The following is a 56,145-nucleotide window of genomic DNA, read 5'->3' as shown; positions in this document are numbered from 1 at the left end:
CGGCGGTGGTGGATGTCGATCGGTCGACGTTGCTGGGGTGGTGGCGGAACTATCGGTTGATCGGTCCGGAGTCCTTGCGGACGAAGAAGACGCGCGGCCCGGACGGCAAGCTGAATGACGCGCAGTTGCGGGAGTTGTACGCGCTGCTGGTGGGTGCCGATCCACGGCAGTTGAGTTTCGGGTTCGCGTTGTGGACGCGGGCGATGGTCGGCCAGTTGATCTTTCAGCGTTTCAAGATCCGGGTGTCGGTCGCGACCGTCGGCCGGGTGCTGAAAGCGCTCGGCATGTCGCCGCAAAAGCCGCTGTATCGCGCGTATGAGCAGGACCCGGAGAGGGTTCGCACGTGGAAGACCCAGACCTATCCGCAGATTTGCCGCCGGGCGGCCGTGGAGGGCGCGGAGATCTTCTTCGCAGATGAGGCGTCCGTCCGGACCGACTTCCACGCCGGCACGACCTGGGCGCCGGTCGGCCAGACCCCGGTGGTGGAGAAGACGGGCAAGCGCACGTCGGTGATGATGATCTCCGCGGTGTCGCCGAAGGGGAAGTTGCGATTCATGGTCCATGATCAGGGCCTGAAATCGGAGGAGTTCATCACCTTCTGCCGCCGTCTGCTCGACGACACCCCCGCGGACAAGAAGGTGTTCCTGATCGTGGACGGCGGACGCATCCACACCTCGAAGATGACCAAGCGGTTCGTCGAGCGCACCGACCGCCTCGAACTGTTCTATCTGCCGCCGTACTCTCCCGAGCTCAACCCCGACGAATGGGTCTGGAAGAACGTGAAGAACGACCGCGTCGGCCGCCAGGCCGTCCAAAGCCACGACGAACTCCGTCTCTTCGTCACCGCGGCGCTCCACCGTCTCCAGAAACTCCCTCGGCTCGTCCTGTCCTTCTTCACCGACCCGCGCCTGGCCTACATCACCAGCTGACCAGAAAGCCACAGTTCAAGTCTGGAAACCCGAGATCTTCTTAGATCAACGCCGGGGCAGGGAAAAGGACCTCCCTTTCCGGCCGCCAGGACGACGAAACCCAGGCCATCGGTCCGGGCGCCGGCGACGGCGCCGCGCGACCGCGACTCCCGGTCATCCCACCCCTTGCTCCCTTGGGCCCGCATGCCCACATGCCCTTCTCCCGGGGCGTTCCGGCACGCGGCCTCGGTTCGCCGCGCCCGCGGCGCGGTCGATCATTCCCGTAAGGAGAGTGGCCCTTTGTGTGAAACCGACCATCTCGACTCGTCCGGAATGAGCCGGCGCGACATGCTCGGCCTGCTCGGCGTCGCGGGCACCGCCGCGGCCGTCACCCCGATCCTGACGGCCGACCCCGCCATGGCCGCGGCCTCCGACCTCGCGCTCGACCCCAAGACGACGCCCGCCGACCCCGCCGACTACGCTCCCCCCACCGGCCTGGCCCTCGACTCGCAGGCCAAGGACGCGGCCCTGTCATGGATCGACCGCCGCTCCAACGCCATCATCGGGCTGAACGACAGGATCTGGGAATTCGCCGAGCCCTCGCTCGCGGAATGGAACTCCTCGTGGGCCGAGGCGCAGTTCCTCGCGGCCAACGGGTTCACGATCACATGGGGCGCCGGCGGCATGCCGACCGCCTTCGTCGCCACGTTCAGCAACGGCACCGGAAAACCCGTGATCGGGTTCAGCGGCGAGTACGACGCGCTGCCGGGACTTTCGCAGGAGAAAGGCAACCCCAAGCATTCCCCGCTCGCCTACCACCATGACCCGTACGCCCCCACGTACGGTTTCGGGCACGGCTGCGGGCACAACGCGCTCGGCGCCGCCGCGGCGGCCGCGGCCGTCGCGGTCTCCGTGGCGATGAAGGCCCGCAACATCTCCGGCACGCTCAAGTTCTTCGGCTCCACCGCCGAGGAACAACTGGTCGGCAAGACCGTGGCGGTGAAGGCCGGGGTCTACAAGGGCCTGGACGCGTTCGTGGACTGGCATCCCAGCAGCAACAACGGCACCGGCTGGGGTTCCAGCAACGCCATGTACAGCATCGCCTTCCACTTCCTGGGCACCGACGGGCACGGCGGCTCGCCCCTGGCGACGCGCTCCACCCAGGACGCCGTGACGGCGATGGCCACGCTCACCGAGTACCTGCGGGAGAGCTACCAGGCGCACACGTCCCGGATGCACTACGCGATCCGGCAGACCGGGCAGGCGCCCAACGTCTTCCCGACCCTGTCGTCCATCTGGTACTACGCCCGCGAGGGCAGCCCGGCCCGCGCCAAGATCCTCATGGACCGGCTCGTCAAGTGCGCGGAGGCCGCGGCGCTGGCCACGGGCACCCGCATGGAGCACCGCATCATGGCCGGCACGTGGAACCAGCTCGGCAACAAGCGCGGCGCCGAACTGATGCACGCCAACATGACGCAGATCGGCCCCCCGAAGTTCTCGGCGGCCGACCAGAACTTCGGGAAGGCGCTGCAACGCTCCAACGGGACCGAGGAATCGGGGTTCTCCGAGACGATCAGCCCGCTCACCCCGCCCGCGCCGGTGTTCATGGGCGGCGGCTCCACCGACGTCGCCGACATCAGCTGGCAGGTCCCCACCATCCAGATGGGCGCGGCGCACCAGCCCCGCGGCACCAAGAACCACTCGTGGCACCACACCGCGACCGGGGCGCACCACTCCGGTCACGTCGGGATGCTGATGGCCGCCAGGTACCTCGCCGGCACGACCGTGGACCTGCTCACCCAGCCCAAGGTCATCGCCGAGATGAAGGACGAGTTCGAGCGGCGCACGAAGAACATCACGTGGACGAGCATGCTCCCCGACGACTACGAGCTCCCGCTGTACGAGCCGCCGAAGTGGTTCCTTGAGCGGACGGGCCAGAAATGGCCGCCGAAGGGCGTCAAGTGGCCGCCGCGCCGGATCGTCTCCACCGAGACCGCGCCCGACCTCGGCCCCGCGCTTCCCCCGTCCAATCTGCCCCCGCTGGAATAACCCTTCGCGTCCCACCGTCCCCCGCGGCCCTTCGCGAGAAGTGGTCGCGGGGGACGGCTTTCTCCGCGCGAGCCGGGTCGCGCGTCAGCGGTGACGTGCACGAAATGGCGAGCGGGGGTGCACTATGTGGCGACCCCGAAGCCGCGTCGGCCGCCTAACGTCTGCGGTAACGCGTCCACCCCGCGAGGCGCGCCCGAGGAGGGGTACACGGTGAAGACGAAAGCGGCGATACTCACCGCGGCGCACCAGCCGTTCGAGATCGTGGAGCTGGACCTGGACGGTCCCAAGGAGGGTGAGATCCTCATCCGCTATGTGACCGCCGGGCTGTGCCACTCGGACCTGCACCTCATCGACGGCGACATCGAGCCGCGCTTCCCGATGGTGGGCGGGCACGAGGGCGCCGGAGTCGTCGAGGAGGTCGGTCCGGGCGTGACCAAGGTGGCGCCCGGCGACCATGTGGTGTGCAGCTTCATCCCGAGCTGCGGGCACTGCCGCTACTGCTCCACCGGCCGGCAGAGCCTGTGCGACCTGGGCGCCGGCATCGCCGTCGGCTGCATGCCCGACCAGACGTTCCGGATGCGCCTGGACGGCGAGGACGTCGGCGGCATGTGCATGCTCGGCACGTTCTCCCAGTACGGGACCATCTCCCAGGACTCCGTCGTCAAGATCGACCCGACCATCCCGCTGGAGGTGGCGGTGCTGACCGGCTGCGGCGTGCCCACCGGCTGGGGCACCGCCGTGTACGCGGGCGGGGTGCGGCCGGGCGACACCGTGGTGATCTACGGCATCGGCGGGGTCGGCATCAACTCCGTCCAGGGCGCCGTGCACGCCGGGGCGAAGAACGTGGTCGTCGTCGACCCGGTGGCGTTCAAGCGGGACACCGCCATGAAGATGGGCGCCACGCACGCGTTCGCCGACGCGGCGGAGGCACAGGAGGCGGTCGTGGAGATGACCCGCGGCCAGGGCGCCGACCAGGCGCTGATCACCGTCGGCACGGTGGACAGCGCGGTCGTCACCGCCGCGTTCGAGACGGTCGGCAAGGGCGGCACCGTCGTGATCACCGGTCTGGCCAACCCGGGCCTGCTGAACATCCAGCTTCCCAGCGGGCTGCTGACGCTGTTCGAGAAATCGGTCAAGGGCGCCCTGTTCGGGTCGTCCAACCCGCAGTACGACATCGTCCGGATGCTGGACCTCTACCAGGCCGGCCAGATCAGGCTGGACGAGCTGATCACCCAGCGCTACGGCCTCGACCAGATCAACCAGGGCTACCAGGACCTCCAGGACGGCAAGAACATCCGCGGCGTCCTGGTCCACGAACACTGACGTCGTCTCACCGGCCGTCCCGCGGGACGGCGGAAGGACGGGCGGTACATGCCTCAGGGCATGCTGATCGACGGGACGTGGACGGCCGGGCGCGGCACCACGTTCCCGACGCGACCGGGAAGGTGATCGACGAGGTACCGGAGGCCACGGAGGCCGACGCGGGCGAGGCGGTCGAGGTGGCCGCCCGCGCCTTCGCGCCGGCGGAACGGGCGGGCATGCTGCCCGCGGCGCGCCAGGCTGATGCTGCGGCTGGCTGACCTGCCAAGATCACCGGCGTGACCGCCTCCCTCTGGTCGCGGGACATCTCCGAGGCCAACCGGCTCGCCCGCCGGATCCGGGTTGGAAGCGTCCACATCAACACCTTCCCGATTTTCGACCCGGCGGCGCCGTGGGGCGGGATGACGGCGTCCGGCATGGGACCCGAGATGGGCTGGGAGGCCATCGAGGCGTACACCGAAGTGAAGAGCATCTGGACCAAGCTCTAGGGACACCCGTACGGGAAGCGGGGCCGGGCCACCGGACCGGCCCCGGGTTTCCGTGCTGTGAAAGTTCCCGGGTGACCTTGCTTTACGCCGGTTTACGATCCTGCCACAGTTGAGGTGCCGGCGGGCCGGTCACGTGCGCCCGGCCTCCGGCCGGCGAGCGTCCCGCGCCACCGTGGAGAGGCTGTGACAAGGTGACGGTCACCCCTGACCTCGTGGACCGCGAGGTCGACGACGTCGGCGAACTCGAGCACGCGCTGTCGGACGTCTGCGCCCCGATGCGCATCAAGCCCGAGGGAGACCGCCCCTTCACCGCCGCGTGCCGCGGCACCCGGATCGGCGACGTCTTCATCGCCCGGGTCCGCAGCGGCCCGTGCACGATCCTCAGGGATCCCGGGCTCATCCGGTCCACCGACCGCGAGCTGGTCAAGCTGATCTTCCTGGACGCGGGCCGTCTCGCCGTCGAGCAGGACGGCCGGCGGTCCCTGCTGAAACCGGGCGACATGGTCGGGTACGAGACCGTCCGCCCCTACGAGCTGCGCTGCCTGACCCCCAGCGAAAGCGTGATCGTCGGCGTCCCGGCCACGTCGCTGGGCGCGCACGCCAACCTGGTGTCCCGGCACACCGCCGTCGCCGCCCCGACCGACACCCGGCTGCACGCCGCCATCAGCGGATTCCTGCGCGACCTCACCGAGGTGCCGGGCCCGTCCAACGGCAGCGCCGGGCACTACCTGGCCGACGCGCTGGTCTCGCTCGTGATCGCCCAGCTCACCCACGTCCTGCCGCCCGCCGAGCCGGACGGGCTCGCCGACCGCGTCCTGGCGTACTGCCTGGCGCACCTGTCCGACCCCGAGCTGTCCGTGGAGGCGGTCGCCCGCGCGCACCGGATCTCCGTCCGTTACCTGCACAAGGTCCTGCAACCCCGGGAGGTGACCCTGTCGGCCTGGATCCGGCGGCACCGCCTCGAACGCATCCGCCGCGACCTGGCCAACCCGGCGCTGGCCGACCAGACCGTCTCCACGATCGCCGCCCGCTGGGGCGTCCTGGACGCCACCCACGTCAGCCGCGCGCTCAAGGCCGAGTTCGGTCTGACCGCCGCCGACATCCGCCGCCACGCCCTGGGGAACCACACCACCGTCCCCTCGGGCTAGGGCGCCGCGAGTCACGGAACCGCCACCCGCGCGTCCGCCTGGAGGATCTCCCCGACGACACGTTCGGCGGACTCCAGCGCACCGTTCATCCAGGCGACCCACAGCGTGGCGGTGTGCTCGCCCGCGAAGTGCACCCGGCCCTCGGGACGGCGCATGGCGGGCCGCATCCATCGCAGCTCACCGGGTTGCGGGGACCCCCAGCCGCCGCCCGCCCACGGGTCCTCCTGCCACGCCTTGTGAGCGACACCGATGACCTGCCCGTCGATACCGGGCACGAGCCTGCGGAAAAGCCTCCCCATCTCCGTGACGCGCCGCCGCCCGTGGGAGGCGAACTCGATCGCCTCGGTGTCGAACATGTAGGCGTGCAGCATCCCCGTGGTCGAGTTGCGCTGCTGGGAACTGGTGTTCCACACGCGTCCCGCCATCGTGTCGGTCGCCACGAGGTCGAGGCCGCCCAGCCTCCCCAGGGGATCCTTGTGCCAGAACCGGCGGCGGGTCTGGAAATGGCACCGGGCGGCGGCCATGTACTGCAATTCACGGATCGCGGCCATCTTGTCGTGCGAGAACCCGGCGTCCAGCCGCACCCGGCGCAGCGGCGCGAAAGGCAGCGCGCACACGCACCGATCCGCCCGCAGCTCATGCAGGCCACTGCGATCCCTGAAGCCCACCGTCACGCCACGGGCGTCCTGAGCGATCCGCACGACCTCACTGCGGTACTTCACGCGACGTCCCAGCGCGGCGGCGAGCGCGTAGGGAAGCCGGTCATTGCCGCCCCGGATGCTGGAAACCCTGTCCCCGGCCGGTAGCGACTCCACCGCCAGACCGGCCGCCGCATTGGCACGGGCGACCCGTCCGTTCTGCGCGTAGAACCAGTCGCGCCAGGTCTTCGAGGCACCCCGCCCGGCCAGGTACTCGTCGACCGTCACCCGGTCGAGCTCACGGGCCGACGGCACCGAGCCGGGCCAGCCCGGATCCGAGATGTCCCCGAGCATGGCCATCCCCGACAGCACGTACTCCGGGAGAAGCGCCGAAGGATCGGGCTGCTCGCTGGGATGGAACCCCGGCACAGGCCACGGCCGCCCAGGCTCAGGGGCCAGGAACCGCTTCCCACGCAGGTAGAACGCCCGTACGCCGGTGTCGTAGGGCGTCAGCTCAAGCCCGAACTCCTGGACGTACCTGAGCGTGTACTCGTGCGTGTCGAAGATCCGCACGGCCCCCATCTCGGCATGCCCGCCGTACCGGAACGCATCACGCTCGGTCTGCACCCGCCCGCCCGGACGCCCCTGCGCCTCAAGCACCGTCACCTCGTACCCGCGCTTCATCAGGCTGTACGCGGCCCCCAGCCCGGCCAGCCCGGCACCGAGCACGACCACCCGTCCACGCCTTCCACCCGCGGCGGCGGCCTGCGGCGCCAGTGACACCACCCCGGCCGCCCCGAGCGTCCCCAGGAACCCCCGCCGATCGACCCCGTACCCCATCGAGACCACCCGCCCGATCTACTCCAGACTGGACCATCCCGGACGCTACTCCAAACTGGAGCACCGTCAACCCCTGTCCCCTTACCGCCGATCGGCGAGTACGGCCCGCGCCTGGGTCACGCAGCACGTCCCCTGTCCGCCTGACCTGCATGCTCAGCGCGGGTTGCGACAGACCGAGCCGATCAGCGGCGCGGATGAAGTCGCGGTTCCCCGACGCGGAACCGCGAATGCACCTCCATAACTGCGGGTTATTACAACGGCTATTGGACGGGCCGAAAGTCCGCGGCGCAGGATTGGCCACGTCCGGAGTGAAGTCGGACGCATCGACCATAGGGAACTGATGAGCACCAACGAGGACCGGACGTCGATCGTCGAGATCTGTACGCGAATGGCGTGGCACGCCGACCAACGCGAATGGGACCAGCTCGCGACGATCTTCGCCGACGAGGTCACGCTCGACTACACCAGTCTCAACGGGGGCGAGCCCGTCACGCTCACCCCGGCCGACATCGTCGCCGGGTGGCGGGACGCGCTCGGCGCCTACGCGGCGACCCAGCATCTGATCACCAACCACCTGGTGACGGTCGACGGCGGCACCGCCGTCTGCACCGCCTCCTTCCAGGCCACCCACCGCCATCCCGGCCCGCTCGGCGACGCCCCGCTGTGGACGCTGGGCGGCGACTACCGGTTCGACCTGGTCCGGGCGGGCGGCGAGTGGAGAATCGCGGGCGTGGTGATGACCGCGAAGTGGTCCCAGGGGGACCGGGAGACGACGACTATGGAGGAGGCGCGGTCATGACGACCAGGCACAAGGTGACGTTCACCAGCGAGGGCGCGTCCCTCACCGGCAACCTGTTCCTGCCGGACGGGGTCGGCGGCCCGGTGCCGGGGATCGTGGTCGCGGGCACCTGGACCAGTGTCAAGGAGCAGATGGCCGACCGCTACGCCGAGCGCATGGCCGACCGCGGGTACGCCGCGCTGTCGTTCGACTTCGCCGGTTTCGGCGAGTCGGAGGGCGAGCCGCGCGACTGGGAGCGGCCGGAGGCGAAGGTCCGCGACATCCACAGCGCGGTGAGCTTCCTGGCCGGTCATGCGGCCGTCGACGCGGACCGGCTCGGGGCGCTGGGCGTGTGCGCCGCCGCGATGTACATGAGCGCCGGCGCGGTCGAGGACACCCGCATCCGCTCCCTCGCGCTGATCGCGCCGTGGCTGCACGACCCGGAGATCTGCCGGGACGTGTACGGCGGCGCCGAGGGCGTGGACGCCAAGCTGGCGGACGCCGGCAAGGCCCGCGCGCGGTACGAGGCGACGGGCGAGGTCGAGTACGTGCCCGTGGTCAGCGGCAGCGACCCGCGCGCCGCGATGCCGATGGACGTGGACTTCTACCTCAACCCCGAACGCGGCGGCATCCCGCAGTGGCCGAACCGGTTCGCGGTCATGGGCTGGCGTGACTGGCTGACGTTCGACTCCATCGCGCTGGCGCCACGGGTCCGCGTCCCCGTCGTCCTGGTCCACAGCGAGGACGCCGCGATCCCCGAGGGCGCCCGGCGCTTCCACACCGCCCTGGACGGCCCGAAGGACTTCGTCTGGACGACCGGCATCCAGTTCGACTTCTACGACCAGGAACCCACCGTCACCACGGCCGCCGACGCCGCCGCAGCCCACTTCGCGACCACCCTGAAGCCATGACCGACATGCCACGCCCGGCGTGCATCGACCACGGCTGCACCCGATGAACGCCGCTCCACTGGCGAATTGCCAGGCCGGCATCAAGGTACATGCGTCATTCGGATGGACGAGGCCGCCCTTCGACGGCACCCGGCACGTCTCGGATGATCGCCATTACCGTACGCTCCATGACCCTCGTGGCCTCTTCGATCGACAGGCCGAGGTCGTCGCGGCTGCCCATCCACGCCGGCCAGGTACAGGCCACCAGGAGAGCACTCACCAGCTCGTCGGCGTCCTTCCCGGCCAGCGCGATCTCCGGCGCGAACGTCTGCCCGATGTCGGTGCGCAGACGCTCGTTGTGCCTTCTGCGGTTCCGTCTCAGCTGTTCCGAGAACGGGAGGCGGAGCTGCGCGGCGCGGGACGCTCCGGCGATGGACTCGAGCATCGTCGCCCGTTGGTGGCAGAAAGCGCGCACCCGGTGTTCAAGGGGCAGGTCGGCCGGAATGACGGAATGGTGGGCGTACTGGACCTCCAAGGTCTTCTCCCCCGTGGCGGCGAAGAGGCTTTCGAGGTCGGGGAAATGGCTCCAAAGAGTACGGAGGGAGACACCTGCGCGCTCGGCGACCTGGGCCGCGGTCGGGCGCAGGTTGCCCTCCATCATGAGCGCCATGTTGGCGTCGACGATCGCGGCCCTCGTCCGTCGGGACCTCAGTATCCTTCCGTCGGCCGCCCGTTGTCTGGGCGGGTCCGCCTCCCGCGAGCTCATGCCGCAGCACCCCTTGGAAGCATTATCGTGTGATCGACGGATGATGGGCGGCGGCGCGCTGGGCCCTGGTGCCGGTGCGAGCGGCGGGGCCGGTCAAAGGCTGTCATCGAAGAGGTCGACGGGGAAGTCCTTTGTCTTGGAAAGCGTCCACCGGGGGGCGCGCTTCTCCCGGAAGGCGTTGACGCCCTCGGGCGCGTCCGCGTGCCGGCCCGCCCACCGGAAGAGTTCACGCTCGAGTTCGAGCGCGGCACTCCGGTCGGTCTCCTCAAGGAAGTGCCGCGCCACCAGTTTAGTGATGGCGGCGGAGACGGGGGCGACGTTTGCGGCGATGTCGGCGGCGATCTGTTTCGCCGTCTCCAGCACCGATTCGGCGGGCACCGCCTGTGAGGCGATGCCCAGTCGTGCGGCGTCCGTCCCGGAGAAGATCCGCCCGGTCAGGAGCAGGTCCATGGCCCGGGAGTACCCGATGAGGCGGGGCAGGCTCCACAGCAGGTCGGCGTCAGGGATCACGCCTCGCCGGTTGAAGACGAAACCGAGCTTGGCCTCCTCCGCGACCACGATGATGTCGGCGCGGAGCGCCATCGTCATCCCGGCTCCGACGGCGTGCCCGTTGACAGCCGCGATGACGGGCGTACGGATGCGGTCGGCGGGACGGTGCGGGCCGGGGTACCTGGCCTCGGCCTCCTCGCGGGTCAGCGAGCCGTCGAACGTGCGGCCCGCCGGAAGCAGTCCGGCACCGGCGCAGAAGGCCCGGCCGGCACCGGTCAGGATGATCGCGCGGATGCCGTCGTCGGCGTCGAAACGTCCCAGTGCGTGACCGATCTCGGCCGACATCAGCCAGTCCCAGCTGTTGAGCCGATCGGGCCGGTTGAGGGTGATGGTGCCGACCGGACCGTCACGATCGACGAGGATCGACTCGTAGGCGGGTTCGGGGGTGCTGCTCATGCGTCCTCCTGGGGAAGGGGCGGCCTGGCGTCGCCGGTCGGGATCAGATGCCGATGAGGTCGGCGATACGACGCCGGTAGGCGCTCACGTCGCCGAACAGCATCAGGGACGCCTTGGCCCGCTTGAAATAGAGATGGGCGTCGTGCTCCCACGTGACGCCGATGCCTCCGTGGATCTGGAGGTTGTCGCCGGCGGCGCGGAAATAGGCTTCGGCGGCGGTCGCCTTGGCCACTGCGGCCGCCTGCTCCAGCTCGTGTGGCACGGCGTCCGCACACCATGCGGCATAACGGGTCATGGCACGCGCCCCCTCGATCTCAACGAGGATCTCGGCGCACTTGTGCTTGACGGCTTGGAAGGACCCGATCGGACGGCCGAACTGCTCCCGCACCTTGGCGTACGCGACGCTCATGTCCAGGCATGCCTGGGCTCCTCCGACCATCTCCGAGGCCAGGACGACGTCGGCGTAGGCGAGCGCGGTGGAGAGGACGTCGCGGCCACGTCCGGGAGGGGACACGAGCGTCGCCGGCGCGTCCACAAGGTCGACCTGCGCCAGCCCCCGCGTCTGGTCGAGGGCGGGCAGCGGCCGGATCCGCACGCCCGGCGCGCCGGTCTCGACCGCGAGCATCGTCGGGCCATCGGGTCCTTCCGCCAGCACCAGCAGGACGGTCGCGGCGGCCCCGTCGAGTACGTATGAGAAGCCGCCCGACACGGTCCACCCGGATTCGCCGCCGGTCGCGCGAGCGGCGGTGGTGGTGGAGTTCCACCGGGCGCCGGGAGCCAGCCAGGCCACGCTGACGACGGCCGAGCCGTCGGCGATCCTCGGCAGCAGCGCGGCGCGCGCGTCGTCCGTGCCGGCCATGAGGGAAGGGACGGCGAGGCCGACGGTGGCGAGCAGGGCGCTGGGGGCCAGGGCGCGGCCGCTCTCCTCGGCGAGGTAGGACACCTCCTGGAAGCCCAGGCCGGCGCCGCCGAACTCCTCGGGTACGGGCAGCCCGGCCGCACCCAGCTCGGTGCACATCCGCCGCCACAGCTCCTCGTCGAAGGCGGTCGGGGTGTCCATGACCTCCCGCACCCGTGTCAGGGGGCTCACGGAGGCCAGGAAGCGTCGGGTCGTGTCTCTGAGGTACTCCTGCTCTTGCGTGATCGCCAGGCTCATCGCGCGGCCTCCCTCAGGGGCGCGGGCTCCTTGGGCAGGCCGAGGACCCGTTCTCCGATGATGTTGCGCTGCACCTCCGCGGTGCCTCCCCAGATCGTGTGGGAGCGGGTGGAAAGGAATTCGTCCTGCCACTCGTCGAGCTCGTAGCCGACCCCCGTCACCAGGGCGTCCGGCCCGATGAGGTCCATCGCGATCTCCGCAAGCCGGCGCTGGAACTCCGACCACCGGATCTTGCTTGTGGAGCCGTTGGCCAGTCCCTGGCCGGAGCGTCCCGCGGCGAGGTCGGCGACCAGCCCGAGACCGGTCGCCCTGATGACCTGGATCTGCGACCAGGCCCAGGCCAGCTGCTCGCGCACCCGGACGTCGCCGTCGAGTCCGCGCTCGCGGACCTCGTCGACCAGCCGCCAGAACTGCCGCTCGAACGCGACGTGCTGCGTGGTGGCGCTGCCGCCGCGCTCGCTGCCGAGTGTCGTCATCGCCACGCGCCACCCCTGGTCGAGGCCGCCGATGACATTGGTCAGCGGAGTGCGCGCGTTCGTGAGGAAGCTCTCGCCGAACAGCGCCTGGCCGGTCATCCTCTTGATGGGCCGGAACTCCACGCCGTTGGGCTTGCCGTCGACCTCGAGCGGAAGCAGGACGTAGCTGATCCCCTTGTGCTTGGGCACGTCGGTGTTGGTGCGGACCAGGCAGAACATCCAGTTCGCCTTGTAGTAGCCCGAGGTCCAGGTCTTCTGGCCGTTGATCACCAGATCGGTGCCGTCGACCTCGCCGCGGGTTCGCAGCCCGGCCAGGTCCGAGCCGGCGCCGGGCTCGGAGAAGCCCTGGCAGTACTCGTGCTCGCCGCTGATGATCGGCGGCAGCACCCGCCGCTTCTGCTCCTCGGTCGCGTGCGCGATGACGGCGGGACCCACGAGGCTCTCCCCCATGCCCCGGGTGAGCCGGGGAACGCCCGCGCGGGCGAACTCCTCGTTCATCAGCGCGACCTCCACGCCGGAGAGGCCGCGCCCGCCGTACTCCTCCGGCCAGGCGACGCACATGAGCCCGGCCTCGGTGAGCGTGTCGGCCCACCGGTCGAGGTGTGCCTTGAGTTCGGGGGTGGGGACGCGCGGCACCGGCACCCCGCGCAGGTGATCGGGGGCGTTGCGCTTCAGCCAGTCCCGGATCTCGTCGCGGAACGCAAGGGCGGCGTCGGAATAGGGGATCGGTGAGGCGTCCGGGTCGGGGGCACTCATGAACGCGTCTCCTCTCGTGCGGGCGCGGCAGGAGCGGGGGCGTGCCTCGGCACGCGCGGCGTGTCGGTGTCGGCCGTGGGAGCGTCGGCGACGACCCCGGTACGGCGCAGTGTGGCAATGCGATCGGCGTCGTAGCCGAGAAGGTCGCGCAGGACCTCGTCGTTGTGCTCGCCGAAGAGCGGGGCGGCGCGCCGGTGGGAGCCGGGGGTGCGGGAATGCCGGAAACCGAGCGCGCTGTAGGTACGCCGGCCGACCGCGGCGTGGTCGAGGTCCACGAGCATCCCGCTCTCGCGCATCGCCGGGCTCCTGGCGATCTCGTCGCCGCCGAGAACCGGCGCCGCCGGAACGCCCGCGGCCTGGAGGCGTGCGGCGAGCGTCATCTTGTCGTGCGGGCGGGTGAGCTCGGCCAGGACGTGGTCGAGCCGTTCCTGGGCGGCCTGCCGGTCGGTGAGCCTCCGGTACGCGGGATCGTCGGCGAGTTCGTCCGCACCGAGGACGGTGCACAGCGCCCGCCACTGGTGGTCGTCCCAGACCGCGATGGCGACCCATTCGTCGTCGCCCGCGCACGGGTAGGCCGCGTGGGGCGCCGCATCGGGCACATGGTTGCCGTCACGGACCCGCGTCGTCCCTGTCTCGGCCTGTTCCAGGAGGTACTCGCCGATCCAGGAGGCCGCGGCCTCGACCTGGGGAACGACCACCGCCGAGCCGTGCCCGGTGCGCTCCCGCAGTTCCAGTGCCGAGACGACGGCGGCGACGGCGTTGAGTCCTCCGATGGGGTCCATGATGGCGGGGCCGGTGAGGACCGGTGTGCCGTCGGGGTATCCCATGAGCGAGGTCATGCCGGCCGCGGGCTCCATCGTCTTGCCCATTCCCTGGTGGGAGGACGACGGTCCTCCCTCCCCGAACGCGGGCATCTCCACGACGATGATGCGGTCGTTGACCTCGGCCAGGTCGCGCCGCCCGATGCCCAGCCGGTCCAGCACGCCGGGAGTGAAATTCGCCAGCACCACATCGGAGCGGCGCACCAGATCGTGCATGACCTCCATGGCCCCGTCCCGCTTGAGATCGAGCGCGAGGGAGCGCTTGTCGAGGTTCTGGGAATTGAAGAGCACGTTGCGGTTCTGCGGATCTTCGCCCGGAGTGAACTCGGGGTAGTAGACCGGCGCGCCACCGTTGCGGGTGCCCCGCCAGGAGTCCGGATGCCCGGGCGCCTCGATCTTGATCACCTGGGCGCCCAGGTAGGCCAGGCAGCGTCCGGCGAACGGCCCGGCCCAGGCGGTGGTGAACTCCAGCACCCGGACGCCGGCGAGCGGGCCGGTGGTCGCCGGCGCCGTATCGGCGGAGCCGGTCATGCGGGCCTCCGCTCATGCCGGGCGGAGGGTTCCGGTAGCCGCGGGCTCGGCGATCGCACCTCGCAGACGGCGCCGCCGATGGTGAAGAGCGAGCGCACGGCCGCCTCCTCGCCGTCAGGGCCCGAGACCCGTGACATGACACGGCGGACACGCCACTGCTCGGACTCCAGCAGGTCCCGCAGGCTCGTCACCTTCTCCGCGCTGACCCGGCCCCGCTGGCAGCCCTCGACGACCTCGTCCGCCCGGCGCGTCGCCGCGCGTTCCTGCAGGACGGCGACGATCTCCTCCCAGTGGCGCAGCCGATCCCCCGAGGTCCGGTAGCGCTCGTCGTCCAGGAGGTGCTCGCAGTCGAGGACCCGGCACACGGTGGGCCAGTTCCGGATGACGAAGATCACGATCCAGGCGTCGGCGCACCGCAGCAGCGCGAGGAAGCCGGGGTAGCGCTGGCGGGTCGCGCCCGTGCCGTTGTAGCTGTACTGGCTCACGATGTTCTGTCCCATCGCGGCGAGCGACTCGAAGACGGTGGCGTCGACGCGCTGCCCGGAACCGGAACGGCGGCGCTCGTACAGAGCCGATACCACGGAGATGTACGCCGTGGTCCCGTTGGCGTAGGACGCCCGCTCGCCGAGCCCGTAGATCGGCTCACGGTCGAACGCGCCCGTGGTCTTCATCGCGCCCGCGAGCGCCTGATGGATCATCTCCGAGAATCGCCATCCGTTGTAGGCGCCGCCCTCGGGGGCGTCCCCCACGACACAGTCGATCAGCAGTTCCCCGGCCCCCTCGGGCGCCATCGACCCCTGGTCGCGCAGGACGACGTCCGCGCGGCCCATCAGCTCCCGCAGCCGCTCCCGGTCGGACGGAGAAGCGACGTCGAGCACGATGGAGCGCTTGCCCTGGTTGAGGTGGCGGAAGAGGAACGAATCTCCCCCGGCGGACGGCCCTCGGTACCGGGTAGGGGTGCCGCCGGGTGGCTCGACGAGCACGACATCGGCCCCGTTCATGGCGAGCAACCGTCCGGCGTACTGACCGGCCGCCGACGTGCTGAGGTCGAGGACGACCACACCGTCCAACGCGGAGACGGGCCGGCCGGGCAGGTCGGGCGGGCCGGCGAGGTCAGGCGACGACGACATCGTTCTCCTTCCTGTCACCCGGCGACAGATCCGAGCTCATCCGGTCGCGCAGGGAGTCGCCGAGCCGGTAAACGCACAGGACCACGACTCCCAGCAGCAGTCCCGGCGGGAGGATCAGGAGCGGAGCCGACAGGATCTGCGAGTAGGCGTCGTTGAGATCGCTCCCCCAGCTCGGCGTCGGTCGCTGGGGCCCCAGCCCGAGGAAGGCCAGCGCGCCCTGGATGACGAAGGTGAGCCCGGTGTAGATGGTCATCTGGATCACGACCGGACGCAGCGCGGTCGGCAGCACGTGGCGTACCAGCAGGATCGGTGTCCACACCCCCGCGATCCGGGCGCTGGCGACGAAGTCCTGCTCGCGCACCGCGAGCACGCCCGCCCGCGTCAGCTGCGCGGTGTTGGGCGCCAGGACCAGCCCGACGGCGACCATCGAGGTGACCAGGCCGACGCCGAGCGAGCCGGTGATGGCGATCGCCAGCACCAGCAGCGGGAAGGCGATCATGGTGTCCGCGATCCGCATCAGCACCGTGCCCGCGTAGCGCGGCCAGAACCCGGCGATGGTCCCCCAGGGCACGCCGATCGCCACGGCGACCCCGATGCAGATCGCCACGCCGCCGAAGGCGTTCCGCCCGCCCCAGATCAGTCGGCTCAGCACATCGCGCCCGAACCGGTCGGTGCCGAGCAGATGGTCGGCGCTCGGTCCCTGCAGCTTGCGGGTGAGATCCTGCGCCAGCGGATCATCAGGAGAGATCCATGGGGCGAGCAGCGCCGCGGCGAGGAGCAGCGCCAGCACGGTCACCGAGATCCATGCGCCCACCGGCATGACCCGGCGCAGGCGTCCCGTTCCGCCGATCATGACGTCCCCTTCCGGATCGCGGGATCGACCAGGCCGGCGGAGATGTCCACGACGAGGTTCACCAGCAGGGCGATGAAGACGTAGACCAGGACGACGCCCAGGATGACCGGGAAGTCGAGCTGGCCGATGGCGGTGACCAGGGTCCGTCCCAGACCCGGCAGCACGAAGATCTGCTCGAGGATCAGCGTGGACCCCAGCTGGCCGAGTGCGAGCAGCGCGATGACGTTCAAAGTCGTGGGCAGCACCGAGCGGAACGCGTAGAGCCACGTGACCTGGCGCTCGGGCACCCCCATGGCGCGCGCGGTCCGGACGTAGTCGCTGCTCATGGCGTCCGCCATCGCGGCACCCACCTGCCTGATCACGATGGCGCCGCCGCCGAGGATCATCGGCATCGCCGGCAGGATCAGGTGGTAGACGTTCCGTACGGGATCCTCCGCGAACGGCACGAACCCCAGGCGCGGCAGCACGCCGAGCCACACCGAGAAGATCGTGATCAGGACGAGGGCGGCGAAGAAGTCCGGAACCGCCAGCCCCAGTCCCGAGACGCTCCGGACCAGCCGGCCGGACGACCGTGCCGCGCGCTTGCCCGCGTACACGCCCAGCGGGATGGCGACCAGGCACGTGCCCAGAATCGCGACGAAGGTCAGCTCCAGCGTCACCGGCAGGGTCTCGGCGATCGTCGCCGACACCGGATAGCCGGTCTGGAAGGAGTTCCCGAAGTCGCCGGTGAGCGCCTTGCCGAGCCAGCTCAGGAACTGCTCCGGCAGTGGACGGTCGAGCCCGAGCTGCCGCTCGATGAGGGCCACCGACTCCGGCGTCGCGTTCTCTCCCAGCCGCGCATAGGCGGGACCCCCTGGAATGATCTTGACCAGGAGGAAGGTGAACAGGGCGGCGCCGACCGCGGTGGGCACGAAGAGCAGCAACCGCACCAGGACGAACCTGCCGAGACCTCCCCAGCCCCCGAGCCTCCGGCCGCGGCGCCCCGGCTCGGTGCCGGAGCGCGGAGCGGCTCCGGTCGTCACCGCCTGTACCTTGCCGGCCGCCTCCGTCCGGATCCCGGCGACGTCCTTGGGAACCGCCATCACTTCAGCCCGAGCGCGGTCAGGTCCGCCTCACCGTTGAGCGAGATCGAGTCCGGGCCGCCGGTGACGCGGTCGCTCCAGCCCGTGACCGTGGGCGAGTAGTAGAGCGGGATCATCGGCACCTCCTTCTGGAGCACCTGGACGGCGTTCTTGAGCGCCGCCTTCAGCTCCTCCTCGCCCTGCGCGGCGTTCGCCCGCGCCACGGCCTCCTCGCCGCCCGGAATGGGGACGTTGCCCGCGTTGCCGGCGGACTTCGTGGTCAGCCCGCGGCGGAAGATGCTCAGCCAGTCGGGCCCGGCGTTCGTGCCCGTCGACATCAGGTCGTACTTGTGCTCGACGTAGAAGCCCTTGGTCGCCTCGCCGATGTCCTTGGCCTCGAACTTGATCTTGATCCCGACCTTGGCGAGCTGGCCGGCGATGACCACACCGTTGTTGACGAACGCCGGCGAGTTCAGGGAGGCGCCTCGCAGGGTCAGCCCGTTGGGGTACCCGGCCTCGGCCAGCAACTGCTTGGCCCTGGCGGGGTCGTACGCATGGGTGTCGTTCAGGTCGGCGAAATGGAAGGGGTGACCAGGCGGGTAGGGCTGCTGTGCCCCCACCTTGCTCAGTCCGGAGGTGTTGGCCGTGGCGAGCGCGGAGCGGTCGATCGCATGGCTGATCGCCTGCCGGATCCGCTGGTCACGCAGCGGTCCCTGGCTCCGGTCGATGCTGAGGCTGCTCATCGAGACCCCGAGGTTGTGCTCGGCGTGGACGCCGGTGCCCTCAAGTGCCTGAGGCGCCGAGTAGTCCAGGCGCCAGGCGAAGTCGACCTGGCCGCCGGTGAGCGCCGCCACCTGCGCGGAGGGGTCACTGATCAGCTTCGAGCTGATGCGATCCACCTTGGCCGCGGGCAGGCCCGCCGGCTGGTAGCCGTCCCATTTCTCCAGGGTCACCGAGGAACCGGGCACGAACGCCGACAGCCGGTACGGGCCGGCGCCCACCGGCTGGGCGCCGTACTTGTCGCCCGCCTTCTCGCGCGCGGCCGGGGAGGCGATCATGCCGATGCGTGACCCGAGCAGCTCGGGGAGGCCACCACCGGGCTGCGACAGTTTGATGACGACCGTGTCGGTGCCCTGCGCCTCAATGGCTTTCAGGCCCGGGATCTGCTGGTTCTCCAGGGCGAGGCACTGCTCGATGCTCTTTTTCACGGCCGCGGCGTCGACGGCGGTGCCGTCCTGGAACTTCAGGCCGGTCCTGAGCTTCAACGTCAGGGTCTTCTGTTCGTCGGAGAAGGTCCAGGACGTCGCGATGCCGGGGGACAGCTTGCCCGTACGGGGCGAGGTGCGGATGAGCGGAGCATAGATGGCGGCCATGTAGGCCACCTCGGATCCGTTGGCCGGCCCACAGGGGTCGAATTGGCTCGGGCTGAGGCTTTGCAGGGTTCGCAGCGTCTTCTCGCCCTCCACACCGGAATCGGAACCGCAGGCGGCGAGAACGGAGACGAGCGCGGTGGCGAGGGCTGCGGCGCGGATGCCGCTGCGGTGGAGTCGCTGCTTCATCTGAGACATTCCTTCACAGGGGGTGGGGGTTCTCCCGAACGGCGGTCAGGTGTGGCGAGGTGTGATCACGGGTGCTGAGTTCGGTCCGGTGCGGGCGGAGGACGCCGGTGGCGCCGTCGGGGTCAGAGCGACCGTCGCGGGGCGGTGCCGTCGCGGATCTCCCGCCAGAAGTGGCAGGCGGCCCGGTGCGCCGAGCCTCCGCCCGCCGCGGGCTCGGTGACCGTCTCCGAGCGCGGTTCCTCACGTGCGCAGATCTCCTGGGCGAAGGCGCAACGGGTACGGAAGCGGCAGCCAGAGGGCGGGCGGCGCGCGTCGGGGATCTCGCCTTCGAGGGGGTGCACCTCGCGGTCGCGGGCGTCCAGGCTGACCCGCGGCACCGCGCGGATCAGTGCCTGCGTGTAGGGATGCCGGGGCGTCTCGAGCACCTCGCGCACCGGGCCGACCTCGACGAGCCGACCGAGGTACATGACACCGACGTCGTGGGCGATCCGGGCGATGGACGACATGTCATGGGAGATAAAGACATAAGTGAGGTCGAACGTCCCGCGCAGCTCGTCGAGCAGGCGCAGCACACCGGCCTGGACCGAGATGTCGAGCGCCGCCACGGGCTCGTCGCACATGACGAGCGGGGCGCGGGCCGCCACCGCGCGGGCGATGGTGACCCGCTGGCGCTGCCCGCCCGACATCTGGCCGGGACGCCGGTCGGCGATCTCGGGGCCCAGCCCGACCTGGCCGAGCAGTTCCACGGCACGCTCGCGCAGCCGCCGGGGAATGACCAGCCTGTGCGGCACCATGGGTTCGACGACGCTCTTCCAGACCGGCCGTCCGGGATTCAGCGCCAGGACGGGGTCCTGGAAGATCATCTGGACCTGTCCCGCACGCCCCACCGATGAGGCGGCGGGCACGAGGTCCCCGTCCGGACCCGCGATCGCGATGGTGCCGGACCTGACCGGGACGAGCCCCGCGATGGCCTTGGCGAGCGTGGACTTGCCCGAGCCGGACTCCCCGATGATGCCGAGCGTCGAGCCTCGGGCCACCTCGATACTGACACCGTCGACCGCTCGGACGCCGTCGCGGCGGTTACCGTAGCGGACGACGAGGTCGCTCACCTGCAACGCGAGGGCCCGCCGCTCGTTACCCTTGCTGGTGGTCACCGTGCTGTCGACCGTCATGCCTTCACCCCCGGGAGCACCAGCTCGTCGCTGCGCAGGCATCGGGTACGGCCTCCCTGCGGGGCCGGCTCCAGGGCGGGCATGTGCTCGCTACAGCGTTCCTCCGCGTAAGGGCAACGCGGATGGAACCGGCACCCGCCCGGGGGACTGGCGGGGTTGGCCGGCGCACCGGTGATGCCGCTCCGCTCGTCCGCGCGGTCAAGGCTCATGTCCGAGGCCCGCACCAGCGCCGAGGCGTAGGGGTGCTGCGGTGAGCCGAGCAGCCGCTCGGCACCGTCGTCGTTGACCACCTGGCCGCAGTACATGGTCACGACCCGGGAGCACAGCGCCGAGACCACGCCCAGGTTGTGGGTGATGAGCAGGACGGCGAGATCCAGCTCGCGGGCGAGCCGCCGCAGCAGGGAGACGACCTGGGCCTGGATGGTGACGTCCAGAGCGGTGGTCGGCTCGTCGGCCACGAGCAGCCGCGGCCGGCAGACCAGCGCCATGGCGATCATCACCCGCTGGCACATGCCACCGGAAAGCTCGTTGGTATATGCATCCATGGTGCGCCGAGGGTCGGGCAACCCGGCCATGCCGAGCATCTCGACCGCCCGGCGCCTGGCGTCGGCGACCCGGACCTGTTCGTGCGCGCGGATCACATCGACGATCTGCTTGCCCACCGGGCGCGAGGGGTGCAGCGAGGCCCGCGGCTCCTGGAAGATCATGCTCATCTCGCTGCCCCGGATCCGGCGCAGCCGCTCGGCGTCGGCCTTGAGCATGTCCGTACCATCGAAACGGACGCTGCCCTGCATCGACGCGTTCGGCGGCAGCAGTCCGAGGAGGCTCAGCCCGGTCAGGGTCTTGCCGGATCCCGATTCACCGACCAGCCCGACCAGCTCTCCGGACCGGATGGTCAGCGAGACCTCCGACAGCAGCCGGGTACCGCCGATCGACACGGCGAGGTCGTTCACTTCGAGGAGCGCCGGAGCGTCACCGCCGGGCGCGCGGTCCCCGGGCGCGCGGCTCGTCGGGGCCATCGACCCCACCTCCGATCGGGAGAAATATGCATTAGCAGTGCATAAACTATTGTGGTCACCGTCACATGCTGTCAAGGGGTGCGCCGCACGTTCCGCTCCTCCCGGGTGCGGGCGAACCTCGGCGCTCGCTTCTCGACGAAGGCCGCGAGGGCCTCCCGGTGCTCGGCGGTGCCCCCGCATGCCTGGTGACGTGACACCTCGCGCTCCATCGCCTCCGCCAGCCCGAGCCGCTCGGCGTCGAGGAGGTTCTCCTTGATGCGGGCGAGCGCGAACCGTGGCCCCTGCGCCAGCGCCCCCGCCAGCGCGATCGCCTCGGCGAGCGGATCCTCGACCACACGGTCAAGGAGTCCGGCCGCCACAGCGTCCACTGCGCGGATGCGCTCCCCCAGCAGGAGAGCGCGGCGGGCCCGTGCTCCGCCGGCAAGCCGCGAGAGCAGCCATGCCACGCCATAGTCACCCGACAGGCCCACTCGGGCGAACGCCGTGACGAGGTCGGCCCGGTCCGACCCCAGCCGGAAGTCGCACGCCAGCGCCAGACCCAGGCCGGCACCGGCAGCCGGGCCGGGGAGCGCGGCGATCGTCGGCTTCACCATGGCGTGGAGCCGTTCCACCGTGGCCCGCTGGGACGCGACCTGTCGCGCCGCGCGCTCTTCGGGGCCGAGGGGGGAGCCGCCGCCCTCACCACCGCGTTCGGCGAAGGCCTTGACGTCCCCGCCTGCGCAGAATCCCTGTCCCGCACCGGTCAGGACCACGGCGCCGATCTCGTCGTCGCGCTCCCACTCTTGGAGGATCTCGGCCAATCCCTGGACCATCTCCGGCGAGAGGGCGTTGCGCCGAGCCGGACGATTCAACGTCACGATGCCGACACCGCCCTCCACCCGGATGAGCAGGTGCCGCCGATCGTCCGGATCTCTTTCGTGCGCCACCTCGGCCACTCCCCTCTCGAAATCTGCACTCGTCATGCAGAAGAGCATCTGGATTGGGAGCGCGTCAAGCAGTCACTGCGGAGGATTGGCAGGAAAACCTCCCGCCCACTAATGTGCATCTCGGATGCATAAAGTTCCGGGACGACGGAGCCCATCGCCGGATCGGCCGGCACGGACGAGTCGTCGAGGGAGGACGCACATGGGACGTCGGATGAGCATCGGCCGACTCTTCGCCCACTTCGCCGCCACCAAGTCCGACGAGCCCGCCCTAGTCGCCGGTGACGGCTCCGAGCAGGTCACCTGGGCGGAACTGGACCGCCGCACCAACCGGCTGGCACGGGCCTACGCCGCCGCGGGTGTCGCGAAGGACGACACGGTCGCGGTGGCCCTGCCCAACTCGGTGGAGCTCTTCTGTGCGTGCATAGCGACCTGGAAGCTCGGCGGCACCGTCCTGCCGCTGTCGCACAAGTACCCGCCGGCGGAGCGGCAGCGCATGCTCGACCTGGCCCGGCCCGCTCTGCTCGTGGGGAGCGGGGAGACTCCGGCCGGCCCCGCCACCGTCCCAGCCGGTTTCGTCCCCGACTCCGGCCTCGACGACGGCGAACTGCCCGACGTCGTCCCGACGTTCTGGAAGGCGCTCGCCTCTGGCGGCAGCACCGGCAGGCCCAAGCTCATCGTCAGCCACGACGACCCGCATTACGACCCGGAGTCGCCCGACTCCGAGTACATGCACGCCAACGGCGTGCACCTGGTCTGCGGGCCGCTCTACCACAACGCGGCGTTCGTCTACTCGGCTCGCGGGCTGTTCTCCGGCAACCGGCTTGTGATCATGTCGAGGTTCGATCCCGGGCTCGCCCTCGACCTCATCGAGGAGCACGGCGTCACGTGGTTGCAGATGGTGCCCACCCACATGAACCGTATCCGCAGGCTTCCCGCGGAGCGTCTCGCCCGCGCCGACCTCTCATCGGTGCGCACGCTGCTCCACGTCGGCGGGCCATGCCCGCCACGGCTGAAGCTGGAGTACATCGACTGGCTAGGGCCCGACCGCGTCGCGGAGGTCTACGCCGGCACCGAGAGCCAGGGCGTCACCTTCATCACGGGCCGGGAATGGCTCGAACACCGCGGATCGGTCGGGCGTCCCATCCGCGGCTCCCGGTTCGAGGTCCAGGACGAGGAGGGACGCGTCGTGCCACCGGGAGTCGTGGGCGAGATCTTCCTGATGCCCGCCGGCGGCCAGGGCTCCACCTACCACTATGTCGGCGCGAAGCCGCGAAGCAGGAACGGATGGGAGTCCCTCGGTGACCTCGGCTGGTACGACGAGGACGGTTACCTCTATCTCGCCGACCGGTCCACCGACTGCGTCGTCAGCGGCGGAGCCAACGTCTACCCCGCCGAGATCGAGGGCGCCCTGGAAGCGCACCCCGGCGTCCACGCGTGTGCCGTGATCGGGCTGCCGGACGACGACCTGGGCCAGCGGGTCGTCGCCCTCGTCGAGCCCGTGCCCGGGGGCGGTCCCGCGCCCCGGGCCGACGAGCTCGACGCGCATCTCCGGCCGCTGCTCGCGCCGTACAAGCGGCCGCGGGCCTACGAGTTCGTCGACCGGCCACTGCGTGATGAGGCAGGCAAGGTACGCCGCTCCGCGCTGCGGACGGAGCGGCTCCCGGGCGGCCCCTGGTACGGCCGGCTGGTCCTGCCGAGCCGTGATCGGTGGCGGGATCTCAGGACGGGCTCCGCGGTCGTCGACCGGCTGCTGCAGGTGCTCGACCTCGACCAGGTGGGCGAGCGCACCTTCGCGGGGTCGAGCAACGAACGACCGGCGCACCGGGTCTTCGGCGGGCAGGTCCTCGCCCAGGCCGGCGTGGCGGCGGCCCGCACCGCTCCCGACGACGTGGTGCTGCACTCGCTGCACGGTTACTTCGCCCGCGCCGGCGACCCCTCCTCCCCGATCAGGTACGAGGTGACTCCGCTGCGCACAGGCCGCTCGTTCCTCCTGCAGCGGGTGGACGCCTGGCAGGACGAGGAGATCATCGGGACGGTGACCTGCTCGATGCAGCGCAGCGAGCCCGACCACCTCGCCCACCAGCTACCCGCGCCGAGGTCGTCCGCCCCGCCCGACGACGTCCCGTCGCGCTACCCCTTCGCCGAGACCTCCCCCGATGACGAAGGACCGGCCGGCCCGATCGAGCTGCGCGAGGGCGTCACGGGCACCGACCCGCTCGCGCCTTCGGAGGTCTGGCTGCGCGTGCCCATGGGACTGCCCGACGATCCGCTGCTGCACCGCACCCTGGTGGTGTACATCTCCGACTTCACCATCATGCGCGCGGCGTTCCGCGGGCATGCCGTGCGCCGGGACGCGATGTCGAGCGCCAGCCTCGACCACGCTGTGTGGCTGCACCGGCCGGGGCGCGCCGACCGGTGGCTGCACTACGTCAGCACGAGCCCGTCGGCCGGCGCGGCACGCGCGCTCGGCCAGGGCTCGCTCTTCTCCGCGGACGGAAGCCTCGTGGCGACCAGCGCACAGGAGATGGTCGTCCGCTTCCGGTCCGGCCCGGACACGGCCGGCACCCGCGGTTCCGGCGCGTCCACCCGGCCGGGAACCCCGTCCACCGCCACCGATCGACTCGCGGGAGAGTCCGCACATGCCTGAGACGTTCAGCACCGGCCCCCGGGGTCTGACCGGCCGCACGGCGGTCGTCACCGGCGCCAGCAGGGGCATAGGGCTGGCCATCGCCCGGCGCCTCGCCGACGAGGGAGCCCGGGTGTGCGTCACCGGGCGCAAGGCCGACGCCCTCGCCGAGGCGGTCGAGGTCCTGGGGGGGCCCGAACACGCCCTCGCCGTGGCGGGCACCATCGGCGACGCCGCCCACCGCGAGGAGATCGTCGAGCGCGCCCTCGCCACGTTCGGCAGTGTGGACCTGCTCGTCAACAACACCGGGATCAACCCGGTGCACGGCTCGCTCGTCGACCTCGACCTGGAAGCCGCTCGCAAGATCGCCGATGTCAACGTGGTGGCCGCCCTGGCGATGGTGCAGCTGTGCCATCGTTCGTGGATGGGGACGCACGGCGGCGCCGTGGTCAACGTCGCTTCGGTCGCGGGGCTGAGGCCCTCGGCGGGTATCGCCTTCTACGGGGCGAGCAAGGCGATGCTCATCCACCTCACCAAGGGCCTGGCCCTCGAACTCGGCCCGGGCGTACGGGTGAACGCGGTCGCCCCTGCCGTGGTCAAGACGCGGTTCGCCAGGGCGCTCTACGAGGGACGTGAGGAAGACGTCGCCGGCGGCTACCCTCTCCGGCGGCTGGGCGTCCCGGAGGACGTCGCCGCCGCGGTCGCCTTCTTGCTGTCGGAGGAGGCGTCGTGGATGACCGGCCACACGGTGGTCCTCGACGGGGGCTCGACCCTGGGAGGTGGCGCCTGATGGCGTCCTCTGACCCCGGCACCGTGCCCGGGCTGGACCTCAAGCGGTTCTCGGCTTGGTACGGGCGCCGGTGTCCCGGCGACCTCGGCGGCGACCTGACCGCCCGGGTGGTGTCCGGAGGCAAGTCCAACCTCACCTACGCGGTGTCCGACGGCACCACCACCCGGATCGTGCGGCGGCCACCCCTGGGCCACGTTCAGGCCACCGCCCATGACATGGCGCGGGAGTTCACGGTCATCAGCGCGCTGGCCGGCACGGCCGTGCCCGTGCCCCGGACGTTCGCCCTCTGCCAGGACGGCACCGTGCTGGGTGCTCCCTTCTACGTCATGGAGCAGGTGACCGGCACGGCGTACCGGCGCCGCGAGCAGCTCGAACCGCTGGGGCCCGAACGCACCCGGCGCGTGGCGCTGGAGATGATCGGTGTCCTTGCCGAGCTGCACACCGTGGCCCCCGCCACGGTCGGGTTGTCGGGTTTCGGACGGCCCGCGGGGTTCCTCGCCCGGCAGGTGCGCCGATGGGGCCGCCAGCTTGAAGGCTCCCGGACCCGCGACCTCCCCGACGCCGACACGCTGCTGCGCCGTCTGCAGGCAGGCGTCTCGGCCCGTGTCGCCGACGACGACGTGGCGGCGATCGTCCACGGCGACTACCGCCTGGACAACGTACTGGTGCGCGACGACCGGGTCGCCGCGGTCATCGACTGGGAGATGGCGACCCTGGGCGACCCCCTCACGGATCTGGCGCTGCTGCTCGTCTATGACCGGCTTCCCTGGATCTCCCAGGGCGCCAGCGACGCCACGGCCAGCCTGGCCCCCGGATACCCGAGCGCGGAAGAGCAACTCGGGCACTACGAGCTGAGCAGCGGCCGGCGGCTGGGCGATCTCGAACTGCATCTGGGACTCGCGCATCTCAAGCTCGCCGTCATCCTCGAGGGCATCCACTATCGCCATCTCCAGGGCGGGACGGTGGGCGGCGGGTTCGACACCGTCGGCGACGCCGTCGAGCCGCTCCTCACCGCCGGCCTGGTCGCCACCCGGAGCCTGGAGAGGAAGACGTTCGGACTCCGGGACTGACGCCGCGGTGGCCTGCCGGCACGCACGTGCACGCGCCGGCAGGCCGGTGCCTTCACCGCGTCCGCGTCACGACAGGGCGGAACAGCCGTTCCATCGACTCGCCCAGCGGCGTGACCTCCCAGCGGGAACCGCCGGAGATCACGCGGACGGGCTCGGGGTCGCTGTACAGAGTGACGTCGTAGCCGTTGGCGCCGATGACGCGTCCGGTCAGCCAGTCCGACGCCTCGCCGGCGAGATAGGCCACCACGGGGGCGATGTTGTCGGCCGCCCGCTGTTCGGCGGTGACCGTGCGGGCCCGCTTCCGGTCGCCGGGGATCGAGGCGGTCATCCGGGTGGCGGCGACGGGCGCGATCGCGTTGGCCGTGACGCCGTACCGCGCCAGGCTGTTGGCGCACGAGTAGGTCAGCCCCACGATGCCCATCTTCGCCGCGGCGTAGTTCGGCTGCCCGGGCGCGCCGAAGAGGCCGGACGGGGAGGTGAAGTTGATGATGCGGAAGTGACCGTCGGGATCACGCCGGTCGCGCCAGTGGGCGGCCGCCGGCCTGATGGTGTTGAAGTGGCCTTTCAGGTGCACCCTGATGACGTCGTCCCACTCCTCCTCCGCCATGTTGAAGATCATGCGGTCGCGGAGGATGCCGGCCGCGTTGACCAGCACGTCGAACCCGCCGAACCGCTCGACCGCCGTGCGCACCAAGCGCTCCCCGGTCGCCGGGTCGGAGACGTCGCCGTGGTCGGCGACCGCCGATCCGCCCGCACCGGTGATCTCCGCGACGACCTCGGCGGCGGGCCCTTCGTCCCCTCCGCTCCCGTCGAGGTTCACGCCAAGGTCGTTCACCACGACCGCGGCGCCCTCCCGGGCGAACAGGCGGGCGATTCCGGCGCCGATGCCGCGTCCCCCGCCGGTGACGACCGCGACCCTTCCGTTCAGACCGCCCATGCGCCTCATCCTCCGCCGATCTGGTCCATCAATGTAGAATTGGATTCTAAAATGAAGCCAACACCAGCGCCGCTGGCCTTGTCAACGGGTTGACATACGAGCCCCGGTTCATTAGTTCTAGAATCCAATTCCACGTTGATGCGATCGGGTCGTAGCAGGCGACAGGCGCCCGGCGAACCGAGCAAGGAGTCATGGCATGGCGCTCGATCACGAGCTCGTCGGCGTCCCGGGAGAACCGGTCCCGCGCTCATGGGAAGCCACCGACGCGCTGCTGTACGCACTCGGCGTGGGCGCCGGGGCCGAGGACCCGCAGCGGGAACTGGCGTTCACGACGGAGAACACCGAAGGGGTCGCCCAGCGGGTGCTGCCCACGTTCGCCGTCCTGGCCGCCCAGGCACGCGGCGGGCCGCGCCGTCGGCTGGGTGATTTCGACCCCGCCCGGCTGGTGCACGCCGAACAGGCGTTCCGGCTCCACCGGCCGCTTCCCGTGGCGGGATCGGTCTCGGTGACCTCCACGGTCACCGCCATGCTCGACAAGGGACGGGGGGCGCTCGTCCGCACGGAGAGCGTCGCGACCGACGCCGACGGCCGGCCTCTCGTGACCGCGAGCAGTGGCGCCTTCATCATGGGCGAGGGGGGCGCGGGCTCGGTGTCGGCCGAGCGCTCCGACGGCCGCCCCTCGCCGGGCGACGAGCCGTGGTCCCGACCTGACCGGGAGCCGGACCACCGCGTCGTCTACCGCACGCGTCCCGATCAGGCGCTGCTCTACCGGCTCAGCGGTGACCGCAATCCCCTGCACTCCGATCCGGCCTTCGCCGCACGCGGCGGCTTCGACCGTCCGATCCTCCACGGCCTGTGCACCTACGGCTTCACCGGCCGGGCGCTGCTGCACACGCTGTGCGACTCCGATCCGGAGAGGTTCCACGCCATGTACGGCCGCTTCAGCAGGCCCGTCTTCCCCGGCGACGTGCTCGTGGTGAACCTGTGGCGTGATGGAGAGAACCGCGCCCTTTTCCAGACACAGACCGAGGACGGCACGGTCGTCATCGACCGTGGCGTCGTCCACCATTCCTGACACCCTCCCGAGGCGAGGTCCCCGTGTCCGTCCATCGCGTGGCCGTGTCCGGTGCCCGCAAGGGCCCTGGCTCCGTCCCGTAGCCTGGTCCACGCCGCCCAACAGGCAAGCGACCGACACGAATGGGAACGTCCGATGCCACGACAGACCACCTCAGGCGAGCCACCGGCCGGCGGCAGCCGGAAGTGGCGCTCGACCGAGATCGTGCGTGCCGAGATCCTCGACGCCGCCCGGGAGGTCTTCGCCCTGCGGGGCTTCGCCGAGGCCGGCATCAACGAGGTCGTGGAGCGGTCAGGCGCCAGCGTCGGGAGCATCTACCATCACTTCGGCAGCAAGACCGATCTGTTCATGGCTCTCTGGGAGCGTCACCACAGCGAGCAGATCGCGATCGCCCGCCAGGGGGTGGTCGAGGCGCAGGCCGCAGGGGTCACCGACCCTTTCGACCTCCTCGTCGCCGGCGCCCGCGCCTACCTGGAGGCCACCTGGCCCCGGCGCGACCTCGTGCGCATCTTCCAGGTAGGCGACACGCCTCCCGGGTTCTCCGAAGTGCAGCGTCGCAGCGGCCGGGAGTGGCTCAACCGTAACTTCCGCCTCCTGGGCGCCACCGATGAGCCGGTGAACCGTGTCCTTGTGTGGCTGGTCACCAGCTACATCGGCGAGGCCCGCCGGGAGATCTGCAGGCAGCGTACGCCCAGGGCCGCTCGCGAGCAGGTGGAGGCGATGCTTGAGGTGCTGGAGCGGATGCGGCCGCTCCTGGCGGGAGCCAACGGCATGCGGCTCGTCGTCCGGGACGACGGCAAGCACTGAGACGGCATGCGGGCCGGGCCATCCGGGCGGGCGGCCCGGCCCGTTCAGCCTGGAGGCCCGGTCACAAGCCCAGCTGATCGGCCAGCCGCAGCCGGAAGGCCCTGGTGTCACCGAACAGTACCTGGCACGCCTTGGCGCGCTTCAGGAACAGGTGCGCGTCGTGCTCCCAGGTGAAGCCGATCCCTCCGTGGATCTGCAGGTTCTCCGCGGCGGCGCGGAAGAACGCCTCGGCGGCGGCCGCCTTCGCCAGCCCCGCCACCACGGGCACCTCGTCCGGGACGGCGCCGCACGCCCACGCGGCATACCTGGCGCAGGACCGCGCGCCCTCGATCTCGACCAGGACCTCGGCGCACTTGTGCTTGATGGCCTGAAAGGAGCCGATCGGGCGGCCGAACTGCTCGCGCTGCTTGGCGTAGGTGACGGCCGTGTCCAGACAAGCCTGGGCCGCGCCCACCATCTCCGACGCCAGCAGGACGCATGCCTGGTCGAGGGCCGCGCCGAGCAGGGCACGCCCGGCTCCTTGCTCGCCCACCAGGGCGCACGGCGCGCCGTCCAGGGTGATCTCGGCGAGCCCTCGCGTCGGATCGAGGGCCGGTACCCGCTGCCGATCCACACCCGGTCCCATGGTGTCGACGGCGAACACCGACGGCCCCGCGGGCGTGTCGGCCACCACCAGGCACAGGTCCGCGGCGAGTCCGTCGAGCACCAACGCGACCCTTCCGGTGATGACCCACCCGATGCCCGAGGCCCTGACCGCCGCCGCGGCGCCGCCGACCGAATCCCATGCCGCTCCGGGCGCGAGCCAGCCGACCGTGGCGACCGTGTCCCCGGCGGTGATGCCAGGTAGATGCCGGGCCTGAGCGTCACCGTCGCCGCTGGCCAGCAGAAGCGGGACCGCCAGACCAAGCGTCGCCAGCAGCGGGCCGGGAAGGAGGACGCGTCCGGTCTCCTCGAAGACATGGGCGAGCGTCTGCACGTCGACGCCGGCGCCCCCGTGCTCTTCGGGCACGCCGATGCCGTGCACGCCGAGCTCGGTGGCCATGGCGCGCCAGACGCGCCCGTCATGGGGCACCGGCAGCTCCATCAGTTCGCGGGTGCGGGACAGCGGTGAGCGGGTGTCGAGGAACCGGCGGACGGCGACGCGCAGGTCCTCCTGTTCGGCCGTGACGGCGAGGCTCATCGGCCGGCTCCCTTGCTCTCCTTGGGCAGGCCCAGCACCCGTTCCGCGATGATGTTGCGCTGCACTTCCGCGGTCCCGCCCCAGATCGTCCCCGAGCGGGAGGAGAGGAACTGCTCCTGCCAGTGCCCGAGTCCCTCCTCGTCGGCGCTCCCGGCGGTAAGGGCCTCGGGGCCCAGCAGGTCCAGGGCGATCTCACCGAAGCGCCGGGCGTACTCCGACCATCGGATCTTGGTGACGGAGCCGTTCTCGGCCCGCGTGGCCGGATCCTGCCCCGCGGCCAGGGCCGCCAGCAGTTGGAGACCGGAGAACCGCATGGTCTCGATCTGGGTCCAGGCCCAGGCCAGTTTCTCCCTGACGACAGGGTCGTCGGCCAGGCCGCGCGCCCTGACCTCCTCGACCAGAGCCCAGAAGTCGCGCGCGTAGCCGACGTGGGCGATGGTCGCCCGGTTGCCGCGCTCGTGCCCCAGGGTGGTCACCGTGACCCGCCACCCCTGGTGGAGACCGCCGATGACGTTGAACAGCGGTACCCGCGCACCGTCGAGGAAGGTCTCGGCGAAGCCGCTGCGGCCGGTGAGCTGACGGATCGGCCGGAACTCGATGCCGGTGCCCGGCCCGTTCTCGGCGACGGGGAGGAGGACGTAGCTGATGCCCGCGTGCCTGGGTGCGTCCGGGTCGGTCCGGACCAGGCAGAACATCATGGTCGACTCGTAGTAGCCGGACGTCCACACCTTCTGGCCGGTGATGACGAGCTCGTCCCCGTCGACCACGCCCTCCGTGCGCAGGCCGGCGAGGTCGGACCCGGCGCCCGGCTCCGAGAAGCCCTGGCAGTACACGTGCTCCCCGGAGATGATCCGGGGAAGGAAGTACGCCTTCTGCTCCTCGGTGCCGTGGGCGATGATGGCCGGCCCGACGGTCGTCTCGGCCCGCCCACGGGTCACCCGCGGGACGCCCGCCCGGTCGAACTCCTCGTTCATGATCGCGACTTCGACGGGGCTCAGACCGCGGCCGCCGTATTCACGCGGCCAGGCGACGCACATGTAACCGGCCTCGCACAGCACCTCCCCCCACGCCTTGAGGGCCTTGGCGTGGGGGCTGCCCTGCGGGACCGGCCAGCCGACGCCACGCAGCTCGGACGGTGCGTGCTCGCTCAGCCAGGCGCGGAACTCGCGGCGGAACTCCTCGGCCTCGGGTCCGGGGGCGACGGCGGCGGTCGTCGCCCCCGGGGCTCGGTACGCGGTCCGGAGGGAAGTCATCGCGGCACCTTTCATCGGTGGGTCGTCAGCGGGTCATCGCCGGGCGGCGTCACGGCGCACCTGGCGCGGGCCCCGGCGCGGCGGGTCGTCGATCACGGGTTCGTCGGTCACCGTCCCGCTCGCGCGCAGGCCGGCGACCTCCTCGGCGGTGAGGCCGAGCAGGCCGGTGAGCACCGCGTCGTTGTGCTGCCCGAAGACCGGTGCGGGCCGCCGCATCCCGCCGGGGGTGCGGTCGAGCCGGAAGGCCAGACCCGGGTAGACGTGGGTGCCGGCCTCGGGATGGGTCATGGTGGCCAGGAAGCCGCAGGCGCGCAGCCCCGGATCGGCCGCCACCTCCGTCCCGTCGTTGACGGGGGCCGCGGGCACGCCGGCGGCCTGCAAGGCATGGGCCGCGTCGCGCTTGCCGCGCGTCCGTGTCCAGGCGGCCACCGCCTCTTCGAGTTCGCCCTGGTGGGCCAGGCGCCCGGCGAGCGTCGCGAAGCGCTCGTCCGCGGCGAGGTCGGGACGGCCGAGGACACGGCACAGGGCCTGCCACTCGGCGTCGCCGCGCACCGCGACCGCGACCCACTCGTCCTCGCCCGCGGCCGGGAACGCCTGGTGGGGCGCGGCATCGGGCACGTGGTTCCCGTCGGGCGCCGGGGACCGGCCCGACTCGACCTGCTCCAGGACGAACTCACCGATCCAGTGCGCCGCCGCCTCGGTCTGCGGCACCTCCACATGGCAGCCGACACCATGGTGCGATCGCAGTTCCAGGGCCGTGACCGCGGCGGCGGCCGCGTTGAGCCCGCCGATCGGGTCGAGGATCGCCGGGCCCGTCAGCACGGGTTCCGCGTCGTCGCCGTACCCGATGAGCGCCGCCATGCCGCACGCCGCCTCCATCGTCTTCCCCATGCCCTGGTGGGTGGACATGGGCCCGGTCGACCCGAAGGCCGGCATCTCCACGACGATGATCTGGTCGTTGATCGCGGCGAGCCGCTCGTATCCGATGCCGAGGCGGTCGAGCACGCCGGGGGTGAAGTTGGCGACCAGGATGTCGCTCACCGCGGCCAGCCGCCGCAGGACGTCCAGACCTCCGGGCCGCTTCAGGTCCAGGGACAGCGAGAGCTTGTCGTGGCCCTGGGTGTTGAAGAGAAGGTTACGGTTGTAGGGCTTCTCGCCCGGGTCGAGGTCGGGGTAGTGATGGGGCGGCCCGCCGGTGAGGAAGCCGCGCCAGCCGTCGGGACGGCGCGGCGGTTCGATCTTGATCACCTCGGCCCCGAGCCATGCCAGGCTGCGCGTCGCCATCGGCCCCGCCCACGCCGTGGTCATGTCGATCACCCTGATACCGGCGAGCGGCCCGGGCCCTCCCTTCGTCGAAGGGGCGCCGACCTCGCATGGACCGCCCCTCCGGGCAGGGCCGCCCGTCGCGGCGGGCACCGAGTGCGCCACGCGCTCAGGGATCTCGCCGAGTCCGGGGCTGGGCGTGTCGGCGAGGTAAGGGGAGCCGGAGACCCGGAACAGCGGTCCGAGGGCCGCCTCCACACGGCCGGTGGGCCCGGACCGCAGCGCGCGCACGACCCCCCGGCCGCGCCACTGTTCCGACGCGACGAGCTCCTCCGGTGTCCAGACTCGTTCGCAGCTGATCCGCAGTTCCTGCGCCCGGGTCACCACCTCCTCGGTCGTCATCCGCAGCGCGCGGCCCTGGAAGACCTTCACCAGCTCGTCCCAGTCACGGATGAACGACCCGGGCCGGTCGAAGCGGGGGTCGTCGGCGAGGTACTCGGCGTCGAACAGGCGGCACACCGCCGCGGGGTCCCTGATGGCGAACATCACGATGTGGCCGTCGGCGCAGCGCAGCGTGGCGAGGAGCCCGGTGTAGCGCGCCCGGCTCTCGGTCGTGCCGTTGTAGCTATGCTGGGTCACGAAGTTCTGCCCCATGGCGGCCATCGACTCGAAGACGGAGGCACGGGTCCTCTGCCCGCGTCCGGAGCCGCGCCGCTCGTGCAGTGCCGACAGCACCGACACGAACGCCGTGGTGCCGCAGGCGTAGTAGGCTCGCCGGCCGACGCCGTACAGGGGCTCCCGGTCGCTGCGGCCGGTCGCGTTCATGTAGCCCGAGAGCGCCTGGTGCACCATCTCGTCAGCGCCCCAGCCGGCGTACGGGCCGTTCTCGGGAAAGTCGCTCACCACGCATTCCACGACCCTGGGGTCGAGTGCGGGCAGGACGGTCGCGGCGTCGCGGATGACCACGTCGGCGCCGGCCACGAGCGCTCGCAGCCGCTCGATCCGGGCGGGCTCTTCGCCGGGCAGCATCACGGACGCCTTGCCCTGGTTGAGATGTCGGAACAGGAGAGAACCAGTGTCGTCGTCGGCGGCGAACGGGGGCATGCGCCGCGTCGGCGTCCCTCCGCCCGGTTCCACGAGGGTGACCTCGGCGCCGTAGCCGGCCAGCAGCTTCCCGCAGTACTGGCCGGCCACCCCCGAGCTCAGGTCGGCGACACGCAGATGCCCCAGCGCGGCAGGGCGCGGCGTGTCACGCCGCAGCGGCCCGCTCATGAGTACAGGTCCGAGGACGCTTTCATGACCCGGCTCATCATGAGCACCGAGGCCACCGGGGTACCGCCGCGGCTGGCCGTCGTCTCGGTCCACATGTACTCCGTCTTGGGGGTACAACCGAGGGCCCGCACCGTGCCGGCGACGTGGTAGGTCTCGCCGAGCAGCAACGGACCGTTCAGGTGGCGGATCTCGATCGCCCCGTAGAGTCCCACCGCGGGCCCGCGCCGCCGCACGATGACCTGCTTCACCGACTCGAAGGTGAACGCCACCTCCGTGGGCGGCGACGCGACGGCGGGGCCCCAGGGCGAGGACTCGTCGTACCAGTCCAGAGGCTCGGCCATCAGTCCCCTGCGCAGCCGGTCACGCTGCCGCTCGCCGTCGAGCCGGATCTCGCCCAGATCGATCTCCTCGCCCACTTCGAGGAAGGAGAGGATCCGGAGCTGGTCGGCGTCGCGGCTTGTCATCCGGTCCGCCAGGCCGCTCGGTCCCGCGGGGTCGCCGACGGTGGCCGAGCCGTCCCAGACACGTCGGCCCTCCGCCGTGTCCATCCACAGCTCCGCCCGTCCACTGTCGCCGCCGGCCGGAGGGCGCCGTGCGAAGGCCCGCACCGCTTCGCCGTCGACGGTGGCCTGCCGGAAGTACGCGGCCATCGTCCCGCTCTCGAACCACTCCCGGCCGTAGAGGTCGAGCGCCAGCGGCACGGCCTGCTCCATGTGGTAGCTGCCGGCGATGGTCCCGCCCCGGAAGCCGAGCCGCTGCGCGGTCGCGTCGTCGTGGATGCTGCCGGACGCCGCCAGGTGAAGGTTCCGAGGACGCCGCACCTCCCCCGCGAGCGTCTCGCCGTCGGCGCCGGTCACCGGTTCAGGCCCAGGTAGGCGAGGTTCACGTTGCCCTGGATCGACGGGCTGTCCTTCGCGCCGGTCACGTTGTCGCGCCAGGCCAGCGGGTCCGGGATGAAGTACAGGCCGATGAACGGGACATCGCGGGCGGCCACGGCGTTGATCTCCTTCATGACCTTCTTCTGCTCCTCCTCGCCATAGGTGGTGAGCAGCTTGTCCACGAGCGGGGTGGCGGCCGTCTTGACGCGGCCCACGTTCGCCGGGGTGTCCTGGCCGTAGAACCTCGGGTAGACGTACATGGGCGAGGTCCCGCCCATCGACGAGATCAGCATCAGGTTCTCGGTGCCCGGGTAGAAGTTCTTCGTCGCCTCCGCGGTGGGCTGTGCCTTGACCTGGAGGTCGATGCCCACCTTCTTGAGCTGCTCCTTGAGCACGACGGCGTTGTCGGCGTACGGCGGAACGTTGAGGGCCACCGCCTTGATCGTGAGCCCGCCGCCGTGGCCGGCCTGCCTCAGCAGTTCCTTGGCCTTCTCGGGGTCGTAGGGCTGGGCGTTCTCGACGCCGCGGTCGTAATAGGGGCTGCCGGGCGGGTACGGCCCCCAGGCGGGAGTGCTCCACGCTCCGCCCGACACCGCCACGGCCATGGCCTTGCGGTCGATCGCATGACTGATGGCCTGGCGCACGCGCACATCGTCGAGCGGTGGCCTGGAGCGGTTGAGGTTGATCGAGGTCCATCCGGCCGAGACGCCGTTGCTGCCGAGCGTGATGCCGGACTGGTCCTTCAACTGCGCGAGGAGGGTGGTGTTGAAGCCCCACGCGTAATCCACATTGCCCGTTTGGATCTCACTGGCCAGGGCCGAGTTGTCGCTGAGGATCCGCCATTCGATCTTCCGCACCTTCGCGGCGGGGGTGCCTGCCTGGGTGTAGCCGTCCCAGCGGGTCAGCTCCGCCGAAACGCCCGGCTTGTAGGCAGTGAGCTTGTAGGGGCCCGCCCCCACGGGCCGGCTGGCGAACTGTTCGCCCTCCTTCTCGCGCGCGGTCGGCGAGGCGACCATGCCCATCCGCCCCGAGAGCAGGTCGGGCATCGCCGCGTACGGCTCGCTGAGTTTGAACACGACGGTCTGGGCGCCGTCGGCGGTGATGGCGGTGACCTGCTCGGGAACCTGGTTGCCCATGGCCTTGCACTGCATGAGGCTCTTGGCGACGGCCGCGGCGTCCATCGCGGTGCCGTCCTGGAACTTCAGGCCCGGCTTGAGCTTGAGGGTGAAGCCGAGCTCGTCGTCGGTGTACTTCCAGCTCTCCGCGAGGCCGGGGCCGAGCTTCCCGGTCTTGTCGTCCGCCTTGATGAGCGGCGCGTACAGGACGTTGTGGTAGGCCAGCTCGGAACCGTTGCTGGGTCCGCAGGAGTCAAGCTGGACCGGCTTCTCCTGGGTGGCGACCCGCAGAACGTCCGCCGCGGCTGCGCCGCCTCCCGTTCCGCCGCACCCTGCCGTGGCTGAGACCAGGACCGCCCCGGCAACGGTGAAGCCCGCCACCCGCCGTCGCCCTCCGTTGCCGTTGCGCACAAGTTGCACTGTGACTCCCGTCGACGCGGTTCCGCGTTAGGCCATGGCCAGCGCTCCAGAGCGGCCAAGCCAGCGCAAGTATTTGCACTGCGGATGCTAAAAGAACTGTGACGGCGAACACAAGGGCCTCCCGTCGCCGGAGCCGGTACGCGATCCAGGAGCCGGGCGCCGCCGGCCGGCGATCGAGGGCACGCAGGACCTTGACAGAGCACACCGAAGGACTCGAAGCTGTTCCAGAACGAGATTCTAAAACCGCGCACTCTACGCGCCCCTGACAGTCCCTCGACTCCAGGAACAGGCCGTGGGAGTCCCGAATTAGAACAGCATTCTAAAATATCTCCCCAGAACGCGGAGGGACCATGCGAAAGGCCGGGATCGTCGGCGTCGCCGAATCGGAGCTCGGTAAGACCCCGCATCTGACCGTTCTCTCCCAGCAGGCGCTGGCGGCCAAGGCCGCCCTGGACGAGGCGGGCCTGACCAAAGACGACGTCGACGGTCTTTTCACCGCGGGCGGCTGGGGGTGGGCCCCGACGATGATGCTCGCCGAGTACATGGGCATCCAACCGACGTACACCGACAGCACCAACATCGGAGGGGCATCCTTCGAGGCGCATGTCGGCCATGCCGCAGCCGCCATCGAGGCCGGCCTCATCGACGTCGCGCTGATCACCTACGGCAGTACCCAGAAGACCGGCGGAGGCCGCGGGGCGAGGCAGCGCACCGCCGCGCTGACCGGCCAGTTCGACCAGCCGTACGGCGTCCTGACCCCGGTCACCTCCTACGCGCTGGCCGCGATGCGGCACATGCACGAGTACGGGACCACCAGCGAGCATCTGGCCGAGGTCGCGGTCGCCGCCCGCCAATGGGCCCGGCTCAACCCCAAGGCGTACCGCCGGGAGCCGCTCACCGTCGCGGACGTGCTCGCCTCCCCGATGGTCAGCGACCCGCTGCACAAGCTCGATTGCTGCCTCGTCACCGACGGCGGCGGCGCGGTCGTGGTCGCGGCCGAGGACCGCTTCCCCGACGTGGCCACCAAGCCGGTCCGGGTGCTCGGCCACGGCGAGACGCACACGCACAACTCGATCATGAGCATGCCCGATCTCACCGTCACCGGCGCCGCGCGGTCCGGGCCCGCCGCGCTGCGCCGGGCCGGGGTGGAACTCACCGACCTCGACCTGGTGGAGATCTACGACTCCTTCACCATCACCGTGCTGCTGACGCTGGAGTCGCTCGGTTTCTGCAAGCCGGGAGAATCCGGCGACTTCGTCTCCGGCGGCAGGATCGCCCCCGGGGGCGAGTTCCCCATGAACACCAACGGCGGCGGCCTGTCCTACACCCATCCCGGCATGTACGGGATCTTCCTGCTGATCGAGGCCGTCCGGCAGCTGCGCGGCGAGTGCGGCGCCCGGCAGGTGCCGGATGCGGAACTCGCTCTCGTGCACGGCACCGGGGGCGTCCTGTCCGCCACCGCGACCTGCGTCCTGTCCTCCTAGCCGTCCTGCCCCCTGCCATCCCCCTGGCCGCCCCCGCCCCTCGGAGCACCCGATGTTCGAACCAATGATCGACGCCGATTCCCGGCCCTACTGGGACGGCATCGCCCGCGGAGAACTTCTGCTGCAGCACTGCCTGAACTGCGCGCGGCCCATCTTCTATCCGCGCGCGGTGTGCCCGCTCTGCTTCTCGACCGACCTCGAGTGGCGGACGGCCTCCGGTACCGGCACCGTCTACTCCTACACCGTCATGCGCAAGGCGTTCGGCCGCTTCGCCACCGATCCGCCCACGGTGGTGGCTCTGGTCGATCTGGACGAAGGCGTGCGGATGATGACCCATCTGGTCGGGCTGGACCCGTCGGACGCGCGGATCGGAGCGCGGGTCGAGGTCACCGTGAAGGCCGTCGAGGAAGACCTGTCCCTCCCCTGCTTCACGCCGATCTCATGAGCCTCCGCGAGCTGTTCAACCCCACGTCGATCGCGCTGATCGGCGCCACCGATCGCTCCCGATGGTCCCAGTTCACCCACCAGAACCTGCGCGACTTCGACGGGCCGGTCTACCGGATCAACCCGCACGGCGGCACCGTGCACGGCCGGCCCGCCCACCGGTCACTGGCCGAGGTGCCCGGCCCGGTCGATCTGGCCTACGTGATGGTGCCCACCCCGGCCGTCCTGCCCGTCCTGCGCGAGTGCGCGGAGGCCGGAGTGCGGTCGGCGGCCGTGCTCACCGCCGGTTTCGCCGAGATCGGGGACGAGGGGCGCCGGCTCCAGGACGAACTGGTCGCCCTGGCCCGCGAGCGCGACCTGACCGTCCTCGGCCCCAACGGCAACGGCTACATCAACGCCGCCGCCGGCATCATGCCCTACGGGCTGCCGATCCCCGGCCCCCTGCCGAAGGGATCGGTGGGGTTCGTCCTGCAGAGCGGCGCGCTGGTCAGCGGCGTCCTGAGCGCCGCCGCGGCTCGCAACGTAGGCACGTCGCTGCTGGTCTCCATGGGCAACGAAGCGACCGTGTCGGTGGCCGACGTGGTGGACCACATGGTCGACGATCCCGCGACCAAGGTCATCGCGCTTTTCCTCGAATCCGTCCGCGACCCGGCGGCGTTCACCCGCGCCGCCTCCCGCGCGCTGGCGGCCGGGAAACCGATCGTGGCGCTCAAGGTCGGGCGCAGCCGGATCGCCGCGCGCAGCGCGGCCGCCCACACCGGCGCGCTGGTCGGTGACGACCGGGTCACCGACGCGGCCTTCCACCGGCTCGGCGTGGTCCGCGTCCGCTCCCTGGAGGACCTGATAGTCACGGCCGGTCTGCTGGCCGCCACCGGCCCGCTGCCCGGCGGCCGGGTCGGCGTGGTCACCCCGTCCGGCGGTGCCTGCGAGATCATCGCCGACCGTGCCGAGGACGAGGGTGTGGCGCTGCCGGAGTTCTCCGAGCGGACGCTCATCGAGCTCCGGGACCTGTGCCCTCCCTTCGCCACCGTCCAGAATCCGCTGGACGTCACCGGATACATCCTCGTCGACCCCAATCTGCTCAGGGGCGCGGTCGAGGTGGTCGCCGCCGATCCGGGCATAGACGTGACCCTGCTGCTGGCGGACCTGCCGCGGCGGCGCCCGCCGAGCGACGCCGCCGAGGCCCTCGTACGCGGGCGCGTCTCCGCACTCGCCGACACCGTCGCGCGCACGACCGCCAAGACCGGGCGGCCGATCATCGTGATGTCCACGGCGATGTCCGAGATCACCGACTATGGACGGGAACTGGCCGAGCAGACCGGCCATCCGCACGTGCTCGGCGGTATCGAGCACGGGCTCACCGCCCTGGGACATGCCCTGGAATGGTCCGCCCGGTACCGCCGGGCCACCGCCGCGACCTCCGCTCCGGCGCGTGTGGCCGCCCCACAGGCCGATCCCGCTGAGGATCCGCTGCGACTGGTCGCCGACGCGGGCGTACCGGTGGTGCCGACCGCGCACGTCACCAGCGCCGAAGACGCGGTCGCCGCGTCCGGATCCGCCGGGTACCCGGTCGTGGTGAAGGTGGCCGGCGACATCCCACACAAGACCGACATCGGCGGGGTCCGGCTCGGGCTGCGCACCGCCGCCGATGTGCGCGAGGCGTACGAGGCGGTGACGGCGGCGGGCGGCGATGCCGCCACCGGTGCCGTCGTCCAGCCCCAGCGCGAGGACGGCGTCGAGCTGATCGTCGGAGTGGTCCGGGACCCGGTCTGGGGGCTCGTCCTGGCGGTCGGCCTCGGCGGAATCTGGACCGAGGTGATGCGCGACTCCGTCCTCCGGCTGCTGCCGGTGCGCCGCGCGGAGATCAAGGACATGCTCACCGGGTTGCGCGGTGCCCCGTTGCTCCAGGGCGCCCGCGGTCGCCGCCCCGCCGATCTGGACCGGCTCGCCGAGGTGATCGAGGGCTTCGCGGCGTGCGCGCAGGCACTGGGCGACCGGCTGGAATCGATCGAGATCAATCCGCTGCTGGTCGATGGCCCGCGGGTGGAGGCACTGGACGCCCTGATCACCTGGCGACCGGCGAGCGAGGAGAACTGACATGGCCATAGGACTGACTCCCGAGCACGAAGCGCTGGCCGCCTCGGTTCGCGGCTTCACCGAGCGGCACCTGGGCCCGCGGTCCACCGAGTCCACCGCCGAGGGCCGGCCGCGATGGTGGGAGGCCCTGGCCGAACAGGGACTGCCGGGACTGCACCTGCCCGAGCACCATGGCGGGCAGGGATTCGGCCTGCTCGATCTCGCGGTCGTGCTGGAGGAACTCGGCGGCGCTGTCGCGCCCGGTCCCTACCTGCCGACCGCACTGGCCGGGGCGGTGATCACCGCTGCGGGCGGCGCCGACGTGCAAGCCGAGGTGCTGCCCGGTATGGCCGCCGGGACCACCACCGCCGCGGTCGCGCTCGGCGACGGGCTCACCGCCGAGGAGGACGGGCACGGTTTGATCGTGTCCGGCCGGACAGGTCCCGTGCTCGGCGCGGCCATGGCCGACTTCCTTGTGCTGCCCGCCGGTCCGAGCCACGTGGTCGTGCCCGCGTCCGAGGTCACGGTGACGCCGCTGCGCAGCCTGGATCTTCTCCGGCCAGTGGCCCGGGTCGAGGTCACCGGCGTCCGCGTCGCGCGGCGGCGAGTGCTGACCGCCCTGACCGCGGAGCAGGTGCGCGACCTGGCCGCGACCCTGTTCGCGGCCGAAGCATGCGGCGTGGCCGGATGGTGCGTACGGACCGCGGCCGAGCACGCCAGGCTTCGCGAGCAGTTCGGCCGCCCGATCGGTCAGTTCCAGGCCGTCAAGCACAAGTGCGCGCGGATGCTCGTCGCACTGGAGCAGGCCAAGGCGGCGGCGTGGGACGCGGCACGCGCACTGGACGACGGCTCGGCCGACGCCGCGTTCGCGGCCGGGGTGGCCGGAGTCGTGGCGCTGGACGCCGCAGTGTCGGTCGCCAAGGACTGCATCCAGGTGCTCGGCGGCATCGGCTACACCTGGGAGCACCGCGCGCACCTGTACCTGCGGCGGGCGCTGACGTTGCGCGCACTGGCCGGCGAGTCGGCCGACTGGGCCGTCCGCGTGGCCGGCCGTGATCCCCGCCCCGTCCGCATCGACTTGGCCGAACCGGCCACCCGGGAGCGGATCCGCGCCGAGGTAACGGAACTGGCGGCGATAAAGGATCAGGCCGAGCGCTGGGATCGTATGGGCGACACCGGCTGGGCCGCGCCGCATCTGCCCAAGCCCTGGGGACTCGGCGCCACTCCCCTCGAACAGATCCTGATCCAGGAGGAACTGGCCGCCGCGGGGATATCGGGCCCGCAGCTCGGGCTCGCCACCTGGCTCGTCCCGTCCCTTGCGATCTACGCGACCGAGCAGCAGAAGAAGGAATTCCTCGCGCCCACGCTGCGCGGGCGCATGGTGTGGTGCCAGCTGTTCAGCGAGCCCGGCGCCGGATCGGACCTGGCCTCGCTGAGCACCAGGGCGCAGCGGGTCGAGGGTGGCTGGCGGCTGACCGGCCAGAAGATCTGGACCTCCGGAGCCCACCGGGCCCAGTGGGGCTACTGCCTTGCCAGAACCGACCCGTCGGCGCCCAAGCATGACGGGATCTCCTACTTTCTCGTGGACATGACCTCCCCGGGCGTGGAGGTCAGACCGCTGCGTGAGATCACCGGCGGGGCCATGTTCAACGAGGTCTTCCTGGACGACGTGTACGTCCCGGACGAGCGGGTCGTCGGCGAGGTACATCGCGGCTGGCAGGTGGCCCGCAACACGCTGGGCAACGAGCGGGTCGCGATGGGCGGCGGGCGCGGCAGAGGGCTCTCGGACCTGGTCGCGGCGGGCAGGACGCGGGCGCTCGACCAGGTGGAGCTGGGGCGGTTGGTCTGCGAGGGCCAGGCGATCGAGCTTCTCGGACTGCGGAGCACGCTCAAGCAGGTACTGGGTATCAAGCCGGGAGCGGAGGCGAGCGTGCGCAAGCTGCTCGGCATGGAGTTCGCACAGCGCGTCGCCGACCACCTGCACGCCTGGCAGGGCCCCGAGGCCGCGGTGGCCGAACCCGGCGAGCCGTCCGGACGACGGGCCCTGTCGATGCTCGCCGGCCGTGCGGGCACCATCTACGGCGGCACCACCGAAGTACAGCTCAACATCATCGCCGAACGCCTCCTCGCCCTACCCCGAGACCCCTGATCCGCTGCCCAACGTCTATCGCGGCCCCTGCCCACAACCGGTGGACAAGGGCCGCACGCCATGCTCAAAACCGCTCGGGCGATGCTCCTATGGACGTCACTCCGTGGAGGGGCTGGTGGTTATGAAGTCGGGGTGGCGCTGGGGGAGTCGGGGGGAGCCGACGCGGGTGGCTGGTTGCTGAGGTCCTCGGTGGGGTTCGGGCCCACGAAGAGGAGGACCTGGTTCTTGGCCCAGGGAACCGCGTCGTGGACGTACCACGTGGACGGGACCTGGCCGGGCTTCAGCACCTTGCCCATGGCGCGGTATTCGGGCACGGTGACGTGCCGCTCCCGCAGGGCGGTCAGTACCTCGCCCACGCGGTGCCTGCGGTAGGTCATGCCGTGCATGACTTCGCCGGGGGCCGTGGCGGGGGCGGTGCTGATGTACTTCTCGCCCGGACGGGCGTCCCGCCCGAAGACGATGGTGGCGCTGCCCTTGTAACCGGTGCGGATACGGACGCCGACCGGGCAGGCGCCGCCTCCACCGCCGGTCTCGCACTCGCCCTTGGCGGTGATCGTGATGAGGTCGCGCTCGGTGGTGTGCTCGCTGGTGTCCATCATGACGACGGTGCCGACGACGGACGGGGACGCCGGGACCATCGACAGCGTGACGTTGAGACCGTGGGCGGCGAATTCCTCCTGGTAGCGCTTCGGGTCGGCCAGCGGGTCGCGGACGCGGACGTCGATGTAGCCGCCCTTGCGGGTGAAGGTCAGCGCGGCGGCCAGCGCGACGCGCGGGCTCGTCGGGGTGATGTCGGGCGTCCTGCCGGGGCCGCCGTCGCGGGTCGCGACGACCGCCGTGACGGCCGCGCAGGCGACGCCCGCTGCGGCCAGCGGGAGGCCGATGCGCAGGACCGGCGAGCGCCTCCGGCGCGGGGCGGCCGAGGGGGCGGCGGTCGCGGTGACGCGGTCGGCGAGGGCGGTGGCCGCGTCCTCGGGGATGAGGGCCGCGGCCTGCCGGTCGGTGACGGAGGCGAGCCCGCCGATCAGCGGGTCGATGTCGCGGTTCATGTGTGGTCTCCGTTCGGGATCCGCCGGCCGTTGGCAGGCAGGGGCGCGGCGTGCAGGGGCGTGGCGGGCGGGGAGGTGCCGGGGACGTCAGCGTCCGTGCGGGCCAAAGCGCGGGCGAACCGGCGGCGGGCGCGATGCAGGCGGATCCGGACCGCGTTGCGGGAGCAGCCGAGGACGGTCGCGATCTCGCCGTGGTCGAGCCCCTCCCAGCCGACCAGGGCCAGCAGTTCGCGGTCGGCTTCGGGCAGGCCGCGGAACGCCGCGCCCACGCCGGCCAGGTCATCGCCGGGCGCGTCCTGGACGGTCAGGCCGTCGCGCAGCCGGGACCCGAGGTCGGCGGCCAGCGCGGACCGGCGACGCTCGCCGCGATGGTGGTTGGCCAGGACGCGGCGGGCCACCCCGTACAGCCACAGCCGGGCCTGGTCGCCGGGCGGGACGTCGTCGAGCCGCCGCCAGGCCGTGAGGAACGTCTCCGCCAGGATGTCGGCGGCGTCCTGCGGGTCGCTGGTGCGGCGCAGCGCGTACCCCAGGATCCGGGCGCGGTTGGCCGCGTAGACGTCCTCGAAACGGCGCCGCCGTTCGTCGGGCGGGTGAGTCTCCTGCGCGTCGGATCGTCGCAATGGGGATGGCAAGCCCTCTCCTCTCGTCGCGGCGTTCTCACCGGACGCAGGGCACATGTCCACACATCGCAAAGCATTTCGCAGCCTGGGTCGGTGAAGTCGAGCCGCCGGTCAGTGATCAGCGACAGCTCCACTGACACATCATCAGCCGTCAACGTCCGCCACGCTGCGGCGATCTTCTTCAGAGTTGAAGGGCCGCCAGCGTCGCTCGGTTCCAGGAGGTAGTCGCCGTTCACGGCCTTGCGCGCATCGACTGCGTACGTCACCTGGCGTTTGACCTCGACGCCGACCCGGACCACGGGATCAGGAACCCCGCGCGCCCGGTCGATCAGCGCGGCCAGACACGCCTCCCACGGAGATCAAAAAAGCCGGTTCCTCGCTGGGAACCGGCTTCTGACCTGGGTGGGCGATACTGGGTTCGAACCAGTGACCTCTTCGGTGTGAACGAAGCGCTCTCCCACTGAGCTAATCGCCCTGGCGGAGCGGCCTGGTGGCGTTTCCGACGTGATGACTTTAGCGCATTCCGGGGGTGGTTCGCGCGCTGGAGCTCAGCTCCAGGGGGTGTAGTCGCCGATGGCCCACGGGAGGGTGAAGTCGTAGACGACCAGGTAGGCGATCACGGCCGCGCCGACGAGGATGCCCAGGGTCACCGCCGTGATGGTGTTGCGGCGCTTCTTGCGGGGGTCGAGGGCCTTCTCCTTGGCCTTCTCGGCGGCCTCCTTGGCGCGGTGGAGGGCGCGCTGGGCCCAGGCGAACTCGGTGGCGAGGATGGCCAGGCCCAGGATCAGGCCCAGGATGCCGGGGCCCGGGGTGATCATCATGATCAGGCCGCCGGCCAGGACGGTCACGCCGACGGTGAAGACGCCGATCCGCCAAGCGGTGTTGAGCAGGGCGTTCCGGCGGATGTAGGCGCGGAACCTGGTGTACGGTTTCGGCCCGACCTCCTCGAGCGGCGTCGGGGCCTGCTTCTCTTCCTTCATGGCCACGGCATTTACTCTATGGCACCCGCCACACATCGCGGTGTCTGGCCGCATCGGGCCGCGGAGGGCGGTTCCGCAACTCTGGGCGGGGCTTCGATCGTCACACATGGCGAGTGCCGGTGTCCCCGCCTTCGGCACCTTGGCCGTATCCGATTTTACCCAGGTCAAAAGGTACATTACGGTGCGTGAGGTCGGTCACAGAGCGTGCGGGCGGCGGAATGTTCCCCGGTGTTCCGGCAGTTACGCGTCATGGATCGCGGGGATGTCCGTGGGAGGGAGTGAGCCCGCACCGGAACGCCCGCGTCCCAGCGGGACCGACGTCTGAAGGAATGTGGCCATGAGCAGCAGTACCACCGTCTCAGCGGAGCTGGGCCTTCGTCTCGTCGTCCCCGACCGCACCACCGTTCCGCTGCTGGCCGGTATGGAGTACGCGGCGGACGACCCGTACGCCATCCGAATGGCGTTCTATGTCGGCGAGGACGAGCCGGTGGAGTGGATCTTCGCCCGCGAACTGCTCACGGTCGGCATCGTGCGCAAGGTCGGGGACGGCGACGTCGAGGTGTGGCCCGCGGGGTCGGGCGACGACACCCTGCACATCGCGCTGTCGTCGCCGTTCGGGAACGCCCTTTTCGAGGCGCCCCTGTCCCCCGTCGCCGACTTCCTGCACCGTACGTACGAGGTGGTGCCGGCCGGCCGGGAGGGCGAGTTCATCGACATCGACTCCGAGCTGGAGGATCTTCTCTGGCCGTCCTGACCTCACTCGCTGAGGCGCGCGATGTGGCGCATCTTGTTCATCGCGTCCAGCGCCGCCACCTTGTAGGACTCGGCGAGCGTCGGATAGTTGAAAACGGCGTTGACCAGGTAGTCGACCGTTCCGCCGCACCCCATCACGGTCTGCCCGATATGGACGAGCTCCGTGGCGCCCGTGCCGAAGACGTGGACGCCCAGCAGGCGCCGGTCGTCCGGTGAGACCAGCAGCTTGAGCATCCCGTAGGAGTCGCCGATGATCTGGCCGCGGGCCAGCTCCCGGTAGCGGGAGATCCCCACCTCGAAGGGCACCTTGGCCTCGGTCAGCTCGTCCTCGGTCCGCCCCACGAAGCTGATCTCGGGGATGGTGTAGATCCCGATGGGCTGGAGTTCGTGCATGCCGTGGACGGGCTCGCCGCAGGCGTGGTGGGCGGCCAGCCTGCCCTGTTCCATGGACGTGGCGGCCAGCGCGGGGAAGCCGATCACGTCCCCGACCGCGTAGATGTGCGGGACCTCGGTGCGGTAGTTCTCGTCGACCTTGATCCGGCCGCGGTCGTCGGGGGCCAGGCCGGCGGCCTCCAGGTTGAGCTCGTCCGTCATGCCCTGGCGGCCGGCCGAGTACATGACGGTGTCGGCGGGGATCCGCTTGCCGCTCTCCAGGACGGTGATCGCGCCCCTCGGCATCCGTTCGACGGAGGCCACGGTCTCCCGGAAGCGGAAGGTGACGGCCAGGTCGCGCAGGTGGTACTTGAGGGCCTCGACGACCTCCAGGTCACAGAACTCCAGCATCCGGTCGCGCCGCTCCACCACCGTGACCTTGGTGCCCAGGGCGGCGAACATCGACGCGTACTCGATCCCGATCACCCCGGCGCCCACGACGACCATGGTCTCGGGGATCCGGTCGAGGTTGATGATCCCGTCGGAGTCGATCGCCGTCCGGTCGTCGAACTCGACGGTGCCGGGACGGGCGGGACGGGTGCCGGTGGCGATGACGATCTTGTCGGCGGTGTACTTCTGCTCCCGGTCGGTGCCGTTGCCGACCCCGATCGCGTGCGGTTCCAGGAACCGCCCGGTGCCGGGCAGCATGGTGACCCGGTTGCGGGCCAGCTGGCTGCGCACCACGTCGACCTCCCGGCCGATCACGTGCTGGGTGCGCAGCCCCAGGTCCTGGACGGTGATCTCGTCCTTGACCCGGTAGCTCTGCCCGTACAGCTCGCGCTGGTTGAGGCCGGTGAGGTAGAGCACGGCCTCGCGCAGGGTCTTGGACGGGATGGTCCCGGTGTTGATGCAGACCCCGCCGATCATGTTGCGCCGTTCGACGATGCCCACCCGCTTGCCGAGCTTGGCCGCGGCGATCGCCGCCCGCTGCCCGCCGGGGCCGGAACCGAGCACGAGAAGGTCGAAATCGTTCACGGTCCCCAGTCTGACCGGATCCTGGGTTCCTCCATAAGGCCCTTTGGGGAACGAATCGCGTCCGGCCCGGAACCGGCGACCGCCCATAAGGCCGGGTTCCAGCGGGCATTGGTACGGGCATGGACGTTCTCGGCATCGACATCGGCGGCTCCGGCATCAAGGGCGCTCCCGTCGACCTCGCCAAGGGCGAGCTGGCGGGCGAGCGCCACCGGATCGACACCCCCGAGCACGCGGAGCCGGAGCCGGTCGCGGAGGCGCTGGGCCGGGTCGTACGGCATTTCGGCTGGTCGGGGCCTATAGGCGTGACCTATCCGGGCGTGGTGGTGGACGGGGTCACCCGGTCGGCGGCCAACGTGTCGCGCAAGTGGATCGGCCTGGACGCGGCGAGGCTGCTCGGTGAGGCGGCGGGCAGGCCGGTGACGCTGCTCAACGACGCGGACGCCGCCGGGATCGCGGAGATGCGGCATGGCGCGGGACGGGGCCGTGACGGCACCGTGGCCGTGCTGACGCTGGGCACGGGCATCGGCAGCGCGCTGTTCAGCGACGGCGTGCTGGTGCCCAACACCGAGTTCGGGCACATCGAGATCCGCGGCAAGGACGGCGAGGCGCGGGCGGCCGCGAGGGCGCGCACGGAGCGCGATCTGAGCTGGGAGAAGTGGGCGGCGCGGCTCTCGGAGTACCTGACCAGGCTGGAGGCGCTGATCTGGCCCTCGCTGTACGTCCTGGGCGGCGGGGTGAGCCGCAAGGCGGACCGGTTCATCCCGCTGATCAAGGGGGTGCGGGCGGAGATCGTCCCGGCGAGGCTGGTCAACAACGCGGGCATCGTGGGCGCCGCGATGGCGGCCGCGGCCGCCGCCGAGGCCCCGGGCGCGGTGGACCCGGTCCGTTCGGCGGGCCGCGACACCGCCCCGGCGTCCGCGGGGCCGGTCGGGTCGGGGGCGTCCTCAGCCTGGTGAGCGGGCCTGGGCGCCCGCCAGGGAGCGCGCGAGGCGGCGTGCGGTGCCGGCGTCCACCGGCGCGTGGCCGACCATCAGGCGGTACCACAGCACCCCGTACGCCTGGTCGGTGATCAGTTCGAGGTCGGCGTCGTCGCGGAGCTCGCCGCGGGCGCGGCCACGCGCGAGGATCTCGGTGAACGCCTCCCGCCTGCGCCGTGTGAACTCCGCCATCATCTGGGCGACCCCCGGGTCGCGCTGGGCCTCGGCCATCGCGGCGCGCAGGAGCGGGGCCACCGTCTCCCTGCCCGCGCCGCCGAAGGTGGCGACCAGGAAGGTCTCCAGGTCGCCCAGCAGCGTCCCGGTGTCGGGGACGGGCGCGATCTCGTCCGCCCGGTCCGCGACCGCCTCCAGGACGACGGCGCCCTTGGACGGCCACCAGCGGTAGATCGTCTGCTTCCCGACCCCCGCTGCGGACGCGATCTCCCCGATGGTGACCTCTCCGCCGCCGGGACGCGCGAGCAGGGCGGCGGTGGCGTCCAGGATCGCGCGCCGTGCCGCCTCGTTGCGCCGCCGCCCGGTGTGCGCCCGGGTCCCCTTCGGCGGGGATGTCTCCCGCGTGCCCGCTTCCCGCATGGGACGGATCCTAGCGTTTGACGAGACCGCGCGTCTCGGCGAAACTTGTCGAGACACAAAGTCTCGACAATCTTCGGGAGATCGGCATGAGCACGACCGGCCACAAGAAGGCCCGGCCCAACGACGACTTCTTCCACCGCAGGCTGGCCAACCCGATCATGCGGCGCATCGCGGGACACCTCCCCGGGCAGGCCGTGCTCGAGACGACGGGGCGGCGCACCGGCCTCAAGCGCCGCACCCCGGTCGGCGGGAAGGTGCTGGACGGGTCGTTCTGGATGGTCAGCAACCACGGGACCGAGTCCGACTACGTCCGCAACATGCAGGCCGACCCCCGCGTCCGCGTCCAGGTGGGCTCGCGCTGGCGGACCGGGACCGCCCATCTGCTGCCCGACGACGATCCCCGCGAACGGCTCCGGCACCTGCCCAAGATCAACAGTTTCATGGTCAGGCGCATGGGATCGGACCTGCTGACCATCCGCATCGACCTCGACCCGCTCCCGCGCGACTCGTCCTAGGCCGCGCCGCCACCGGCCGGGTTCAGCCGCAGAGGGCCACCACCTCGTTCTCATGCGACTCCAGGTGGTGCATTCCGGGCGCCTCCGCCTGTAGCCGCACGCGGTCGCCGCGGATCACGTCGCGGCGGCCGTCCGGCCGGACCAGGACCGTCCCGGCGGCGTCGAGCGCGATCAGCTCGTCCTCGACCCTCAGCAGCAGCGGCGTGCCCTCCTTCGGGGACGCGGCGATCGCGGTACGGCCCGCCGCCAGGCCCCCCAGCACGTCCCCGTCCTCCGCGAGCACCCAGGTGACGGGCGCGCCGAGCGGGCGGCCCTGCGCCGGGTCGTGGAAGTCGCTGCCGCCGACCGGGGCCAGGTCGTCCCGCCACAGCCGCGCCCAGGCCAGCGGCGCGCCCCAGCGCCGGTCCCACCACGAGGTGTGCCAGATCTCCGCGAGCCGCGGCCGTCCCGAACCGCCGCCCGCGTCCGGGAGGGGACGCCGCCAGGCGGAGTCCCCGCTCAGCGGGTGGTTGATCGACATCACCTGCGCGCGGGCGGCGGCGTGCTCGGCCCAGGCGTCGGCGGGACGCCTGAAATCCACCCAGGCGTCCTTGCCGTCCCCGCCGAACACGTTGGCGTGGCCCAGGTCGGTCGTGACCTCCTGGCCAGGGACGAGGACGACCCCGCTGTACGACTGCGCCGCCGGAAGCTCGGCGTGGTGGCTCACCGTGTTGTGGTCGGTGACCGCCAGGAAGTCCAGGCCCTCCTCCGCGGCCAGGCAGGCAAGCTGGGGAACGGTCAGGGTCCCGTCGCTGTGCACCGTGTGCGCGTGCAGGTCACCGGCCATCCACCGCATCCCGGCGGGCGCGGGCGGCTCCGTGCGCCGCGGCCGTTCCGGGACGAGCGGAGGCCGCACGGCCTCGGGCACCGGCGGCGCGGCGTCGGACGGCGTGATGACGACCTCGTACGGGACGCCCTCCGGGCCCACCCGGTGCAGTCCCAGCCAGACATGCCACAGGCCGGGCTCCGGCTCGCCGGGAAGGTAGCCGGGCGTCGCCCAGTCAGGCGCGATCGTGAACGCCCGGCGCGCTCCCCCGGACCAGCCGCGGAACCCGGCCGGGCCGTGGCAGCCCAGGTCGAGGACCCCGCCCTCGTACGACAGTTCCACGGTGAGGGACCCGCATCCTGGCGGGACCTCCACCGGCAGCTCGCGCAGGGGCGCCACGATCCGGTCCTCAAGGGTCCACCGGCCCCGGTGCACTGTGGGCCTCATCGTTCCACCACCGTCGTGATCTCGGCGTTCTCGTGAGGTGACGTGCTCGCAGAGTTCTCCACAACGGGCACCTTCCCCGCCAGAGCCCTCCTGACCACGCCGACCGCCGAAGCATGCGGGTCCTTCAAAGAGTCGGGAAGCACCCCATACCGACACGACTCTCTTTTGAACGCGAGCGGCGACCGAGGTGGGTCAGGGGTCCATCAGCTCCGCGGCGCGGGCCGCGAAGACCTCCATGGCCTTGGTGGTGACCGGACCCGGCGCGGCGGGCAGCGCGGTGCCGTCCACCCGCGCGATCGGCTGGACGTCGCGGGTCGTCGAGGTCAGGAACGCCTCCTCGGCCCGGAACAGGTCGTCCAGCGGAAGGTCCTCCTCCTCGGCGCCGAACCACTCCATGACCAGCGCGCGGGTCACCCCGGCCAGGCAGCCCGACGACAGCGGCGGCGTGATCAGCCGGCCGCCGCGCACCACGAAGATGTTGCTGCCGGTGCCCTCGCAGAGGTTCCCGGCCAGATTGCCGAAGATCGCCTCGCCGCCGCCGCGCTCCTTCGCGTACGCGAGCGCCACCGCGTTCTCGGCGTACGACGTGGTCTTCAGGCCGGACAGCGCCCCGCGCTCGTTACGCGGCCACGGCACCACCGTCACCGCGGCGGTCGCGGGGAACGGCCGCTGCTCGGCCACGATGATCGAAACAGTGGGACCCTCGTCCCCCCGGTCCGAGCCCAGCGGGCCGGGCCCGCTGGTGTAGGTGATGCGGATCCGCGCCAGCGGCCACTTCGGCGCCGCCGCCAGCACCTCCAGGGTGCCGTGCGCCAGCGCGTCGTGGTCGGGCTCGGGCAGCCCCAGACCGGCCGCCGACCGGGCCAGCCTGCGCAGATGGCGTGTCAGCGCGAACGGCTCCCCGTTCGTGGCCTTCACCGTCTCGAAGACGCCGTCCCCGACCATCATGCCGTGGTCGAACACCGACACCCGCGCCCGATCGGGATCGAGCAGCTCCCCGTTCAGCCAGATCTTGCCCTGCCCTGCCGTCACCGGCAGCCACCTCCAAAATGGCCGGGCCGTCCGAGACCCGGTCCTCGCGCTGTATCCAGGGCCCATCGGACCCGCGTGACCTGCCCGATGTCGCGCCGCGGCAGGCCGTTCTCCGCTTGTCACACACCCGGCCGCCGGGGCGGCACGGTCCGGCGTCCACCCGGCCGCCGGCCCCACAGTACGGCCCCCGGTGGACGGGTTCGAGCCCATCCGGGAACGCCGGCCGCCGGACCTCGGCGTACCCGCGACCCCGGCGCACGGAAACACGCCATCTCAGCCGTCGCCGCCCGTGCCCGTCCCGTAAACCGGTTTGGGGAAGCGGCCGGGACGCGCTAATCTTGCTCCGTCGCCGCAACGGGCAACGGCCCCGGAGCAGCGCACGCGGAAGTGGCTCAGGGGTAGAGCATCACCTTGCCAAGGTGAGGGTCGCGGGTTCAAATCCCGTCTTCCGCTCTGAGGTGAGGCAACAGTCTCGCTCTGGTGGAGTGGCCGAGAGGCGAGGCAACGGCCTGCAAAGCCGTGTACACGGGTTCAAATCCCGTCTCCACCTCAACGACGCGCCCCCACAAGGGGCTCGCTCGCGGGCGATTAGCTCAGTGGGAGAGCGCTACCTTGACACGGTAGAGGCCACTGGTTCAATCCCAGTATCGCCCACCACACCTCTGCGCAGGTCAGGGGCCTTGCTTGTGTTGTTGACGAGTGAGGTCTCAGGCCTGGTTGGGCGATATCCGGGCGATGATCTCCTCGCCGGTGCCCGCGCCAGCCTGGTGCCTCGCTTCCAATGTAGCGATGGTGGGCCGCAGTTGCGGCAGGACCGCAAGCAGATGGTCGCGTTCGCCGCTGCGTAGCGCCAGCAGTGACGCTTCCCAGCGGGCCTGGAGGGCTTCCAGGACCTGTCGCTTCATCGCGGGCGTGACGTGTTCATACACATCAGCCATGCCGGGCAGTTTGTGTCCCAGCCGGGCGGCGCGCGCCACATCGGCGATGCCGTCTTCGGCCAGCCAGGTCCGGTGGGTGTGCCGTCCCTCGTGGAAGGTGAAGCCCGGCAGCACCGGCGGGACCCGCTTGGCGGGGTCGCGGTGGTCGGGGGCGCCGTCCCAAGCCGGGCGCCAGAACCGGCGGGCGAAGTGGCTGCGCCGCAGCCGGCCGCCCTTGTCCCCCACGAACACATAGGCGTGTCCGGCCTCCTGCAGCAGCGGCTGGTACAGCTCGGACAGGAACGGCGGGAGCTGCACCCAGCGTTTGGCGGCCGGGGTCTTGGGACGGTCGGCCTTGACCAGATGTCCTCGGGCCTCGGCGAGGGGTTCGCTGACCCGGATGGCCTTGTTGAGCTCGTCGTACTCGTGCGGCTGCTGGCCGACCAGCTCCGACCAGCGGGCGCCGGTGTAGCCGTCCATCAGCGCCAGCACGAATCCGCGGTAGCCGAAGCTGTCATGTAGCCGCAGCGCGGCCCGCAGGATCTGCACGGGCGTGGCGACCAGGTGTTCCCGCGCGTCCGCGCCGGTGGTGACGCGGATGCCCTGGCATGGGCTGGCGGGGATCTTGCGGGCACGGACCGCCACGTTCATGATCGTGGAGAACTGCGCGAACACCGAGGCGACCGTGGACTCGGCGAGTTCGTCGTGCAGTTCGTTGACCCAGCCCTGCACTTCCAGGTGGTGATTGAAGATCATGATCAGCGGCCAGTCCTCCCACTGCGGGAGCAGGTGGTTGTCCAGATAGGACCGGTACTTCGCCCGGGTGGTGATGGCGAGCCGGGCGTTACGCAACCAGGCCTCGGCGAAGGTCCCGAACGGCGTCTGAGCTTCGGACGGGTCGATCCACAGATGCCGGCGGATGAGCGATTCCTGTTCTTGTCCCCAGGCCAGGGCGGCCGTCTTGGTCTCGAACCCTGACTGCGATCCCCAGGTACCGTCGGGTTTCTTGTACCGGCTCCTCCAGCCCTTGCCGTGTCGTTGGGCGTACGCCATCACATCTCCTCATCGATGTCGACGAATGGTTCCGCAAAGGCGGGCAAAGTTGGCTGCGCGCTTGCGGTACGTGCGGGAGCGGCCACGTCGGGCTTGGCCTACAGGCATTTCCCACGACGCGGCCGAGGGCGACCAGCCGCCGTCACCGGTCGTCGTGAGCCGGAATTGATGATCTCTTCCAGGTCACCTTCGCTGAACCGTAGATGCCGTCCCACGAACGTGCACGGGATCAGCCGGGCGGCGGCCTTCTTCCGCAACCACGATTCACGCACCTTCAAAACCCGCGCCGCCTCGGCCGGGGTGTACAACTGCGTTTTGCTCACACCATCACACCCTTAGGCGTGCGAAGCGTGTCGCAGTCCGACCTCAGCCGCACCTCGGAATAGGGAGCATAGAGGCTCATCGAAGGCTGCGCGACGCTGTCGGGCAAATGCAAGGCCCGGCAATCCTCTCTGCCGCACCAGCGAATAATCCACCCGGAGGACGGCAATTCGCTTGCCGCCGTTGCCGCTGCGACAATCTCGCTGCTGCCACCACGCTCATCGTGGGGATGTATCCCAAACCGGACTTGAGCCAGATCGCCGTTTTGCCGGATCCGCCTGCAATTGGACGGCATATTGGTTGCCCAGCCCCCTGCTCCTAACCGGCGGTTGAGGATTTCGAGTTCCCGCGCGCACGATTCATCACGCGAGGCCACTGGCGTGATCGTTGCCGCTGAGCCGGTGCTCGGCAATGCGGCAGAGCTCCACGTCCGGTTCGATGCCGATGAAGGAGCGGCCGAGTCGCCGGGCGGCAATGCCGGTGGTGCCGGTTGCCGCGAACACGTCCAGCACGGTGCCGCCGGGGCGGCAACCGGCGGCAATGCAGCGCAGCGGCACCTCGACCGGCAAGGTGTGCCGCTGCGGTCGTGCCGGCAAGGCCCACACGTCCCCGGCAACCCCGAACGGCAAGACCTGCAGCATGCGCGGCCGCTGCGACCCGGATGCCGCACAGTGTCGAGGGCGGCATGAAGCGATCGCCCTGGCCTGTCTAGGGATGCCGTGCCGACAGGCTTGCTTTCTGAGGCGGCGCCACCCGCCTCGGAGCGCACCAAGCTGAGTGCTCAGGAGGTTCGCAGAGGCGGGGTCGCCGGTCTCGGCCAAGCGATCGAAGGACTGGTGGGCCGCGGCGCTGTCGAAGTAGTACCGGCCGGTCTTCACCAGCAGGAAGATCAGCTCGTAGGAGCGCGGAAACCGCTCATCGGCCGGGTGCGGCTCGGTGGCGGAGTGGTGCCAGACGATGGCATTGCGGATGACCCAGCCGTCGTCTTGCAGTGCGAAGGCCAACTGCCACGGGAGCCCGATCAGCGAGGCGGCGGGCATGCCAGCCATGGCCGGATCGGGGATTCTGCGGCGGTGCCTGCCAGCGAGATGGAGGGCTGATGCGGTCTGGTCTGTGTACCGGTCGCTGGTGATGAGCCATGCGGTGCCCTGATCGGTCAGGACCCGGTGCGCTTGTGCGAGAACACGGCGCAGGGAGGCCAGGTAGAGAGCTGCGGTGGGTTCGGCGCCAAGGCGTTGGGCGGGCTGTTTGGCGTCTTGGGGCGGGGTCCAGGGTGGTGGGCTGGTGACGATGCAGTCGGCGGATCGGTCGGACAACTCGGCCAGAACCTGGAGTGGGTCTGCGGCGTACAGGGTGGCGGTCTCATCGTTCCAGTAGGGGACCTGCACGAGATCAGTTCCCTCCCGTCATCTGGATGGGCATGGACTCACTGGCCAGATTGTGGGCGGGCGCCTCATACAGACCTCATACGGGCCTTCATACAGATTTCTCACGCACCGAGACCCACCTGCTCTCACGCCAACCCGAGTTGGGAGAGGTCTGGGGCTGTTTGCCACACCGGCAGCCCCTCGGCAACGAGGCACTGCAGCGGCACCTCGACCGGAAG

49 protein-coding genes and 4 tRNA genes (1 of these 53 only partly in view) are annotated in these 56,145 nt (G+C 70.9%); 23 read left to right on the top strand and 30 right to left on the bottom strand.

Annotated elements, in window-relative coordinates; genetic code table 11:
• The 6 genes from ACGWYJ_RS22720 to ACGWYJ_RS22695 all read left to right on the top strand — a co-directional run.
• On the top strand, positions 1–929 hold the 3' portion of the coding sequence (locus ACGWYJ_RS22720; protein ID WP_395108264.1) for an IS630 family transposase. The gene continues 88 nt to the left of window position 1, outside the view; only the last 929 of its 1,017 coding nucleotides appear in the window; the start codon falls outside the window, past its left edge; it ends in the stop codon at positions 927–929.
• A 279-nt stretch (positions 930–1,208) separates the two neighbouring features.
• Positions 1,209–2,957, top strand: a complete 1,749-nt coding sequence (locus tag ACGWYJ_RS22715) for an amidohydrolase (RefSeq protein WP_395108263.1) — start codon at positions 1,209–1,211, stop codon at positions 2,955–2,957.
• A 210-nt stretch (positions 2,958–3,167) separates the two neighbouring features.
• Entirely contained in the window at positions 3,168–4,280 is a 1,113-nt protein-coding gene (locus ACGWYJ_RS22710) for an NDMA-dependent alcohol dehydrogenase (protein WP_395108262.1), read from the top strand.
• 77 nt (positions 4,281–4,357) lie between these two features.
• Positions 4,358–4,537, top strand: a complete 180-nt coding sequence (locus tag ACGWYJ_RS22705) for a hypothetical protein (protein WP_395108261.1) — start codon at positions 4,358–4,360, stop codon at positions 4,535–4,537.
• An 18-nt stretch (positions 4,538–4,555) separates the two neighbouring features.
• A complete protein-coding gene (locus tag ACGWYJ_RS22700; RefSeq protein ID WP_395108260.1) occupies positions 4,556–4,765 on the top strand; it encodes an aldehyde dehydrogenase family protein in 210 nt (69 codons plus the stop codon).
• 191 nt (positions 4,766–4,956) lie between these two features.
• Positions 4,957–5,913, top strand: coding sequence for a helix-turn-helix domain-containing protein (locus ACGWYJ_RS22695; RefSeq protein ID WP_395108259.1), 957 nt, complete (start codon positions 4,957–4,959; stop codon positions 5,911–5,913).
• Positions 5,914–5,924: 11 nt separating this feature from the next.
• Here ACGWYJ_RS22695 and ACGWYJ_RS22690 read toward each other — a convergent pair whose 3' ends face one another.
• A complete protein-coding gene (locus ACGWYJ_RS22690; RefSeq protein ID WP_395108258.1) occupies positions 5,925–7,391 on the bottom strand; it encodes a flavin monoamine oxidase family protein in 1,467 nt (488 codons plus the stop codon).
• A gap of 340 nt (positions 7,392–7,731) precedes the next feature.
• Here ACGWYJ_RS22690 and ACGWYJ_RS22685 point away from each other — a divergent pair, with 340 nt between their 5' ends.
• Both ACGWYJ_RS22685 and ACGWYJ_RS22680 read left to right on the top strand, forming a co-directional pair.
• Entirely contained in the window at positions 7,732–8,190 is a 459-nt protein-coding gene (locus ACGWYJ_RS22685; protein ID WP_395108257.1) for a nuclear transport factor 2 family protein, read from the top strand.
• On the top strand, positions 8,187–9,080 hold the full coding sequence (locus tag ACGWYJ_RS22680) for an alpha/beta hydrolase (RefSeq protein WP_395108256.1): 894 nt from the start codon (positions 8,187–8,189) through the stop codon (positions 9,078–9,080). The genes ACGWYJ_RS22685 and ACGWYJ_RS22680 overlap by 4 nt, the downstream gene beginning before the upstream one ends.
• Before the next feature lie 94 nt (positions 9,081–9,174).
• Here the strand turns inward: ACGWYJ_RS22680 and ACGWYJ_RS22675 are convergent, their stop codons facing one another.
• From ACGWYJ_RS22675 to ACGWYJ_RS22620, 12 genes are all read right to left on the bottom strand, one after another.
• A complete protein-coding gene (locus ACGWYJ_RS22675) occupies positions 9,175–9,825 on the bottom strand; it encodes a TetR/AcrR family transcriptional regulator (protein WP_395108255.1) in 651 nt (216 codons plus the stop codon).
• A gap of 93 nt (positions 9,826–9,918) precedes the next feature.
• Positions 9,919–10,770: an enoyl-CoA hydratase/isomerase family protein gene (locus ACGWYJ_RS22670; RefSeq protein WP_395108254.1), complete on the bottom strand. Its 852-nt coding sequence runs from the start codon at positions 10,768–10,770 to the stop codon at positions 9,919–9,921.
• 43 nt (positions 10,771–10,813) lie between these two features.
• Complete coding sequence (locus ACGWYJ_RS22665; protein ID WP_395108253.1) at positions 10,814–11,926, bottom strand: acyl-CoA dehydrogenase family protein; 1,113 nt, start codon at positions 11,924–11,926, stop codon at positions 10,814–10,816.
• The gene (locus ACGWYJ_RS22660) at positions 11,923–13,158 is read right to left on the bottom strand and encodes an acyl-CoA dehydrogenase family protein (protein ID WP_395108252.1); all 1,236 of its coding nucleotides are present in this window, start codon (positions 13,156–13,158) and stop codon (positions 11,923–11,925) included. Before ACGWYJ_RS22660 ends, ACGWYJ_RS22665 begins: the two co-directional genes overlap by 4 nt.
• A complete protein-coding gene (locus ACGWYJ_RS22655; protein ID WP_395108251.1) occupies positions 13,155–14,510 on the bottom strand; it encodes a CaiB/BaiF CoA transferase family protein in 1,356 nt (451 codons plus the stop codon). The genes ACGWYJ_RS22660 and ACGWYJ_RS22655 overlap by 4 nt, the downstream gene beginning before the upstream one ends.
• On the bottom strand, positions 14,507–15,640 hold the full coding sequence (locus ACGWYJ_RS22650) for a CaiB/BaiF CoA transferase family protein (RefSeq protein WP_395108250.1): 1,134 nt from the start codon (positions 15,638–15,640) through the stop codon (positions 14,507–14,509). The genes ACGWYJ_RS22655 and ACGWYJ_RS22650 overlap by 4 nt, the downstream gene beginning before the upstream one ends.
• Complete coding sequence (locus tag ACGWYJ_RS22645; RefSeq protein ID WP_395108249.1) at positions 15,624–16,493, bottom strand: ABC transporter permease; 870 nt, start codon at positions 16,491–16,493, stop codon at positions 15,624–15,626. Before ACGWYJ_RS22645 ends, ACGWYJ_RS22650 begins: the two co-directional genes overlap by 17 nt.
• Positions 16,490–17,575, bottom strand: coding sequence for an ABC transporter permease (locus tag ACGWYJ_RS22640; protein WP_395108248.1), 1,086 nt, complete (start codon positions 17,573–17,575; stop codon positions 16,490–16,492). The genes ACGWYJ_RS22645 and ACGWYJ_RS22640 overlap by 4 nt, the downstream gene beginning before the upstream one ends.
• The gene (locus tag ACGWYJ_RS22635; protein WP_395108247.1) at positions 17,575–19,113 is read right to left on the bottom strand and encodes an ABC transporter substrate-binding protein; all 1,539 of its coding nucleotides are present in this window, start codon (positions 19,111–19,113) and stop codon (positions 17,575–17,577) included. The genes ACGWYJ_RS22640 and ACGWYJ_RS22635 overlap by 1 nt, the downstream gene beginning before the upstream one ends.
• A 122-nt stretch (positions 19,114–19,235) precedes the next feature.
• Positions 19,236–20,285 (bottom strand): ABC transporter ATP-binding protein, encoded by a 1,050-nt coding sequence (locus tag ACGWYJ_RS22630; RefSeq protein ID WP_395108246.1) that lies wholly within the window; start codon positions 20,283–20,285, stop codon positions 19,236–19,238.
• On the bottom strand, positions 20,282–21,304 hold the full coding sequence (locus ACGWYJ_RS22625; RefSeq protein WP_395108245.1) for an ABC transporter ATP-binding protein: 1,023 nt from the start codon (positions 21,302–21,304) through the stop codon (positions 20,282–20,284). The genes ACGWYJ_RS22630 and ACGWYJ_RS22625 overlap by 4 nt, the downstream gene beginning before the upstream one ends.
• Before the next feature lie 71 nt (positions 21,305–21,375).
• Positions 21,376–22,266 (bottom strand): enoyl-CoA hydratase-related protein, encoded by an 891-nt coding sequence (locus tag ACGWYJ_RS22620; RefSeq protein ID WP_395108244.1) that lies wholly within the window; start codon positions 22,264–22,266, stop codon positions 21,376–21,378.
• A 175-nt stretch (positions 22,267–22,441) separates the two neighbouring features.
• On the opposite strand from ACGWYJ_RS22620, the gene ACGWYJ_RS22615 reads away from it, so the two are divergent.
• Genes ACGWYJ_RS22615 through ACGWYJ_RS22605 form a run of 3 tightly spaced genes read left to right on the top strand, consistent with a single transcriptional unit; the run spans position 22,442 to position 26,716 of the window.
• Positions 22,442–24,877, top strand: coding sequence for an AMP-binding protein (locus tag ACGWYJ_RS22615; RefSeq protein ID WP_395108243.1), 2,436 nt, complete (start codon positions 22,442–22,444; stop codon positions 24,875–24,877).
• Entirely contained in the window at positions 24,870–25,646 is a 777-nt protein-coding gene (locus ACGWYJ_RS22610) for an SDR family oxidoreductase (protein ID WP_395108242.1), read from the top strand. The genes ACGWYJ_RS22615 and ACGWYJ_RS22610 overlap by 8 nt, the downstream gene beginning before the upstream one ends.
• Complete coding sequence (locus tag ACGWYJ_RS22605; protein ID WP_395108241.1) at positions 25,646–26,716, top strand: phosphotransferase family protein; 1,071 nt, start codon at positions 25,646–25,648, stop codon at positions 26,714–26,716. Before ACGWYJ_RS22610 ends, ACGWYJ_RS22605 begins: the two co-directional genes overlap by 1 nt.
• 52 nt (positions 26,717–26,768) lie before the next feature.
• Here ACGWYJ_RS22605 and ACGWYJ_RS22600 read toward each other — a convergent pair whose 3' ends face one another.
• Positions 26,769–27,653, bottom strand: a complete 885-nt coding sequence (locus ACGWYJ_RS22600; RefSeq protein WP_395108240.1) for an SDR family NAD(P)-dependent oxidoreductase — start codon at positions 27,651–27,653, stop codon at positions 26,769–26,771.
• A gap of 196 nt (positions 27,654–27,849) precedes the next feature.
• Here ACGWYJ_RS22600 and ACGWYJ_RS22595 point away from each other — a divergent pair, with 196 nt between their 5' ends.
• Both ACGWYJ_RS22595 and ACGWYJ_RS22590 read left to right on the top strand, forming a co-directional pair.
• The gene (locus ACGWYJ_RS22595; protein WP_395108239.1) at positions 27,850–28,728 is read left to right on the top strand and encodes a MaoC/PaaZ C-terminal domain-containing protein; all 879 of its coding nucleotides are present in this window, start codon (positions 27,850–27,852) and stop codon (positions 28,726–28,728) included.
• Between the two features lie 135 nt (positions 28,729–28,863).
• Positions 28,864–29,535: a TetR/AcrR family transcriptional regulator gene (locus ACGWYJ_RS22590; RefSeq protein WP_395108238.1), complete on the top strand. Its 672-nt coding sequence runs from the start codon at positions 28,864–28,866 to the stop codon at positions 29,533–29,535.
• Between the two features lie 61 nt (positions 29,536–29,596).
• On the opposite strand, the gene ACGWYJ_RS22585 is transcribed toward ACGWYJ_RS22590, so the two are convergent.
• Genes ACGWYJ_RS22585 through ACGWYJ_RS22565 form a run of 5 tightly spaced genes read right to left on the bottom strand, consistent with a single transcriptional unit; the run spans position 29,597 to position 36,916 of the window.
• Positions 29,597–30,715 (bottom strand): acyl-CoA dehydrogenase family protein, encoded by a 1,119-nt coding sequence (locus ACGWYJ_RS22585; protein WP_395108237.1) that lies wholly within the window; start codon positions 30,713–30,715, stop codon positions 29,597–29,599.
• On the bottom strand, positions 30,712–31,968 hold the full coding sequence (locus ACGWYJ_RS22580; RefSeq protein ID WP_395108236.1) for an acyl-CoA dehydrogenase family protein: 1,257 nt from the start codon (positions 31,966–31,968) through the stop codon (positions 30,712–30,714). Before ACGWYJ_RS22580 ends, ACGWYJ_RS22585 begins: the two co-directional genes overlap by 4 nt.
• A 33-nt stretch (positions 31,969–32,001) precedes the next feature.
• The gene (locus tag ACGWYJ_RS22575) at positions 32,002–34,503 is read right to left on the bottom strand and encodes a CoA transferase (RefSeq protein ID WP_395108235.1); all 2,502 of its coding nucleotides are present in this window, start codon (positions 34,501–34,503) and stop codon (positions 32,002–32,004) included.
• Positions 34,500–35,360 carry a hypothetical protein gene (locus ACGWYJ_RS22570; protein WP_395108234.1) on the bottom strand — a complete coding sequence of 287 codons (861 nt, stop codon included), beginning with the start codon at positions 35,358–35,360 and terminating at the stop codon, positions 34,500–34,502. Before ACGWYJ_RS22570 ends, ACGWYJ_RS22575 begins: the two co-directional genes overlap by 4 nt.
• Entirely contained in the window at positions 35,357–36,916 is a 1,560-nt protein-coding gene (locus ACGWYJ_RS22565) for an ABC transporter substrate-binding protein (RefSeq protein ID WP_395108233.1), read from the bottom strand. Before ACGWYJ_RS22565 ends, ACGWYJ_RS22570 begins: the two co-directional genes overlap by 4 nt.
• Before the next feature lie 350 nt (positions 36,917–37,266).
• On the opposite strand from ACGWYJ_RS22565, the gene ACGWYJ_RS22560 reads away from it, so the two are divergent.
• The 4 genes from ACGWYJ_RS22560 to ACGWYJ_RS22545 are packed head-to-tail and all read left to right on the top strand — an operon-like array spanning position 37,267 to position 43,069.
• On the top strand, positions 37,267–38,400 hold the full coding sequence (locus ACGWYJ_RS22560) for an acetyl-CoA acetyltransferase (RefSeq protein WP_395108232.1): 1,134 nt from the start codon (positions 37,267–37,269) through the stop codon (positions 38,398–38,400).
• Positions 38,401–38,452: 52 nt separating this feature from the next.
• Positions 38,453–38,845 (top strand): Zn-ribbon domain-containing OB-fold protein, encoded by a 393-nt coding sequence (locus tag ACGWYJ_RS22555; protein ID WP_395108231.1) that lies wholly within the window; start codon positions 38,453–38,455, stop codon positions 38,843–38,845.
• Complete coding sequence (locus tag ACGWYJ_RS22550; RefSeq protein ID WP_395108230.1) at positions 38,842–40,941, top strand: acetate--CoA ligase family protein; 2,100 nt, start codon at positions 38,842–38,844, stop codon at positions 40,939–40,941. Before ACGWYJ_RS22555 ends, ACGWYJ_RS22550 begins: the two co-directional genes overlap by 4 nt.
• 1 nt (position 40,942) lies before the next feature.
• Positions 40,943–43,069 (top strand): acyl-CoA dehydrogenase, encoded by a 2,127-nt coding sequence (locus ACGWYJ_RS22545; protein WP_395108229.1) that lies wholly within the window; start codon positions 40,943–40,945, stop codon positions 43,067–43,069.
• A gap of 119 nt (positions 43,070–43,188) precedes the next feature.
• Here ACGWYJ_RS22545 and ACGWYJ_RS22540 read toward each other — a convergent pair whose 3' ends face one another.
• The 4 genes from ACGWYJ_RS22540 to ACGWYJ_RS22525 form a co-directional block, all read right to left on the bottom strand.
• A complete protein-coding gene (locus ACGWYJ_RS22540) occupies positions 43,189–44,118 on the bottom strand; it encodes a hypothetical protein (protein ID WP_395108228.1) in 930 nt (309 codons plus the stop codon).
• Positions 44,115–44,750: an RNA polymerase sigma factor gene (locus tag ACGWYJ_RS22535; protein ID WP_395108227.1), complete on the bottom strand. Its 636-nt coding sequence runs from the start codon at positions 44,748–44,750 to the stop codon at positions 44,115–44,117. The genes ACGWYJ_RS22540 and ACGWYJ_RS22535 overlap by 4 nt, the downstream gene beginning before the upstream one ends.
• A gap of 391 nt (positions 44,751–45,141) precedes the next feature.
• Positions 45,142–45,213, bottom strand: a tRNA-Val gene (locus ACGWYJ_RS22530).
• 73 nt (positions 45,214–45,286) lie between these two features.
• Positions 45,287–45,718 (bottom strand): PGPGW domain-containing protein, encoded by a 432-nt coding sequence (locus ACGWYJ_RS22525; RefSeq protein WP_395108281.1) that lies wholly within the window; start codon positions 45,716–45,718, stop codon positions 45,287–45,289.
• A 337-nt stretch (positions 45,719–46,055) separates the two neighbouring features.
• On the opposite strand from ACGWYJ_RS22525, the gene ACGWYJ_RS22520 reads away from it, so the two are divergent.
• Positions 46,056–46,472, top strand: a complete 417-nt coding sequence (locus tag ACGWYJ_RS22520; RefSeq protein ID WP_285696550.1) for an SsgA family sporulation/cell division regulator — start codon at positions 46,056–46,058, stop codon at positions 46,470–46,472.
• Between the two features lie 2 nt (positions 46,473–46,474).
• Here ACGWYJ_RS22520 and sthA read toward each other — a convergent pair whose 3' ends face one another.
• Complete coding sequence (gene sthA / locus ACGWYJ_RS22515) at positions 46,475–47,878, bottom strand: Si-specific NAD(P)(+) transhydrogenase (RefSeq protein WP_395108226.1); 1,404 nt, start codon at positions 47,876–47,878, stop codon at positions 46,475–46,477.
• A gap of 119 nt (positions 47,879–47,997) precedes the next feature.
• On the opposite strand from sthA, the gene ppgK reads away from it, so the two are divergent.
• Positions 47,998–48,834 (top strand): polyphosphate--glucose phosphotransferase, encoded by an 837-nt coding sequence (ppgK, locus tag ACGWYJ_RS22510; RefSeq protein WP_395108225.1) that lies wholly within the window; start codon positions 47,998–48,000, stop codon positions 48,832–48,834.
• Here ppgK and ACGWYJ_RS22505 read toward each other — a convergent pair.
• Positions 48,823–49,449, bottom strand: a complete 627-nt coding sequence (locus ACGWYJ_RS22505; RefSeq protein ID WP_395108224.1) for a TetR/AcrR family transcriptional regulator — start codon at positions 49,447–49,449, stop codon at positions 48,823–48,825. The two genes, ppgK and ACGWYJ_RS22505, sit on opposite strands and share 12 nt — an antisense overlap.
• Positions 49,450–49,535: 86 nt before the next feature.
• On the opposite strand from ACGWYJ_RS22505, the gene ACGWYJ_RS22500 reads away from it, so the two are divergent.
• A complete protein-coding gene (locus ACGWYJ_RS22500) occupies positions 49,536–49,964 on the top strand; it encodes a nitroreductase/quinone reductase family protein (protein ID WP_395108223.1) in 429 nt (142 codons plus the stop codon).
• A 22-nt stretch (positions 49,965–49,986) separates the two neighbouring features.
• Here ACGWYJ_RS22500 and ACGWYJ_RS22495 read toward each other — a convergent pair whose 3' ends face one another.
• Positions 49,987–51,216 carry a CehA/McbA family metallohydrolase gene (locus ACGWYJ_RS22495; RefSeq protein ID WP_395108222.1) on the bottom strand — a complete coding sequence of 410 codons (1,230 nt, stop codon included), beginning with the start codon at positions 51,214–51,216 and terminating at the stop codon, positions 49,987–49,989.
• Between the two features lie 192 nt (positions 51,217–51,408).
• Positions 51,409–52,248 carry an aminotransferase class IV gene (locus tag ACGWYJ_RS22490; protein WP_395108221.1) on the bottom strand — a complete coding sequence of 280 codons (840 nt, stop codon included), beginning with the start codon at positions 52,246–52,248 and terminating at the stop codon, positions 51,409–51,411.
• A 381-nt stretch (positions 52,249–52,629) separates the two neighbouring features.
• Between ACGWYJ_RS22490 and ACGWYJ_RS22485 the strand changes: the two genes are divergently transcribed.
• From ACGWYJ_RS22485 to ACGWYJ_RS22475, 3 genes are all read left to right on the top strand, one after another.
• Positions 52,630–52,701, top strand: a tRNA-Gly gene (locus ACGWYJ_RS22485).
• Positions 52,702–52,727: 26 nt separating this feature from the next.
• A tRNA-Cys gene (locus tag ACGWYJ_RS22480) sits at positions 52,728–52,798 on the top strand.
• 32 nt (positions 52,799–52,830) lie between these two features.
• Positions 52,831–52,905, top strand: a tRNA-Val gene (locus tag ACGWYJ_RS22475).
• 50 nt (positions 52,906–52,955) lie between these two features.
• Here ACGWYJ_RS22475 and ACGWYJ_RS22470 read toward each other — a convergent pair.
• The 3 genes from ACGWYJ_RS22470 to ACGWYJ_RS22460 all read right to left on the bottom strand — a co-directional run bounded on the left by ACGWYJ_RS22470 (position 52,956) and on the right by ACGWYJ_RS22460 (position 55,927).
• The gene (locus ACGWYJ_RS22470; protein WP_395108220.1) at positions 52,956–54,218 is read right to left on the bottom strand and encodes a tyrosine-type recombinase/integrase; all 1,263 of its coding nucleotides are present in this window, start codon (positions 54,216–54,218) and stop codon (positions 52,956–52,958) included.
• 98 nt (positions 54,219–54,316) lie between these two features.
• The gene (locus ACGWYJ_RS22465; RefSeq protein WP_395108219.1) at positions 54,317–54,541 is read right to left on the bottom strand and encodes a helix-turn-helix domain-containing protein; all 225 of its coding nucleotides are present in this window, start codon (positions 54,539–54,541) and stop codon (positions 54,317–54,319) included.
• 360 nt (positions 54,542–54,901) lie between these two features.
• On the bottom strand, positions 54,902–55,927 hold the full coding sequence (locus ACGWYJ_RS22460) for a DNA-methyltransferase (protein ID WP_395108218.1): 1,026 nt from the start codon (positions 55,925–55,927) through the stop codon (positions 54,902–54,904).
• Positions 55,928–56,145: the final 218 nt, after the last annotated feature.

Source organism: Actinomadura sp. SCN-SB, from assembly GCF_043906805.1.
Taxonomy (GTDB): domain Bacteria; phylum Actinomycetota; class Actinomycetes; order Streptosporangiales; family Streptosporangiaceae; genus Spirillospora.
This window is presented reverse-complemented; position numbering and strand designations above follow the sequence as displayed.

Bases quoted from the DNA above. Each gene is read 5' to 3' on its own strand.
- ACGWYJ_RS22575 (WP_395108235.1), bottom strand. From the start codon at position 34,503: ATGAGCGGGCCGCTGCGGCGTGACACGCCGCGCCCTGCCGCGCTGGGG.
- ACGWYJ_RS22495 (WP_395108222.1), bottom strand. From the start codon at position 51,216: ATGAGGCCCACAGTGCACCGGGGCCGGTGGACCCTTGAGGACCGGATC.
- ACGWYJ_RS22605 (WP_395108241.1), top strand. From the start codon at position 25,646: ATGGCGTCCTCTGACCCCGGCACCGTGCCCGGGCTGGACCTCAAGCGG.
- ppgK (WP_395108225.1), top strand. From the start codon at position 47,998: ATGGACGTTCTCGGCATCGACATCGGCGGCTCCGGCATCAAGGGCGCT.
- ACGWYJ_RS22550 (WP_395108230.1), top strand. From the start codon at position 38,842: ATGAGCCTCCGCGAGCTGTTCAACCCCACGTCGATCGCGCTGATCGGC.
- ACGWYJ_RS22675 (WP_395108255.1), bottom strand. From the start codon at position 9,825: ATGAGCTCGCGGGAGGCGGACCCGCCCAGACAACGGGCGGCCGACGGA.
- ACGWYJ_RS22610 (WP_395108242.1), top strand. From the start codon at position 24,870: ATGCCTGAGACGTTCAGCACCGGCCCCCGGGGTCTGACCGGCCGCACG.
- ACGWYJ_RS22590 (WP_395108238.1), top strand. From the start codon at position 28,864: ATGCCACGACAGACCACCTCAGGCGAGCCACCGGCCGGCGGCAGCCGG.
- ACGWYJ_RS22635 (WP_395108247.1), bottom strand. From the start codon at position 19,113: ATGAAGCAGCGACTCCACCGCAGCGGCATCCGCGCCGCAGCCCTCGCC.
- ACGWYJ_RS22545 (WP_395108229.1), top strand. From the start codon at position 40,943: ATGGCCATAGGACTGACTCCCGAGCACGAAGCGCTGGCCGCCTCGGTT.
- ACGWYJ_RS22560 (WP_395108232.1), top strand. From the start codon at position 37,267: ATGCGAAAGGCCGGGATCGTCGGCGTCGCCGAATCGGAGCTCGGTAAG.
- ACGWYJ_RS22645 (WP_395108249.1), bottom strand. From the start codon at position 16,493: ATGATCGGCGGAACGGGACGCCTGCGCCGGGTCATGCCGGTGGGCGCA.
- ACGWYJ_RS22685 (WP_395108257.1), top strand. From the start codon at position 7,732: ATGAGCACCAACGAGGACCGGACGTCGATCGTCGAGATCTGTACGCGA.
- ACGWYJ_RS22580 (WP_395108236.1), bottom strand. From the start codon at position 31,968: ATGACTTCCCTCCGGACCGCGTACCGAGCCCCGGGGGCGACGACCGCC.
- ACGWYJ_RS22665 (WP_395108253.1), bottom strand. From the start codon at position 11,926: ATGAGCCTGGCGATCACGCAAGAGCAGGAGTACCTCAGAGACACGACC.
- ACGWYJ_RS22500 (WP_395108223.1), top strand. From the start codon at position 49,536: ATGAGCACGACCGGCCACAAGAAGGCCCGGCCCAACGACGACTTCTTC.
- ACGWYJ_RS22650 (WP_395108250.1), bottom strand. From the start codon at position 15,640: ATGTCGTCGTCGCCTGACCTCGCCGGCCCGCCCGACCTGCCCGGCCGG.
- ACGWYJ_RS22680 (WP_395108256.1), top strand. From the start codon at position 8,187: ATGACGACCAGGCACAAGGTGACGTTCACCAGCGAGGGCGCGTCCCTC.
- ACGWYJ_RS22520 (WP_285696550.1), top strand. From the start codon at position 46,056: ATGAGCAGCAGTACCACCGTCTCAGCGGAGCTGGGCCTTCGTCTCGTC.
- ACGWYJ_RS22630 (WP_395108246.1), bottom strand. From the start codon at position 20,285: ATGACGGTCGACAGCACGGTGACCACCAGCAAGGGTAACGAGCGGCGG.
- ACGWYJ_RS22470 (WP_395108220.1), bottom strand. From the start codon at position 54,218: ATGGCGTACGCCCAACGACACGGCAAGGGCTGGAGGAGCCGGTACAAG.
- ACGWYJ_RS22505 (WP_395108224.1), bottom strand. From the start codon at position 49,449: ATGCGGGAAGCGGGCACGCGGGAGACATCCCCGCCGAAGGGGACCCGG.
- ACGWYJ_RS22540 (WP_395108228.1), bottom strand. From the start codon at position 44,118: ATGAACCGCGACATCGACCCGCTGATCGGCGGGCTCGCCTCCGTCACC.
- ACGWYJ_RS22585 (WP_395108237.1), bottom strand. From the start codon at position 30,715: ATGAGCCTCGCCGTCACGGCCGAACAGGAGGACCTGCGCGTCGCCGTC.
- ACGWYJ_RS22525 (WP_395108281.1), bottom strand. From the start codon at position 45,718: ATGAAGGAAGAGAAGCAGGCCCCGACGCCGCTCGAGGAGGTCGGGCCG.
- ACGWYJ_RS22640 (WP_395108248.1), bottom strand. From the start codon at position 17,575: ATGGCGGTTCCCAAGGACGTCGCCGGGATCCGGACGGAGGCGGCCGGC.
- ACGWYJ_RS22625 (WP_395108245.1), bottom strand. From the start codon at position 21,304: ATGGCCCCGACGAGCCGCGCGCCCGGGGACCGCGCGCCCGGCGGTGAC.
- ACGWYJ_RS22555 (WP_395108231.1), top strand. From the start codon at position 38,453: ATGTTCGAACCAATGATCGACGCCGATTCCCGGCCCTACTGGGACGGC.
- ACGWYJ_RS22595 (WP_395108239.1), top strand. From the start codon at position 27,850: ATGGCGCTCGATCACGAGCTCGTCGGCGTCCCGGGAGAACCGGTCCCG.
- ACGWYJ_RS22670 (WP_395108254.1), bottom strand. From the start codon at position 10,770: ATGAGCAGCACCCCCGAACCCGCCTACGAGTCGATCCTCGTCGATCGT.
- ACGWYJ_RS22690 (WP_395108258.1), bottom strand. From the start codon at position 7,391: ATGGGGTACGGGGTCGATCGGCGGGGGTTCCTGGGGACGCTCGGGGCG.
- ACGWYJ_RS22655 (WP_395108251.1), bottom strand. From the start codon at position 14,510: ATGACCGGCTCCGCCGATACGGCGCCGGCGACCACCGGCCCGCTCGCC.
- ACGWYJ_RS22620 (WP_395108244.1), bottom strand. From the start codon at position 22,266: ATGACGAGTGCAGATTTCGAGAGGGGAGTGGCCGAGGTGGCGCACGAA.
- ACGWYJ_RS22615 (WP_395108243.1), top strand. From the start codon at position 22,442: ATGAGCATCGGCCGACTCTTCGCCCACTTCGCCGCCACCAAGTCCGAC.
- ACGWYJ_RS22660 (WP_395108252.1), bottom strand. From the start codon at position 13,158: ATGAGTGCCCCCGACCCGGACGCCTCACCGATCCCCTATTCCGACGCC.
- ACGWYJ_RS22600 (WP_395108240.1), bottom strand. From the start codon at position 27,653: ATGGGCGGTCTGAACGGAAGGGTCGCGGTCGTCACCGGCGGGGGACGC.